55 protein-coding genes (2 of these 55 only partly in view) are annotated in these 55,018 nt (G+C 71.4%); 25 read left to right on the top strand and 30 right to left on the bottom strand.

Features of this window, described 5'->3' with window-relative positions:
• From MICNX66_RS13845 to MICNX66_RS13825, 5 genes are all read right to left on the bottom strand, one after another.
• Positions 1 to 1,014 carry the 5' portion of a kynureninase gene (locus MICNX66_RS13845; RefSeq protein WP_187662347.1) on the bottom strand. Its footprint begins 258 nt before the window's first position, so 1,014 of the gene's 1,272 nt are visible here — the first part of the coding sequence; the start codon lies at positions 1,012 to 1,014; the stop codon falls past the left edge of the window.
• 1 nt (position 1,015) lies between these two features.
• Entirely contained in the window at positions 1,016 to 2,035 is a 1,020-nt protein-coding gene (locus MICNX66_RS13840) for an amidohydrolase (protein WP_187662346.1), read from the bottom strand.
• A complete protein-coding gene (locus MICNX66_RS13835; protein WP_187662345.1) occupies positions 2,035 to 2,886 on the bottom strand; it encodes a tryptophan 2,3-dioxygenase in 852 nt (283 codons plus the stop codon). The genes MICNX66_RS13840 and MICNX66_RS13835 overlap by 1 nt, the downstream gene beginning before the upstream one ends.
• A 276-nt stretch (positions 2,887 to 3,162) precedes the next feature.
• The gene (locus MICNX66_RS13830; RefSeq protein ID WP_187662344.1) at positions 3,163 to 4,215 is read right to left on the bottom strand and encodes an alpha/beta hydrolase; all 1,053 of its coding nucleotides are present in this window, start codon (positions 4,213 to 4,215) and stop codon (positions 3,163 to 3,165) included.
• A gap of 51 nt (positions 4,216 to 4,266) precedes the next feature.
• On the bottom strand, positions 4,267 to 4,791 hold the full coding sequence (locus MICNX66_RS13825) for a TetR/AcrR family transcriptional regulator (RefSeq protein ID WP_187662343.1): 525 nt from the start codon (positions 4,789 to 4,791) through the stop codon (positions 4,267 to 4,269).
• A gap of 78 nt (positions 4,792 to 4,869) precedes the next feature.
• Between MICNX66_RS13825 and MICNX66_RS13820 the strand changes: the two genes are divergently transcribed.
• Complete coding sequence (locus MICNX66_RS13820; RefSeq protein ID WP_187662342.1) at positions 4,870 to 5,580, top strand: MBL fold metallo-hydrolase; 711 nt, start codon at positions 4,870 to 4,872, stop codon at positions 5,578 to 5,580.
• Between the two features lie 309 nt (positions 5,581 to 5,889).
• On the opposite strand, the gene MICNX66_RS13815 is transcribed toward MICNX66_RS13820, so the two are convergent.
• The 3 genes from MICNX66_RS13815 to MICNX66_RS13805 all read right to left on the bottom strand — a co-directional run bounded on the left by MICNX66_RS13815 (position 5,890) and on the right by MICNX66_RS13805 (position 9,291).
• Positions 5,890 to 6,417 carry a cysteine hydrolase family protein gene (locus MICNX66_RS13815; RefSeq protein WP_187664224.1) on the bottom strand — a complete coding sequence of 176 codons (528 nt, stop codon included), beginning with the start codon at positions 6,415 to 6,417 and terminating at the stop codon, positions 5,890 to 5,892.
• Between the two features lie 83 nt (positions 6,418 to 6,500).
• A complete protein-coding gene (locus MICNX66_RS13810; RefSeq protein ID WP_187662341.1) occupies positions 6,501 to 7,940 on the bottom strand; it encodes a purine-cytosine permease family protein in 1,440 nt (479 codons plus the stop codon).
• Between the two features lie 67 nt (positions 7,941 to 8,007).
• On the bottom strand, positions 8,008 to 9,291 hold the full coding sequence (locus MICNX66_RS13805) for a M18 family aminopeptidase (protein ID WP_187662340.1): 1,284 nt from the start codon (positions 9,289 to 9,291) through the stop codon (positions 8,008 to 8,010).
• A gap of 238 nt (positions 9,292 to 9,529) precedes the next feature.
• On the opposite strand from MICNX66_RS13805, the gene MICNX66_RS13800 reads away from it, so the two are divergent.
• Positions 9,530 to 10,393 carry an EamA family transporter gene (locus MICNX66_RS13800; protein ID WP_187662339.1) on the top strand — a complete coding sequence of 288 codons (864 nt, stop codon included), beginning with the start codon at positions 9,530 to 9,532 and terminating at the stop codon, positions 10,391 to 10,393.
• 9 nt (positions 10,394 to 10,402) lie between these two features.
• Here the strand turns inward: MICNX66_RS13800 and MICNX66_RS13795 are convergent, their stop codons facing one another.
• Complete coding sequence (locus tag MICNX66_RS13795) at positions 10,403 to 11,056, bottom strand: response regulator (RefSeq protein ID WP_232089094.1); 654 nt, start codon at positions 11,054 to 11,056, stop codon at positions 10,403 to 10,405.
• Between the two features lie 226 nt (positions 11,057 to 11,282).
• Here MICNX66_RS13795 and MICNX66_RS13790 point away from each other — a divergent pair, with 226 nt between their 5' ends.
• Entirely contained in the window at positions 11,283 to 12,425 is a 1,143-nt protein-coding gene (locus tag MICNX66_RS13790) for a sensor histidine kinase (RefSeq protein WP_187662338.1), read from the top strand.
• Positions 12,426 to 12,639: 214 nt separating this feature from the next.
• Here the strand turns inward: MICNX66_RS13790 and MICNX66_RS13785 are convergent, their stop codons facing one another.
• Entirely contained in the window at positions 12,640 to 13,383 is a 744-nt protein-coding gene (locus MICNX66_RS13785) for a GntR family transcriptional regulator (RefSeq protein ID WP_232089093.1), read from the bottom strand.
• 170 nt (positions 13,384 to 13,553) lie between these two features.
• On the opposite strand from MICNX66_RS13785, the gene phnD reads away from it, so the two are divergent.
• The 6 genes from phnD to MICNX66_RS13755 are packed head-to-tail and all read left to right on the top strand — an operon-like array spanning position 13,554 to position 20,125.
• Positions 13,554 to 14,477, top strand: coding sequence for a phosphate/phosphite/phosphonate ABC transporter substrate-binding protein (phnD, locus tag MICNX66_RS13780; RefSeq protein ID WP_187662337.1), 924 nt, complete (start codon positions 13,554 to 13,556; stop codon positions 14,475 to 14,477).
• Positions 14,478 to 14,505: 28 nt separating this feature from the next.
• Positions 14,506 to 15,333, top strand: a complete 828-nt coding sequence (gene phnC, locus MICNX66_RS13775) for a phosphonate ABC transporter ATP-binding protein (RefSeq protein WP_187662336.1) — start codon at positions 14,506 to 14,508, stop codon at positions 15,331 to 15,333.
• The gene (gene phnE, locus MICNX66_RS13770) at positions 15,330 to 17,183 is read left to right on the top strand and encodes a phosphonate ABC transporter, permease protein PhnE (protein ID WP_232089092.1); all 1,854 of its coding nucleotides are present in this window, start codon (positions 15,330 to 15,332) and stop codon (positions 17,181 to 17,183) included. The genes phnC and phnE overlap by 4 nt, the downstream gene beginning before the upstream one ends.
• Complete coding sequence (locus tag MICNX66_RS13765; RefSeq protein ID WP_187662335.1) at positions 17,180 to 18,319, top strand: TIGR03364 family FAD-dependent oxidoreductase; 1,140 nt, start codon at positions 17,180 to 17,182, stop codon at positions 18,317 to 18,319. Before phnE ends, MICNX66_RS13765 begins: the two co-directional genes overlap by 4 nt.
• The gene (locus tag MICNX66_RS13760; RefSeq protein WP_187662334.1) at positions 18,316 to 19,026 is read left to right on the top strand and encodes an HAD family hydrolase; all 711 of its coding nucleotides are present in this window, start codon (positions 18,316 to 18,318) and stop codon (positions 19,024 to 19,026) included. The genes MICNX66_RS13765 and MICNX66_RS13760 overlap by 4 nt, the downstream gene beginning before the upstream one ends.
• 10 nt (positions 19,027 to 19,036) lie before the next feature.
• Positions 19,037 to 20,125: an alcohol dehydrogenase catalytic domain-containing protein gene (locus tag MICNX66_RS13755; protein WP_187662333.1), complete on the top strand. Its 1,089-nt coding sequence runs from the start codon at positions 19,037 to 19,039 to the stop codon at positions 20,123 to 20,125.
• 4 nt (positions 20,126 to 20,129) lie between these two features.
• On the opposite strand, the gene MICNX66_RS13750 is transcribed toward MICNX66_RS13755, so the two are convergent.
• Positions 20,130 to 20,639: a CinA family protein gene (locus tag MICNX66_RS13750; protein ID WP_187662332.1), complete on the bottom strand. Its 510-nt coding sequence runs from the start codon at positions 20,637 to 20,639 to the stop codon at positions 20,130 to 20,132.
• 266 nt (positions 20,640 to 20,905) lie between these two features.
• Between MICNX66_RS13750 and MICNX66_RS13745 the strand changes: the two genes are divergently transcribed.
• Entirely contained in the window at positions 20,906 to 21,637 is a 732-nt protein-coding gene (locus MICNX66_RS13745) for a DUF6766 family protein (protein WP_187664220.1), read from the top strand.
• Here MICNX66_RS13745 and MICNX66_RS13740 read toward each other — a convergent pair.
• Complete coding sequence (locus MICNX66_RS13740) at positions 21,559 to 22,092, bottom strand: FHA domain-containing protein (RefSeq protein WP_187662331.1); 534 nt, start codon at positions 22,090 to 22,092, stop codon at positions 21,559 to 21,561. The two genes, MICNX66_RS13745 and MICNX66_RS13740, sit on opposite strands and share 79 nt — an antisense overlap.
• A gap of 198 nt (positions 22,093 to 22,290) precedes the next feature.
• On the opposite strand from MICNX66_RS13740, the gene MICNX66_RS13735 reads away from it, so the two are divergent.
• From MICNX66_RS13735 to MICNX66_RS13725, 3 genes are all read left to right on the top strand, one after another.
• The gene (locus tag MICNX66_RS13735; RefSeq protein ID WP_187662330.1) at positions 22,291 to 22,629 is read left to right on the top strand and encodes a DUF7882 family protein; all 339 of its coding nucleotides are present in this window, start codon (positions 22,291 to 22,293) and stop codon (positions 22,627 to 22,629) included.
• A gap of 111 nt (positions 22,630 to 22,740) precedes the next feature.
• Positions 22,741 to 23,640: an SDR family oxidoreductase gene (locus MICNX66_RS13730; RefSeq protein WP_187662329.1), complete on the top strand. Its 900-nt coding sequence runs from the start codon at positions 22,741 to 22,743 to the stop codon at positions 23,638 to 23,640.
• A gap of 59 nt (positions 23,641 to 23,699) precedes the next feature.
• Positions 23,700 to 24,617, top strand: coding sequence for an EamA family transporter (locus MICNX66_RS13725; protein ID WP_187662328.1), 918 nt, complete (start codon positions 23,700 to 23,702; stop codon positions 24,615 to 24,617).
• A gap of 20 nt (positions 24,618 to 24,637) precedes the next feature.
• Here the strand turns inward: MICNX66_RS13725 and MICNX66_RS13720 are convergent, their stop codons facing one another.
• Together MICNX66_RS13720 and MICNX66_RS13715 are read right to left on the bottom strand one after the other, a co-directional pair.
• Complete coding sequence (locus tag MICNX66_RS13720; RefSeq protein ID WP_187662327.1) at positions 24,638 to 25,402, bottom strand: YidC/Oxa1 family membrane protein insertase; 765 nt, start codon at positions 25,400 to 25,402, stop codon at positions 24,638 to 24,640.
• 64 nt (positions 25,403 to 25,466) lie between these two features.
• Positions 25,467 to 25,739, bottom strand: coding sequence for a DUF6412 domain-containing protein (locus tag MICNX66_RS13715; protein WP_085606466.1), 273 nt, complete (start codon positions 25,737 to 25,739; stop codon positions 25,467 to 25,469).
• Between the two features lie 92 nt (positions 25,740 to 25,831).
• Here MICNX66_RS13715 and MICNX66_RS13710 point away from each other — a divergent pair, with 92 nt between their 5' ends.
• Entirely contained in the window at positions 25,832 to 26,872 is a 1,041-nt protein-coding gene (locus MICNX66_RS13710; RefSeq protein ID WP_187662326.1) for an NAD(P)H-dependent flavin oxidoreductase, read from the top strand.
• Between the two features lie 27 nt (positions 26,873 to 26,899).
• Here the strand turns inward: MICNX66_RS13710 and purU are convergent, their stop codons facing one another.
• Complete coding sequence (purU, locus tag MICNX66_RS13705; protein WP_187662325.1) at positions 26,900 to 27,751, bottom strand: formyltetrahydrofolate deformylase; 852 nt, start codon at positions 27,749 to 27,751, stop codon at positions 26,900 to 26,902.
• 83 nt (positions 27,752 to 27,834) lie between these two features.
• On the opposite strand from purU, the gene MICNX66_RS13700 reads away from it, so the two are divergent.
• Together MICNX66_RS13700 and MICNX66_RS13695 are read left to right on the top strand one after the other, a co-directional pair.
• A complete protein-coding gene (locus MICNX66_RS13700) occupies positions 27,835 to 29,049 on the top strand; it encodes a cation:proton antiporter (RefSeq protein ID WP_062632981.1) in 1,215 nt (404 codons plus the stop codon).
• Positions 29,046 to 29,516, top strand: a complete 471-nt coding sequence (locus MICNX66_RS13695) for a glutaminase (protein ID WP_187662324.1) — start codon at positions 29,046 to 29,048, stop codon at positions 29,514 to 29,516. Before MICNX66_RS13700 ends, MICNX66_RS13695 begins: the two co-directional genes overlap by 4 nt.
• Positions 29,517 to 29,518: 2 nt before the next feature.
• Here the strand turns inward: MICNX66_RS13695 and MICNX66_RS13690 are convergent, their stop codons facing one another.
• Genes MICNX66_RS13690 through MICNX66_RS13675 form a run of 4 tightly spaced genes read right to left on the bottom strand, consistent with a single transcriptional unit; the run spans position 29,519 to position 32,870 of the window.
• Positions 29,519 to 30,235: a glutamine amidotransferase-related protein gene (locus MICNX66_RS13690; protein WP_187662323.1), complete on the bottom strand. Its 717-nt coding sequence runs from the start codon at positions 30,233 to 30,235 to the stop codon at positions 29,519 to 29,521.
• Positions 30,236 to 30,275: 40 nt separating this feature from the next.
• Positions 30,276 to 31,025, bottom strand: a complete 750-nt coding sequence (locus MICNX66_RS13685; protein ID WP_187662322.1) for a substrate-binding domain-containing protein — start codon at positions 31,023 to 31,025, stop codon at positions 30,276 to 30,278.
• Between the two features lie 10 nt (positions 31,026 to 31,035).
• A complete protein-coding gene (locus tag MICNX66_RS13680) occupies positions 31,036 to 31,311 on the bottom strand; it encodes a hypothetical protein (protein ID WP_187662321.1) in 276 nt (91 codons plus the stop codon).
• Positions 31,308 to 32,870 (bottom strand): PspC domain-containing protein, encoded by a 1,563-nt coding sequence (locus MICNX66_RS13675; RefSeq protein ID WP_187662320.1) that lies wholly within the window; start codon positions 32,868 to 32,870, stop codon positions 31,308 to 31,310. Before MICNX66_RS13675 ends, MICNX66_RS13680 begins: the two co-directional genes overlap by 4 nt.
• 114 nt (positions 32,871 to 32,984) lie before the next feature.
• Here MICNX66_RS13675 and MICNX66_RS13670 point away from each other — a divergent pair, with 114 nt between their 5' ends.
• Positions 32,985 to 34,211 carry an ATP-binding protein gene (locus MICNX66_RS13670; protein WP_187662319.1) on the top strand — a complete coding sequence of 409 codons (1,227 nt, stop codon included), beginning with the start codon at positions 32,985 to 32,987 and terminating at the stop codon, positions 34,209 to 34,211.
• Positions 34,204 to 34,863, top strand: coding sequence for a LuxR C-terminal-related transcriptional regulator (locus MICNX66_RS13665; protein WP_187662318.1), 660 nt, complete (start codon positions 34,204 to 34,206; stop codon positions 34,861 to 34,863). Before MICNX66_RS13670 ends, MICNX66_RS13665 begins: the two co-directional genes overlap by 8 nt.
• Before the next feature lie 6 nt (positions 34,864 to 34,869).
• On the opposite strand, the gene MICNX66_RS13660 is transcribed toward MICNX66_RS13665, so the two are convergent.
• From MICNX66_RS13660 to MICNX66_RS13640, 5 genes are all read right to left on the bottom strand, one after another.
• A complete protein-coding gene (locus MICNX66_RS13660) occupies positions 34,870 to 35,277 on the bottom strand; it encodes a DapH/DapD/GlmU-related protein (protein WP_025102471.1) in 408 nt (135 codons plus the stop codon).
• Between the two features lie 81 nt (positions 35,278 to 35,358).
• Positions 35,359 to 36,132, bottom strand: coding sequence for an Fpg/Nei family DNA glycosylase (locus tag MICNX66_RS13655; RefSeq protein ID WP_187662317.1), 774 nt, complete (start codon positions 36,130 to 36,132; stop codon positions 35,359 to 35,361).
• Positions 36,132 to 36,929: an EI24 domain-containing protein gene (locus tag MICNX66_RS13650; protein WP_187662316.1), complete on the bottom strand. Its 798-nt coding sequence runs from the start codon at positions 36,927 to 36,929 to the stop codon at positions 36,132 to 36,134. Before MICNX66_RS13650 ends, MICNX66_RS13655 begins: the two co-directional genes overlap by 1 nt.
• Before the next feature lie 46 nt (positions 36,930 to 36,975).
• The gene (locus MICNX66_RS13645; protein WP_187662315.1) at positions 36,976 to 41,559 is read right to left on the bottom strand and encodes an ATP-dependent helicase; all 4,584 of its coding nucleotides are present in this window, start codon (positions 41,557 to 41,559) and stop codon (positions 36,976 to 36,978) included.
• Between the two features lie 150 nt (positions 41,560 to 41,709).
• Positions 41,710 to 43,392 carry an ABC-F family ATP-binding cassette domain-containing protein gene (locus tag MICNX66_RS13640; RefSeq protein ID WP_187662314.1) on the bottom strand — a complete coding sequence of 561 codons (1,683 nt, stop codon included), beginning with the start codon at positions 43,390 to 43,392 and terminating at the stop codon, positions 41,710 to 41,712.
• A gap of 283 nt (positions 43,393 to 43,675) precedes the next feature.
• On the opposite strand from MICNX66_RS13640, the gene MICNX66_RS13635 reads away from it, so the two are divergent.
• The gene (locus MICNX66_RS13635; RefSeq protein WP_187662313.1) at positions 43,676 to 43,951 is read left to right on the top strand and encodes a hypothetical protein; all 276 of its coding nucleotides are present in this window, start codon (positions 43,676 to 43,678) and stop codon (positions 43,949 to 43,951) included.
• Here MICNX66_RS13635 and MICNX66_RS13630 read toward each other — a convergent pair.
• Entirely contained in the window at positions 43,924 to 44,604 is a 681-nt protein-coding gene (locus MICNX66_RS13630) for an alpha/beta hydrolase (protein WP_187662312.1), read from the bottom strand. The two genes, MICNX66_RS13635 and MICNX66_RS13630, sit on opposite strands and share 28 nt — an antisense overlap.
• 66 nt (positions 44,605 to 44,670) lie before the next feature.
• Between MICNX66_RS13630 and MICNX66_RS13625 the strand changes: the two genes are divergently transcribed.
• Positions 44,671 to 45,276, top strand: coding sequence for an NUDIX hydrolase family protein (locus MICNX66_RS13625; RefSeq protein WP_187662311.1), 606 nt, complete (start codon positions 44,671 to 44,673; stop codon positions 45,274 to 45,276).
• A 222-nt stretch (positions 45,277 to 45,498) separates the two neighbouring features.
• On the top strand, positions 45,499 to 47,277 hold the full coding sequence (locus MICNX66_RS13620) for a sunset domain-containing protein (RefSeq protein ID WP_187662310.1): 1,779 nt from the start codon (positions 45,499 to 45,501) through the stop codon (positions 47,275 to 47,277).
• Between the two features lie 90 nt (positions 47,278 to 47,367).
• Here MICNX66_RS13620 and MICNX66_RS13615 read toward each other — a convergent pair whose 3' ends face one another.
• A complete protein-coding gene (locus MICNX66_RS13615; protein WP_187662309.1) occupies positions 47,368 to 48,435 on the bottom strand; it encodes a threonine aldolase family protein in 1,068 nt (355 codons plus the stop codon).
• A gap of 60 nt (positions 48,436 to 48,495) precedes the next feature.
• Between MICNX66_RS13615 and MICNX66_RS13610 the strand changes: the two genes are divergently transcribed.
• Positions 48,496 to 49,935 (top strand): MFS transporter, encoded by a 1,440-nt coding sequence (locus MICNX66_RS13610; RefSeq protein ID WP_187662308.1) that lies wholly within the window; start codon positions 48,496 to 48,498, stop codon positions 49,933 to 49,935.
• Between the two features lie 16 nt (positions 49,936 to 49,951).
• Here the strand turns inward: MICNX66_RS13610 and MICNX66_RS13605 are convergent, their stop codons facing one another.
• Positions 49,952 to 50,611 (bottom strand): SDR family oxidoreductase, encoded by a 660-nt coding sequence (locus MICNX66_RS13605; RefSeq protein ID WP_187662307.1) that lies wholly within the window; start codon positions 50,609 to 50,611, stop codon positions 49,952 to 49,954.
• A 102-nt stretch (positions 50,612 to 50,713) separates the two neighbouring features.
• Positions 50,714 to 52,165 carry a DUF6421 family protein gene (locus MICNX66_RS13600; protein ID WP_187662306.1) on the bottom strand — a complete coding sequence of 484 codons (1,452 nt, stop codon included), beginning with the start codon at positions 52,163 to 52,165 and terminating at the stop codon, positions 50,714 to 50,716.
• Positions 52,166 to 52,237: 72 nt separating this feature from the next.
• Here MICNX66_RS13600 and MICNX66_RS13595 point away from each other — a divergent pair, with 72 nt between their 5' ends.
• The 3 genes from MICNX66_RS13595 (at position 52,238) to MICNX66_RS13585 (ending at position 54,054) form a co-directional block, all read left to right on the top strand.
• Positions 52,238 to 52,696 (top strand): Lrp/AsnC family transcriptional regulator, encoded by a 459-nt coding sequence (locus MICNX66_RS13595; RefSeq protein WP_187662305.1) that lies wholly within the window; start codon positions 52,238 to 52,240, stop codon positions 52,694 to 52,696.
• A 62-nt stretch (positions 52,697 to 52,758) separates the two neighbouring features.
• On the top strand, positions 52,759 to 53,049 hold the full coding sequence (locus tag MICNX66_RS13590; RefSeq protein WP_187662304.1) for a DUF4287 domain-containing protein: 291 nt from the start codon (positions 52,759 to 52,761) through the stop codon (positions 53,047 to 53,049).
• 36 nt (positions 53,050 to 53,085) lie between these two features.
• Positions 53,086 to 54,054: a 1,4-dihydroxy-2-naphthoate polyprenyltransferase gene (locus MICNX66_RS13585; RefSeq protein WP_187662303.1), complete on the top strand. Its 969-nt coding sequence runs from the start codon at positions 53,086 to 53,088 to the stop codon at positions 54,052 to 54,054.
• Positions 54,055 to 54,363: 309 nt separating this feature from the next.
• Here MICNX66_RS13585 and MICNX66_RS13580 read toward each other — a convergent pair whose 3' ends face one another.
• Positions 54,364 to 54,654 carry a DUF4229 domain-containing protein gene (locus tag MICNX66_RS13580; RefSeq protein ID WP_187662302.1) on the bottom strand — a complete coding sequence of 97 codons (291 nt, stop codon included), beginning with the start codon at positions 54,652 to 54,654 and terminating at the stop codon, positions 54,364 to 54,366.
• 9 nt (positions 54,655 to 54,663) lie between these two features.
• Positions 54,664 to 55,018, bottom strand: partial view of a hypothetical protein gene (locus MICNX66_RS13575; protein WP_232089091.1) — the 3' end only. 572 nt of this gene lie beyond the right edge of the window; 355 of the gene's 927 nt are visible here — the last part of the coding sequence; the start codon falls outside the window, past its right edge; its stop codon occupies positions 54,664 to 54,666.

The raw sequence follows: 55,018 nt of genomic DNA, 5'->3' as shown, positions 1-55,018 counted from the left end.
CCGGACCGCGAGCGCGGTGAGCGACTCCGACTTCGCGCGCACGCCGTCGATCCCCGACTGTTCGATGAGGTCGATCATGCCCTGCATCGCGAGCATCGAGGTCACCGGCGGCGTGCCGCTGAGGAGCTGACGGATGCCGTCCGCCGGGACGTACTCGGGGCCCATGGCGAAGATGTCGGCGGCGCTCCACCAGCCCTGGATCGGCTGCCGCAGCACGCCCTGCAGGTCGTGGCGGAGGTAGGCGAACGCGGGCGACCCCGGGCCGCCGTTGAGGTACTTGTACGTGCAGCCGACCGCCATGTCGACGCCCCAGTCGTCGAGCTGCATCGGCACGACACCCGCCGAGTGGCAGAGGTCCCACATCATCAGTGCCCCGGCCTCGTGGACGACGGCGGTGATGCCCGGCATGTCGGCGAGGGCGCCAGAGCGGTAGTCGACGTGGCTGAGCGAGACGAGCGCCGTCCGCTCCGAGACCACAGCCGCGACGTCGTCGATCGTGACGCCGTGCACCGGATCGGGCGTGATCCAGCGCAGCGTGGCCCCCATCTCCGCCGCGACGCCTTCGGCGAGGAACCGGTCGGTGGGGAAGTTCCCCTCCTCGATCACGAGCTCCGTCCGCCCCGTGGGTCCCTGAGCCGCTCCCGTGGGTCCCTGAGCCTGTCGAAGGGCGCCCCGCATGAGCTTGTAGATGAGGACGCTCGTGGAGTCGGAGACGACCGTCTGCCCCGCGCCCGCGCCGAGGGCGACGGCGCCGATGCGGTCGCCGAGCTCCATCGGCAGCGCCATCCACTGCTCGTCCCAGGAGCGGATGAGGCGGGTGCCCCAGTCCTCGCGCACGAACGCGGCGAGCTTCTCCGGCACGTCGCGCAGCGGGCGGCCGAGCGAGTTGCCGTCGAGGTAGGCCGTGACGCCCGGGGCCTCGACGAAGGCGTCGAGGTGGGCCGCGAGGGGGTCGGACGCGTCCAGGGCGCGGGCGGCATCGAGGAGGGCGGTGTCGGCGGAGCGGTCGGTCATGTCACACCTTCAGGTCGGCGGGGGTGAGGGGGCGGGCGGCCAGAGGATCGGCGGATCCGGGTGGCAGCAGGAGGAGGAGAGAGCGGGGATCGAGCGGGTCGACGGGCGCGAGGGCGCGGAGGAGGGCGTCGTCGTCGAGGCCGGCGGTGCGGAGGGCGGCGACCTCAGCCGGGTTCAGGTCGACGGGGGTCGGGCCGTTGCCCATGTCGGTGCCGTAGCGGACGGTGCCGCCGGCGGCGTGGAAGCGGGCGACGTTGTCGATCGCGATGGCCCGCGCGTGGGAGTCGTGGATGGCGAGGGTGCTGATCCAGGAAATGCGGGCGGCCTGCTCCGCGATCTCCTCGTCGTCCAGGCGCTCGGAGAACGGGGCGTGGGCCAGCTGCGTCGCTCCGAGGCGGACGACGCGCTGCGCTTCGCCGGAGCCCTCCGCATGGGCGATCACCGGGAGGCCTCGGGCTGCGGCGAGGTCGGCGATCGTGCGGAAGAGGGCGTCGGAGAAGACCGGGCCGGCGGTGCTGTTGCTCGCGACCTTGACGCAGGAGACACCGGCCGCTGCCATCTCCTCGACCGCGGTCGCCGCTGCCGCGGGGTCGGCGATCTCCCGCACCGAACCCGCCGGCGCCCAGGCGCGGTCCGAGGGGTATCCACCGGGAGGTGTGAGGAACGCGCCGGCGAAATCGACGGTTCGCAAGTCAGGAGAATCCGGCCCAGGCACACCCGGAACCGCCTCGGAAGCGCCTCCGCCGGTCGAAACTCCTGAGTTGTGAACGGCGATCCGCGCCACCGTGGACGGATCGCCGCCGAGGTCGACCACTCGTCCGAGGCGAGACGAGGCCAGGAACGCGTGGTCGACGAGCTGCAGGTGAACGTGGTGGTCCGTGAAGCCCCCGACGATGCGGCCGGGGAGGAGCGGGCACCCCGGCGCGGGCGTCTCCTCACCGAGCCGGGGGCGCCCGTCCTCGCCGAGTCCGACGACGCCGTCCCGCCAGCGCTCGCCGTCGAAGAACGTCGCCGTGAGCATCAGGAACCGATCTCGGTGCGGACGGTGTAGAGCTCGGGGAAGAAGGTCAGGTCGAGGGCGCGCTGCAGGAAGCCGACGCCGCTCGACCCGCCGGTGCCGACCTTCATCCCGATGGTGCGGGACACGGTCTTGAGGTGACGGAAGCGCCAGAACTGGAAGTTGTCCTCGAGATCGACGAGGTCCTCGCAGGCCTCGTAGAGGTCCCAGTGGGTGCGCGGGTCCTGGTAGATCGCACGGATGGCAGGTACGAGGTCCGGGGTCTCGCGGTAGGGCTCCCGCACGTCGCGGTCCAGGATCTCGCGGGGGATCGGGAGACCGCGGCGAGAGGCGTAGCGGAGGAACTCGTCGTACAGCGTGGGCTTCTCCCACTCGGCCGTGAGGAGCGCGAGGTTCGCCGGGTGGTCGCGGAAGACGCTCAGCATCTTCTCGTTCTTGTTGCCCAGCGCGAACTCGACGGCCCGGTACTGCACCGACTGGAAGCCGGACGAGTTGCCGAGGGCGCCGCGGAACTGGGCGTACTCCGTCGGGGTCAGCGTCGCGAGCACCGACCACTGCTGCGTCATCACGTCCTGGATCCGCTTGACCCTGGCGATGCGCTTGAGGGCTTCGCGCAGGTCGTCCGCCGCGAGCAGCTCCCGCGCCGAGCTGAGCTCATGCAGCAGCTGCTTCAGCCAGAGTTCCGTCGTCTGATGCTGGATGATGAACAGCATCTCGTCGTGGTGCTGCGGGTCGCTCACCGGATGCTGTGCCGTGAGGAGCTGGTCGAGCGCGAGGTACGAGCCGTAGGTCATACGACCGGAGAGATCCGTGACGATCCCCGACTCGAGTGCGCGTTCGTTCTCCGTGTGCATCCCGCGAACATATCACTTCCGTGCCGATCGTCACAGACATGTTATGTCCAGATCCCGCCCCGCCTGCACGACCCGGCGCCAGGGGCACGGGTATCTCCCGGATTCGGTCGTGCACCCGTGCCCGGGTCGTGCACCCGTGCCCGGGTCCGTTTCCACCCGTGCCGAGGTCCGCCTGCACGATCGGGGAACGGATGAACAGACGTCCGGCCGAACGAGTCGTGCCGTCGTGTCGGGATCGTGCGACCGTGGCAGCCCCGCCGGACGACAGGGGCCGGGTCAGCGGGTGTGCGCGTCGAGGAAGGCGATGGTGTCCGCCAGGGCCTTTCGAGCCTCGGGAAGATCGAGGTGGAACTGGTACTCGTGCGGGAGGGCGGGCTCGTGCGGCGCGGGCCAGAACACCGGCGTCACATCGACGCCGAGCTCCTGCAGCCGCTTCGCCATCGGGATCGACTGGAGCCAGGTGAGCCCGTCGCCGTTGCCGCCCGAGATGTACGTCGCGGGGAAGTCGGAGGTGACCCAGTCCACGGTCGACATCGTGGCGCCGGTCGAGTCCTCCGCCCAGGTCTTCGTCCCGGAGTACGCCCACATCGCCGACTTGAAGCCCCACCCCGGGACTCCGTCGAGCTCGGCCAGTGCGGCGAGGTCGTAGACGCCGCAGTTCAGCACGGTCGCGACGAGCTGGTCGGCGCGGATCGACGGGCGGATGCCGAGGATCTCGGCGTAGTCCGGATTCGTGATGAGCGTGGCCATCTGGCTGGCGAGCTGAGCGCCCGCGGAGTCCCCCGCCAGCACGATGCGACGCGGGTCGACGCCCAGTTCCGCCGCGTGCGCGTCGATGTAGGCGAGGGCCTCGTCGAGCTGGTGGACGGCGAGCGGGTACACGCCCTCGGGTCCGCGGGCGTAGTTCACGCCGATGGTCGTGTAGCCCTCCGCGGCGAGGATGCGGAGGTAGGGATCGACGTCCTCCTTCGAGCCCGAGATCCAGGCACCTCCGTGGATCCACACGACAGTCGGCAGCGCGCTGTCGGCGGAGGCGGGGCGGAAGACGTCCATCGTCGTGTCCGCGCCGGCATCCCCGTAGGCGATGTCCTTCCGTTCGTCGAGAGGCGTGTCCGGGACGTGCTTCGTCATCTCCGCCGCGGTCTCGTCGCCGCCCTTCGTGAACACCGAGCGGATGATCATCGCGGATGGCCACGGCGTGAGCGCCCCGATGATCGCGACGACGGCGGCGACCGCGGCGAGGACGCCCACGGCGATCTTCGTGCGACGCCAGGGCGACCGGCCGGTCTTCGCGGCCACGGTACCGGCGGTGCTGCGGGAGTCTTCCACGGCCTCAGTGTGCCAGTATCCGCCGTCGTGGACAGGGAATGACCAGCGTCGTCAATCGGCGAGGCTCGCGATGAGGCGCCGGAGGCCGTAGTCGAATGCGCGGTCGACGTCACCGCCGAGTCGGAACGCCCCGGACAGCTCCATCTGCAGGAATCCGGTGGCCCAGGCGGTGAAGAGGCGTGCGGCGTCGAGGGCGTCCGCCTCGCCGACCGCGGTGGTGCAGGCACGGATGATGGGAGCGGCGGAGCGTTCCAGAGTCTGATGGGAGACCGCGGCGTTGAACATGAGGCGGAAGCCCTCCGGGTGCGCGTGAGCGAAGGTGCGATAGGTCCGGGCGAGGGTGGAGAGGTCGTCGCCCGCCGCCTCGAGCTGGGTCGCGAGGGCGTCGACGGAGGCCGTGGCGACCGCGACACGCAAGGCTTCACGATCCCGCACGCGCTTGTAGAGGGAGGGGGCACGCACGCCCACACGCTCCGCGACCGCCTGCATCGTGAGTCCCGCAGGGCCGTTGGCCTCGAGGATCTCCTGGCCGGCCGCGACGATGGCATCGATCGATGTGCGTTCGGGGGTGGGCACGGATCCTCCTCGATGGCTATTGACAGTAGCCATGATAGCTACGTAACGTAGCCATCGCAACCGCCCGAGAGGATCATCATGAAGCTCGCCCCCCACCTCCACCGCCTCGGCAACGACATCGTCGCCTCGTATCTCATCGACCTGCCCGAGGGCATCACCCTCGTCGACGCCGGGTTGCCCGGGCACTGGAACGACCTTCAGCGAGAGCTCGCCGTGATCGGCCGACCGCTGTCCGACATCCGCGGACTCGTGCTGACCCACGGCGACAGCGACCACATCGGTTTCGCGGAACGGCTGCGCCGCGAGGCCGGAGTTCCGGTCTACATCCACGGCGCCGATGCTCACCGCGTGCGTACAGGGGAGAAGCCGAAGACTCCGATGGGCCCTGCACGGCCCGGTCCGATGCTCGGCTTCCTCGCCTACGGTCTCCGCAAGAGCGCCCTCCGCACGCGCCACGTCACCGAGGTCTCCGAGGTCGCGGACGGTGATGTGCTCGACCTCCCCGGGGCTCCGGTCGTCGTGGGGCTTCCGGGGCACTCGCCGGGGAGCATCGCGGTGCATGTCCCGGCGGTCGGCGCGGTATTCGTCGGCGATGCCCTGACCACGCGGCATGTGCTCACGGGGGAGGAGGGTGCGCAACCCGCCCCGTTCACCGACGAGCCCACGGAAGCCCTGGCCTCGCTCGACCGCCTCGCCGCACTTGACGCCGCGTGGGTCCTCCCCGGTCATGGTGCTCCCTGGCGCGGAACTCCCGCCGACATCGCCGCCGCGGTCCGTGCCCACGCCTGACCCGCCGCCCCTGCCGAGCTCAAGAACGCTCCTCCCCGTGGCTGCCGAGGCGCGCTTCGCGTCCCGCCCGAACGCCACACCCCAGTGCCGGATCGATACCGCACCGCAGTCGCGCGGCGGAGGTGCGTTTCGCGTCCCGCGACGGACACTCCGCGCGGGATCGAAACCGTTCCCGATGGACCCTCTCAAGGAGTGGAATCCGTCCCGCGGCCGGACTGCACCTCGTGCCGGGATCGAAAACGGGCCGGATGGGGCGCGCGGAGGTGCGATTTCCGTCTCGCACGGGCGGGGAGGGGGAGAGGGAGAGGGTCAGGGAGAGAGGAGGGTGGCGGTGTCGGTCACGGTGATCTGCGGGGGATACAGGCTCATGACCTGCACGGCGGCGGCGTGGTTCTCGGCCGTGGAGCCGGCGCAGGCGTCGGCGGCGAGCGTCACCCGTGCTCCGGCATCGGCGGCGGCGAGAGCGGTGGACACGACGCAGCAGTCCGTCGACACCCCCGCCAGCACGATACGGCCACCGTGCCCGACGATCGCCTCGAGCTCCGGGCCCCACTTGCCGAACGTGGGCAGGTCGACGGTCGGATGAGGAGACAGGCCTTCCGCCTCGGGGACCAGTGCATAGAGCGCGTCGTCGGCGGACCGGTCGGCGAACGGCCACGCCGCGAAGTACTCGCCCCAGGAGGTGGAGCGGTCGGCCGTCGGAAGCCAGCGGGTCACGAGCACGCGCTCGCCGAAGGCCTCCGCGAGCCGACGGATGTTCGCCATCGCCTCGGCGAAGAACGGCGAGCCCCAGGCGGAGTCGGGCGACGCGAAGATCACCTGCGGATCGACCACCACGAGCCAGCTCTCGGTCCCTGAGTCTGCCGCCTCCTGGGTCCCTGAGCCTGTCGGCTCCTGGGCTCCTGAGCCTGTCGAAGGGCTCACGACTCCTGCCGCCGGATCCTCCCCGCCCGGGCGAACCAGGTCACGAGGAACGACAGCACCAGCGCCACGAACACCCCGAGGTTCGCGTACGCCCAGTCCCCGTCCGTCCCGCCGACGAGGAACAGGAGGTACCCCTGCCAGTTGTTCCACGGCGCGGCGTCCGCGAAGCCGTTGAGGACGAGACCCCAGCCGATCACGCTCGCGACGACCATGGTGCCGATGGACGTCCAGTCCCAGGCACCGTAGCGTCCGCGGCTGTCGAAGAGGGCCTCGTCGTCATAGTCCTTGCGACGGCGCAGGATGTCGGCGATGAGGATGCCGGCCCAGGAGGCCAGCGGCACGCCGAGGGTGATGAGGAAGCTCTGGAACGGGCCGAGGAAGTCGGTCGCGAAGAACACCACGAAGATGGTGCCCGCCGTGAGGATCGCGCCGTCGATCGCCGCCGCCGACGGCCGCGGGATGCGGATGCCGAGGCTGAGCAGGGTCAGGCCGGAGGAGTAGATGCCGAGCACCGCGCCGGAGACGAGCGCGAGCACGGCCGTGAACAGGAACGGCACGAGGACCCACACCGGAAGGATGCTCGCCAGCGCGCCGATCGGGTCCGCGGCGATCGCGTCCATGAGCTCGGCGTCCGATCCCGCGAGGAGCAGACCGAAGACGACGAGGATGACCGGTGCCACCGAGCCGCCGATCGTGTTCCAGGCGACGATCGCCCCGTCGGACGCGGTGCGCTTCTGGTAGCGCGACCAGTCCGCGGCGATGTTGATCCACCCCAGTCCGAACCCGGTCATCACCATCACGAGCGCGCCGACGACCTGGCCGATGCCGCCGTCGGGACGGGCCATCACCGCAGCGAGGTCGATGCTCGGCGCCGCCAGGATGATGTACACCACCGTCACGACGCCCGTGATCCAGGTCAGCACCGACTGGAGCCGCATGATCGTGTGGTAGCCGAGCACCGAGGCGGCGACGATGAGTGCCGCGACGATCACGGTCGCGAGGATCTTCAGCCAGAGGCTGTCCCCGTCGCCGCCGAGCTGCGTGATGACCGTCGCCGTCGCCAGTACCGCCATGATCGCGAGGAAGGTCTCCCAGCCGATCGACGTGAGCCAGGACACGATCCCGGGGACCTTCTGCCCCTGGACGCCGAACGCGGCCCGGGAGAGCACCATCGTCGGCGCCGACCCCCGCTTGCCCGCGATCGCGATGAGTCCGCACAGCAGGAATGACACGACGATGCCGACGACTGAGACCAAAGTCGCCTGCCAGAAGGAGATGCCGAAGTCGAGCACGAACGAGCCGTAGGACATCCCGAACACCGAGACGTTCGCCGCGAACCACGGCCAGAACAGGTCGCGGGGCGTGGCGGTCCGCTCGGACTCGGGGATGATCTCGATGCCTGCGCGCTCGATGAGAGCCGGCCTGATGTCGGTCATCCTCACATCCTGGCACTCCGCGAGCGCACTCGTGACGTGGATCAGGGCACCGCGCCGGGCGCTCGGCTCAGCCGGCGAAGAAAGCCCCGGCCACGCGCGTCAGGTCGTGCAGGTCCGAGACCCCGGCGAGCTCGCGCGCGGAGTGCATCGAGAGGATGGGGATCCCCACGTCGACCGTGCGGATGCCGAGCCGTGTCGCGGTGATCGGTCCGATGGTCGAGCCGCACGGCACGCTGTTGTTCGAGACGAACTCCTGCGTCACCACCCCGGCCCGATCGCACCAGTTCCGCCAGGACGCGGCGCCGACCGCATCGGTCGCGTAGCGCTGGTTGGCGTTGAGCTTGAGGATGGGCCCGGAGCCGAGCACGGGCTGAACGACGGGGTCGTGTCGGCCGACGTAGTTCGGGTGCACGGAGTGCCCGACGTCGCTGGACAGGCACCACGACGACGCGTACGCCTGGCGGCGGGCGGAGCCGTCGGCCCCGAGCCCTGCGTAGAGCCGCTCCAGCACATCCTCGAGGAAGGGGCCCGCGGCGCCGGAGCGCGACTCGGAGCCGAGCTCTTCGTGGTCGAACGCGGCGAGGATCGCGACGGGGGCTCCCGCCTCGGGTTCATGGGCCGCGAGGGCCACCACGCCCGCGTGCACGGAGGCGAGGTCGTCGAGCCGGCCGGAGGCGAAGAACGCGTCGTCCTTGCCGAACACCGCGCCCCGCGCGGCATCGGCGACGACGACGTCGTAGCCGCGGATCTCTGCGGGGTCCACGGCGGCGGATGCCGCGAGCTCGGCCAGCACGTCGGCCTCGGTCGGGTCGCCGAGACCCCACACCGGCTGCGTCTCGGTCTGCTTGTCGAGCGCGAGGCCGTTGTTGACCCCCCGATCGAGGTGGATGGCGAGCTGGGGGAGGCGCAGCAGGGCTCCGGTGTCGGCGAGGACGACCCGACCGTCGGCGAGGGCGAGCCGGCCGGCGAGGCGCAGCTCCCGGTCGAGCCAGGAGTTCAGCAGCGGACCGCCGTACACCTCGACGGCGGCCTGCAGCCAGCCGCGGGCTCCGGTGGTCGGCTGTGGCTTGAGCTTGAAGCCGGGGGAGTCGGTGTGCGCCCCGAACACCTGCACGGGCGTCGTGGCGGTCGCCCCCTCCGGCACCACCCACGCGATCGTCGCGCCGTCGCGGACCACGAGGTACCGGCCTCCGGGCTGCGCGGGCCAGGCGTCCTCCTCCTGCAACCGTGTGAATCCGGCCTCCTCCAGACGGCGGGCCGTCTCGGCGGCTGCGTGATAGCTCGACGGGGAGGCGGCGACGAAGTCGGCGAGGTCCTCGGCGTGGGCGAGGGCGTCCGGGGTGACGGGCATGGCGTGACCTTCCTGCGCGGGGTGTCCTTCGAGCGTAGTCGCGCCCCGTCACGAACCCCGTCTCGCGGCCTTCCCGGTCGGGGATAGGGTGGTGGCGATAGCGCCTAGGGTTCCGGGGTCTCCACCCGTCTGGTCCGAGCGGCGCCACGGTCCTCTTCCGCAGGAGGGTCGTCATCTGACAGGACAAAAGCCCGGAGGACCCGATTCGTCGCGCCCGCGGCGGAGGGAAGGGTCTGCCGTGTCCGCCGTCGCTCTCGTCCTCGTCCTCGCCGCCGCGATCGCCCACGCGTCCTGGAACGTCATCGCGCACGGCATCAGCCGCGCCGGCTCGCCGTTCCTGTGGTGGGGTGCCGTCGCCAGCACGGTCGTCTGGATCGGGGCCGTGCCGTTCACGGGCGGACTCGGTGCGGCCGACCTCGGCTCGTTCGCGCTCGGAGTCTCCGTCTCCGCGGTCCTGCACGTCGCCTACATGGCCGTGCTGCAGCGCGGCTACCGGGAGGGCAGTCTGTCGACGGTCTACGCGACGGCGCGGGGCACCGGGCCTTTCCTCTCGGTCATCGTCGCCGTGCTCCTGCTCGGGGAACGCCCCTCGGCCCTGGCGCTCGTCGGCGTCGCCGCGGTGATCGTCGGGGTCGTCGCGATCGGGTTCGTCGACCGCCGGCCGGCAGGGAGCGGGCGCCGCATCGACCCCGGTCTGCTGTTCGGCGCCCTCACCGGCGTGGCGATCGCGGTCTACACGATCTGGGACGCCCACGCGGTGCGCGAGTGGGAGCTGTCACCCGTGGCGTTCATGGTCGGCACCACGCTGCTGCAGGTGCCGTTCTACTCCGTGGCGGTTCGTGGACGATGGGGTGCGGTCGTGGCGCTGGGGCGCACGCAGTGGCGCCGCATCCTGGCCTTCGGCATCCTGTCGCCGCTGTCCTACATCCTCGTGCTGACCGCCATCCAGATCGCTCCCGTGGCCCTCGTCGCACCGCTGCGGGAGGTCAGCGTCGTGCTCGTGAGCCTGTTCGGCGCCTTCGTCCTGCGCGAGTCCCGGCCGGGATGGCGGATGGGCGCCTCGCTGATCGTCCTCGTCGGGATCGTGCTGCTCGCGCTCTGAGGCCGCGTCTCAGCGGAAGGTGACGAGTCCGGCGTGGGCGGCCGTGACGAGGATCTGCACGCGGTCGCGCAGGTGCCACTTCGACATCATGCGGCCGAGGTGGGCCTTCACCGTCCCCTCCGAGACGATGAGCGCCTTCGCGATCTCGGCATTGGACATGCCCTTCGCGAGGCACTGGAGCACCTCCTCCTCGCGCTCGGTGAGCGGTTCGAGGGTCTCCGCGGCTGCGGTGGGAGTGGAGTCGCGCACGTGGCGGATCAACATCGACGCGATGCGGGGCGACAGCGAGCTCGCTCCGGCGAACACCTCGCGAACACCCGTGACGATCTCCTCCGCGCTGGAATCCTTCAGCAGGTAGCCGGAGGCGCCGGCGCTCAGCATGGGCAGCACGGTGTCGCTGCCGTCGAGCGTGGTGACGGCGAGGATGCGGACGTCCGGCCATCGTTCGGCGATCGCCGCGGTCGCTTCGATGCCGTTCATCTCCGGCATCTGGACGTCCATCATCACGACGTCCGGCTTCTCGCGCTCGACCGTCGTGAGGGCCTCCAGGCCGTCCTCCGCCTGCGCCACGACCGTGATCTCGGGCGCGCGCGACACGAAGTGCGACAGCGCGGAGCGGACCAGAGGATCGTCATCGACGATCACGACGCGGATTTCCTGCATGGAGGAAGCCTAACGGCGTGAAGCGGGCGCTCTGAGGATGTAGACCTTTGGCTATCGAGGTCTGGACGAAGGCCAGATGTGCGCTCCGCGCGCCGCCGAGAAGATGAATACAGACATCGACAAACGGCACTAGAACGGAGGTGAATGTAATGACTTTCTGGCAGCAGGTTGGCAAGCTTTTCGGTTTCACTCGCTAGGATAGCTGGCGAATAGGAGACAGTGCACCATGGCCTTAGACCAGTCAAAACGGGCGGTGCCTGATATTTTCCGACTCGCACGCGGCGAACGCCTCACACGCGTAGAGAGCATCGTCATCCTCGCGATCATCAGCGTGATGGTTGCGATCGACGTCTTCACTCTTTTCACGGACCCCACCGTGAATCCCCTCGCCTCCGCGGTGAGCATCGCCTCGACTCTCGCTACCGCTCTGTTCCTCTGGTCGCCTCTGATCGCCACCTGTGCGATCGGCATCGTTCTGGTGGCCTCGTTCTTCACGGGGACCGAATCGCAGGTCCTCATCACCGCCGCCCTGGCGTCTGCGCTGGTCATGCGCCTGGGGTGGACCCCTCTTGTCCTCTCCTACACGGGAGTCTTTCTCGTCGCTGCGTCCGTCATGGCCTACGGCGACTCGGACGTCCCGGTCAACGTCGGCATCTACCTGATCGCGGCCACCGTCGCCGGGGCCATCGGCCTCGGACTCCGGCTGGCCTTCGACCGCGGACGTCGCCTCGAGCACGAGCTGGAGGCAGCGGCTGAGCAGGAACGGGAAGCCGTCCTCGCCGAGCGACGATGGATCGCCGGCGAGCTGCACGACAGCATCGCGCACCACCTCACCGTGGTGTCGCTGCACGTACAGATGCTCGAAGACCCCGACGCCAGCGATGGCTCCCGGGAGGCGATCCGCGTCGCCGCCCGCAAGGCCATGACAGACCTCCGTTTCGTGATCGACCTCGCCGACGACGGCCCGCGCGCTGCGGGCATGCCGACCGGTGACCTCGTCGCCGCGGTCGAGGAAGCGCGGACCGAATTCGAAGCGGCCGGGCACGACGTCATCCTCGACGGCGACCCCGGCGACGAGCGCATTCCCCGCGCGGTCGAGATCGTGCTCGCGCGCATCGTGCGCGAGTCGGCCACGAACGTCCTGAAGTATGCCGGCCCCGGAACCGTCGAGATCCGTCTCGCGGTGGACGACGACAAGGCGCACCTCTCACTGCGCAGTCCGCTCCCCACGACGCCGCGTCGGGAGCTATCCTCCAGTCGGACCGGCCTGGGGCGGATGGCCGAACGCGTGATGGGCGCCAGCGGCGAGTTCAGCGCCGGGGAGGTGGACGGACACTGGCTCGTGTCCGCCGTGTTGCCGGTGGTCTGAGCCCCGCGTATCCTGAGACGACGCCCGTGATTCCGCCCCCGAGGCCGTAGACGAAAGTCTACGAGTGTCTCGACATTCGGCACTTCAGAGGCTTCGCGGCGCCGACATATCCTGAAGGCTCCCCAGATAAAGCGTCCCCAGCGCTGCGATCGCGGGCGCGATCTTTCTGGCTTCTTACACTCCCGCGCCCGCGGTCGCGAATCTGTCTCCGGCCTCAGCCGCCCACTGCTCTCATGTAGTGTCCGTCCGTCGATATCCCGGACGCCGCCACGGTGAAGCGCACCACCTCGCTGAGGTAGCGGTCCTCCGATGCCTCGAAGATGCGCCCCTCGGCGTCCCGCGACGTGCGCGTCAGCCGCAGGATGGGCGTTCCTCGCGGCACGCGGAGAAGCGCGGCGTCCTGATCGTCGGCGGCGACGGCGTCGATGACGTGCTGCAGTGCGACGATCGGATGCCCGACCGACGCGAGGTACTCGGTGATCGACACCGCATCGAGGTCGATCTCGAACAGCCGACGGCCGACGTCCTCGGTGTACGCGAGGCGCTCCAGCATCGTGGGACGGCCGTCGAGGAGCCGCAGACGCACCACGCTCACGATGGTGTCGTCGCGTCCGACACCCAGCGCCGGGCCGAGATCGCCCGCGCGCCGCAGACTCAGCTCCTGCGTCTGCGCGCCAGGGGTGACGCCGAGGTCGCGCGCCCATCGGGTGAACGGGACGGAGACGTCCACGGCCTGATTCGCTTTGCGCGCCACCACGCGCGCCGGCCGGCCGCGGGTCGTCTCGATGAGGCCTTCCGCGCGAAGGGCCGCCAGCGCGTTGCGGATCGGACCGCGCGACGTGCGCCAGTGCTCCGCGAGCTCGGCTTCCGTGGGCACGTCATCGCCGGGGCGGAGCGTGCCGTCCGCGATCCGCGAACGGAGGTCGTCGGCGATCTGGGTGTACACAGCTTCGGCCACATAGGTACATTACTTCGTCCGGTCACAGGGTCGCGAGGGTGTTGTGGCGCTGTTCATCCAGGCGAATGGCGGGTGAACGCCGACTGAACTCTTCTGAGATAGGTATACATCTCAGCGAGGCTGCTGGGAGAGTCGTCCGTGGATCACTCCTCCCACCCTGAAAGGTCCTCATGAAGCTCCGCGCTCTCCCCGCCCTCGCCGGCGCTGCGATCCTCGCGTTCGGCCTCGCCGCCTGCTCCGGATCGGCCGATGCCACCGACGCCCCCGGCGACGCACAGTCGGCCGGTGGATTCGCCGTCGACGAGAACACCCTCGTCTTCGGCGTCGTCCCCGACTCGGTGGACACCGAGACGAACTACCAGCCGCTCATGGACTACATCGCCGAGGTCACCGGCAAGACCGTCGAGTACCACGAGTCCACCGACTACGCCGCGCTCATCGAGGCCGCCGTCGCCGGGAAGGTCGACGTCGCCTCGTTCTCCGGATTCACCTACGTCACCGCGACCAACAACGGCGCGAAGCTCACCCCGATCTCGTCCATCGTCACCGAGGAGGGCCAGGAGCCCGGCTACTACTCGCAGGCGATCGTCCCGGCGGACAGCGACATCTCCAGCCTCGAGGACTTCGCGGGCAAGAAGGTGTGCTTCGTGGACCCCTCGTCCACCTCCGGCTACCTCTTCCCGTCGTACAACCTCATCGAGGCGGGCGTGGACCCGAAGTCCGACATCACGCCCGTGTTCGCGGGCAAGCACGACGTGAGCGTGCAGAAGGTCGGCGAGGGCGTCGAGTGCGAGGCCGGTTTCGCCGAGGACTCCGAGGTCGAGAAGTCCGACAAGGTGAAGGTCATCGCCGAGACCATGGTCCCGGGTGCTCCGCTCGTCTACTCCTCGTCCCTGCCGGATGACGTGGCGAAGCAGCTCGTCGACGCCCTCGGCGAGGTCACGATCGACGACATCATCGCGGCGGGCATCGACAGCGCGGACTCCGACGCGTTCCGCAGCGTGTTCTTCGCCACCAAGCCGGTGGACGACGCCTACTACGACCTCATCCGCGACATCTGCGCCGAGACCGAAGCCGAGCAGTGCCAGGGCTGACGCCCCGCGCCTGACGACAGGAGAAGCCATGACCGCGGCATCCGACACCCTCATCCGCCTCGCCGGCGTCACCAAGACCTTCGGCAGCACCACCGCCCTGAAGGACGTCACGCTCGAGGTGGCGCGGGGAGAGATCGTCGTGCTGCTCGGGCTCTCCGGTTCCGGCAAGTCCACGCTGCTGCGCCATCTCGACGGCCTGGAGCTCCCCAGCTCCGGGTCGGTCGAGGTGCTCGGCGCATCCGTTCCCTCGACGAAAGGTCGGGCGCTGCGGGAACTCCGCAGCAGCGTGGGCTTCATCTTCCAGCAGTTCGAGCTCGTGCCCTCCCTGACCGTTCTGGAGAACGTGCTGACCGGATCGCTGTCGCGGATGCGCGGCCCGCGGCTCGGGCTGTGGAGCTACCCCCGCGCCACGAAGCTGACCGCGCTGGAGCACCTCGATCGCGTCGGCCTCCTCGACCGTGCCTATCAGCGCAGCGACACCCTGTCCGGGGGTCAGCAGCAGCGGGTGGCGATCGCCCGGGCGCTCATGCAGAAGCCGGCGATCCTCCTCGCCGACGAGCCCGTCGCCTCGCTCGATCCGGAGTCGAGCGAGCAGGTGATGGCCCTCATCCGCGAGATCGCCGCCGACGAAGGACTCACCGTCGTGTGCAGCCTCCACCAGGTCGACCTCGCGATCAGCTGGGCCGACCGGATCGTGGGTCTCCGACACGGCGAGGTCGTCCTGGACACCCCGACGGACGGACTCTCCAAAGCCGAGGTGATGGAGATCTACGGCCGCGTCGCGACGACGACGGCGGAGATCCGTGCCGTGCAGGTGGAGCTCGTCGACGCCGTGACCGCGGTGGGGGCGTCATGACGGCGGTGGGGGCGTCGACACGGGGCGCTTCGACAGGCTCAGCGACCCAGGGCGGCGGCTCAGCGACCCAGGGCGGCGGCTCAGCGACCCAGGGCGGCGGCTCAGCGACCCAGGGTGGCGGCTCAGCGACCCGGGGCGGCGGCTCAGCGACCCGGGGTGGCGGGAGCGTCGCGGAGCGGGTGCCGAAGCGGCCGCTGTCCGCGCAGCGCATCGCAGCGGGACTCACTCTCCTCGTCCTCGTCGTGCTCGGCATCCTCGCGGTGCGCGACGTGGGGATCTCGATCCCGGCGATGGTCCAGAGCTGGGGCAACGCCGAGAACTTCCTCGGCCGCGTCGGCGGGCTCTCCTTCCCCGCGCCGGCCGACCTCGCCTGGCTCATCGCGCTGACCGTCGGCCTCGTGCTCGTCGGCACGCTGCTCGCGGCCGTGCTCTCCGTGCCCATCGCCTACCTCGCCGCCGCCAACACCACCCCGGGCGCGGGCTGGCGCGCGGCCGCCCGATTCATCGGCGTCCTCACCCGCGCGCTGCCGGACGTGGTGCTGGCCATGGCGTTCGTGCTCATGTTCTCGCTCGGCACGCTGCCCGGCATCCTCGCCATCGGCATCCACTCGATCGGCATGATCTCCAAGATGTTCGCGGACGCCATCGAGCAGATCGACGAAGGGCCACGTCTCGCGATCCGCGCCGCGGGGGGCTCGAAGCTGCAGGAGTTCACGGCGGGCATCCTCCCGCAGGTGCTGCCGAGCTGGGTGGCCACAGTGCTGCACCGCAACGACATCAATCTGCGCGGGAGCGTCGTGCTCGGCTACGTGGGCGTCGCCGGCCTCGGGCTCGAGATGTCCTACGCCTTCAAGTCGCTGAACTACGGCAAGGGCCTCGGGATCGCGCTCGTGATCTTCGTGCTCTGCATCGTGATGGAGATCGTCTCGAGCACGGTGCGCGGCGCGATGCTCGGCGAGCAGAAGCAGACGCGGTCCTGGATGGACCGGATCGTGCATCCGCGCATGCGCCGGCGGCCGTCCGCCTCCGCCGCCGATCGCCCCGCGTGGGCGGAGAGCCCGCAGACCGCGGTGCGCCGTCCGTGGACCGCCCAGCGGGTGCGTCACACGGCCGCCGGGATCGTCGCGGTCCTCGTCGTGGTCGGCAGCGTCGTCGTGAGCCAGATCACCTGGTCCGACCTGTTCACCTTCTGGGCGAAGCTGCCCGACGTCGCCGCCCGGTTCTGGCCGCCGTCGTTCGGCAGCTACGACACGGTCGCGATGCTGGAGGCCATGCGGGAGACCGTCGCGATCGCGCTCGCGGCCACCGTCCTCACCCTCCTGCCGTCGCTGCTGCTCGGCTCGTTCGCCGCGCGCAACGTGGCCCCGCATGCCGCAGGGCGCGGCACCGCCCGTCTGCTCCTCGTGGGCATCCGCGGCATCCCCGAGCTCATCCTCGCCATCGTCCTCGTCGTCATCACGGGTCTCGGCGCGCAGGCCGGCGTCATCGCGCTCGCGATCGGCGGGATCGGACTGCTCGGCAAGCTCATCGCCGACTCCTTCGAGGAGGTCGACCGCGGGCCCGAGCGCGCTCTGCGGGCGGTGGGCGCCACCCGGATGCAGACGTACACGTCGGCCACGCTGACGCAGGGCACCCGCGCGCTCATCGGGCACAGCTTCTACATGCTCGACACCAACATCCGCGCAGCCACGATCCTCGGCATCGTCGGCGGCGGCGGGGTCGGCTACTACCTGCTGAACGCCAGCCAGGGCTCGCGCTACGAGACGGTGACCGCGATCGTGCTGATGATCCTCGTGACCGTGCTCGCCGTCGAGGGGCTCGCGATGTGGATGAGGAAGGTGTTCCGATGAACGGGGCGAAGCAGAACCCCGACGTCGTCGTCGTCGGTGCAGGCATCGTCGGACTCGGGGCCGCGTACGCGGCCGTGCGCCGGGGGCTCCGCGTCGTCGTGGTCGACCGCAGCGCGGCCCCGACCGGCGCCACGATCCGGAACTTCGGTCACCTCTGCATCGGCGCGCAGGGCGGGGAGGCGCGGCGATACGCGAATGCCTCGCGCGATCTCTGGCTGCAGCTCGCCAGGGACGCGGGCTTCTGGATCCGCGAGTCGGGCACGCTCGTCGCGGCCCGGCATGAGGACGAGCTCGCCGTGATGACCGCGGCGGCGCAGGACGGCGGCATCCGGATGCTGGAGGCCGATGAGCTCCTCCGCCGCGCCCCGCTGCGTCGGGACGGCCTCGTCGGCGGCGCCCTCATCGAGGCCGACCTGCAGACGGACCCGCGGACCGCGGCGACGGCCATCGTGCGGCACCTGACGGCCCGGGGCGTCGAGTTCCGCTTCCGCACGGCGGTGACGGCGCTCGGCGCAGGGCGGGTGGAGACCACGCGCGGTGCGATCGACGCGGGGGCCGTCGTGGTGGCGGTCAACCACGACATCGATCAGCTCCTGCCCGAGGTCGCCGAGCGCCACGGCGTGATGCGTTGTGCGCTCGACATGATGCGGGCGGCGGTCTCGTTCCCGCGACCGCTGACCGCGCCCCTGCTGACCGGCTGGTCCCTCATCCGGTACGGGAGGTTCGCCGATGGACCGGAGGCCCGAGTCCTGCGCGAGCGTCTGCACGCCGAGCGCCCCGACCTCGCGGCCCTCGACCTCAACCAGATGTACACGCAGCTTCCCGACGGCACGCTCATCCTGGGTGACTCGCATGCCACCGCCGCCGCCCCCTCACCGTTCCAGCCCGAGGCCGCGTTCACCGCGTTCCTCAGCGAGGCCGAGGCCCTGTTCGAGTGGGGTGCACCACGGATCATCGAGCGGTGGCAGGGCGTGTACGCGAAAGCCCCCGGCGAGTTCCTCGTCGACCGCGGAGACGACGGTGCGCTCGTGCTCGCCGCCACCACCGGCATCGGCATGACCTGCGGCCTCGGGCTCGCCGACCTGCACCTCACCGCCGCCCTCGGCGGCACCCCTGCTCTGGAAGGAACCCCATGACCACTCCCATCGAACTCGTCGTCCTCGACATGGCCGGCACCACCGTCGTGGACGACGGCGTGGTGGAGCAGGCGTTCCAGCGCGCCGCCGAACGCACCGGCGTCGCCGCACGGCTGCCCTGGGACGATGCCCTCGGCTATGTCAGGAAGACCATGGGACAGTCCAAGCTCGATGTCTTCCTGCACCTGGCCGACGGCGATGCGGTCGCGGCACGGCAGGCCACCGCGGCGTTCGAGGCCGCGTACGCCGAGATCGTCGCCGAAGACGGCGTCGCGGAGATCCCCGGGGCGGCGGACGCGATCCAGGGCTTGAAGGACGCCGGGCTCACCGTCGCACTGACCACCGGGTTCGCGCCGGTCACCCGACAGGCGATCCTCGACGGCCTCGGGTGGGGAGGGCTCATCGACCTCGCGCTCTCCCCGGTCGACGCCGGCCGCGGACGCCCCGCGCCCGACCTCGTCCTCACCGCCCTTCTGCGCACGGGAGCGTCCGCGGTGCAGGCTGTGGCCGTCGCCGGCGACACCGTGAGCGACGTCGAGTCGGGCCGCCGCGCGGGTGCCGGTTTCGTCGCAGGAGTGCTCACCGGCGCCCACGATCGCGCGGCTCTGAGCGGAGCGGGCGCCCACGCCGTGCTCCCCGACGTCACGGCGCTGCGGGGGGCTCTGGCCCAGCGAGAGCTCCTTCCCGCTGCCGTCGCCTCCGTCTGAGAGTCGAGTCATGGGAACGCTGCTGATCCGCCCGCCCGGACACCGGAGGGACGTCGCGCTGCGCCCCGCGGCCACCGCGATGGTCTGGGTCGGCGAAGGGCACCCGCACGAGACGATCGCGGTCCCGGGGGTCGCGCTCGGCGATCAGGACGTGCTCGTCGCCGTGGAGATGTCCACGATCTGCGGGTCGGACGTGCACACCGTGCAGGGGCGCCGGTCCGCGCCGGCGCCGCTCGTCCTCGGGCACGAGAGCGTCGGTCGCGTCATCGCGATGGGCGATGACGGTGCGGAGGCGGTGGACGGCACTCCGCTGCGGATCGGCGACCGTGTGGTCTGGTCGGTGACGGTGTCATGCGGCACCTGCGACCGTTGTCGGCGCGGCCTCACGCAGAAGTGCCGTGACCTGGGCAAGTACGGCCATGACCGCGTCGGCGCCCACGGCGACCTGACAGGGGCGTTCGCCAGCCACGTGCAGCTGCGGGCGGGCACCGCGATCGTGCGCGTGCCGGAGGCGCTGCCCGCTGCGGTGCTGGCGCCTGCCGCCTGCGCGACAGCGACCGCGTGGGCCGCAGTGGCGCGTGCCGCCCGTGACATCGACCTCGACGGCGCCGCGGTGCGCATCCACGGCGCGGGTCTCGTGGGGATCAGTGCCGCCGCGATCGCTGCCGAGCACGGTGCCGTCGTCGAGGTGCGCGATCCGGACGACGACCGGCGCGCCTTCGCCTCCCGGTTCGGGGCCACCGCGCTCGACCGCGACCCCGACGTCGTCATCGAGGCCTCAGGGCATGCCGTCGGGGAGGCCCTCGCGGGCGTCGCCGTCGGCGGGACGGTGGTCCTCGTCGGCAGCGTGTTCCCCGCAGCCCCGGTTCCGCTGGACGCGGAGGATCTCGTCCGCCGACTCATCACGGTCGCGGGGGTGCACAACTACGGTGCCGACGATCTCGCGGCAGCGGCGTCGTTCCTCGCGGGGCGCGGGCGCGCGTATCCGTTCGGCGAGGCCGTGGGGGCGGTGCGATCGCTCCTCGACATCGACGCCGCCCTCACCGAGGCGACAGCGCCGGGAGCCCCGCTGCGGGTCGGCCTCGTGCCGGGGCGCTGAGCTCTCAGTCCGAGCCGGAGCGCCGCGGTCCTGCGGGGTGCAGCCCCTCGGCGTGGAAGGCGAGCAGTCGCACCGCGGCGTCGACGCTCGCCGACAGGATCTCGTCCGGATCGCCGGTCAGCGCCAGCCTCCGGTGCCCCGCGTCGTCGGCGGTCGCCCAGCCCAGGTAGACCGTGCCCGCGGGGTGACCGCCCTCCGGACCCGGCCCGCCCACGCCGGTGGTGGAGACGCAGATGTCGGCGTCGAAGAGCTCCCGCGCTCCCGTGGCGAGCTGCTCGGCGCAGGCCGCGGAGGTGGGGTCGGTCCCCGGGGTCAGCCCCAGCACCCGCTCCTTCACCTCCGTGAAGTACGCGACGATGCCGCCGGCGAACCAGCCGGAGGCCCCCTCGCCGGCGCCGATCGTGTTCGCGAGGCGTCCGGACGTGAGCGACTCGGCCACGCTCACGCGCAGGCCTCGGCTGCGGGCGAGCTCGCCGAGGCGTTCGAGGTCGGGGGTCTCGTTCGGTGCGGTCATCGGGCGCTCCTCTCATCGGTTCCGCCAGGCTACGGGTGCCGCGGAGCCCTGATGGAGGGGATTGACAACCGTGTCCGCGTCAAGCCCCTGGAGGGCACTCATCCTGCGCGCCATCGTCGGACCGTGGTCACACCGACGAAGGAGGCGGACATGGCGGAGGATGCGCGTGACACCGCGGGAATGCGGGCGGTCTTCTGGATCTGGGCGGGGATCATCGGCGTCGGGCTCGCCGTGATGATCGGCCTGCCGCTGGGAGGGCGATGACGATGCGCTCGCGGATCAAGGACCACGCCCTCAGCCTCTTCTTCCTCGCGCTGTTCGCGCTCGCGCTCGGGGGCCAGGCGCTCGCGGGCTACCTCCGCAACAACGAGGAGCTCCTCGACCACGGGCAGGGGGCGATCGGCTTCGGGGACTTCCTCTGGTCGTCCGACTTCGCCGTCGACGTCGCCGAGAACTGGCAGTCGGAGTTCCTGCAGTTCTTCCTCTTCATCGCTGCGACGATCTGGTTCGTGCAGAAGGGGTCGCCGGAGTCGAAGAAGCCCGGTGATGAGGGGCCGGGCAGCGATGCGGATCAGCTCGTCGGCCCGCACGCCCGCCCGGATTCGCCGCGGTGGGCCCGGGCGGGCGGATGGCGAGCAGCCGTGTTCGGCAACTCGCTGCTGATCGTGATGGGGGCGGTGTTCGTGCTGTCCTGGTTCGCGCAGTCGCTCGCCGGCACGGTCGTCATGAACGAGGAGAACGCGATGCACGGCGTCGCCGCGATCACCTGGGCCGACTACGTGACCAGCTCGGACTTCTGGGACCGCACGCTGCAGAACTGGCAGTCCGAGTTCCTCGCGGTCGGGACGATGGTCGCGTTCGCGATCTACCTCCGGCAGCGGGGGTCAGCGGAGTCCAAGCCCGTCGGCACCCCGCACCATCAGTCGGCCTTGGAGTCCGATTGGGAGAGCTCGTCGTTGACGTCGGCCTGCGAGAGCCGCTCGTCGTCGGCGTCGTAGCCCGGACGCGCCTCCTGCAGCGGCTGGTCGGAGAACTCACCACCGAGGCGTCCGCCGAAGGGCCGGCCGTGGTCGGCGAACTCCTCGCGGGCGAAGACCAGCTCCCACGGGCCCACCGTGAAGCGGGATCCGGTGCGCAGCGTCTCGGTGCGCTCGCCGGGGTGGGTGGCGTCCGCGTCGGGGTTGGAGTTCATCTCGCCGTCGGCGTGCAGGGTCACCACGTACTCGTCGCGGTCGTCGTGCACGACCGTCGCGTGCACGGGCTCGGTGTCGGCGAGGCGCAGCTCGTTCCCTGCGGCGGAACCGATGCGCACCTCCTCCATGTCGAGCGCGAACTCCGTGCGCTCGTCGTCGCGCCGCACGCGCAGTCGCGGGTTGCCCGCGCCGCGCTCGGCGTGGGTGGTGCCGGGCGTGTAGCCCTCCTCGGGACGGTCGTCGATGTGGCGGTCAGTCATGGCGGTGCCCTCCTCGGGTGTCGATGATTCGAGGCTAACCCCCGCATGGATCGTGCGCAGGGCCTTGACTTCGACGCCTGCGTCGCCCTCCGAGGCCGATTTGCCGCGCGCCCCGTCCGAGGGCTTACCCTCTACCCATAGGCCGATCCCGGCAGTGTCCGCCGGGCTGAGGACCACCCGACCGAGGAGCATCACCCGATGGGCAAGTTCATCTACGAAGGCAGCGTGAAGACCGAGATCGAGGATCGGGCGCTCACGCACCTGCAGCTCGTGATCACGGCCAAGCTGCGCCGCGGCGAGCCGTTCCCGTTCAGCTGGCGTGAGGACGCCAGCGTGGGCGGCGGCCGGACCACCGTCTGGATCCAGCCGGGCAGCTCGCTCGTCTTCAAGTACTTCGGCAGCCGGCAGCCCGCCGTCAACCGGGCCTGGATCGAGGCGCTCGCCTTCACCGCCAACGCTCCCACCGGGCTCTACCTGGTTCCCGAGCCCGCCGAGAACGCCGAGCCCCCGCACGGCGACGCCCCCTCCGCCGGCTGAGGCCGGTTTCCCGGAGACCGCCCGGGGCTGTCAACCCCCTGCCGTCCGCCCTCCGAAGCCGCGAGGCTCGATCACGACCTGATCGTCAGCCCCATGACAGGAGGAGCGGAAATGACCGACACCACCCGCGACGGCGGCCTCACCGACCCCCGACACGCGCACCACGAGGACGGGTTCCCGGCGCAGAGCCAGGACCAGCCGGGCCTCACCGAGAAGACCACCCCGGAGCCCGACCACGGCGAGCAGTCCTACGTCGGCCACGGGCGGCTCGAGGGGCGGCGTGCCCTCATCACCGGCGGCGACTCGGGGATCGGGCGTGCCGTCGCGATCGCCTTCGCCCGCGAGGGTGCAGACGTGGCCATCGTCCACATGCCCGAGGAGCAGGAGGATGCGGAGGAGACGCTCGCGCTCGTCCGTGAGGCCGGTCGCACCGGCGTCAGCATCCCCGGCGACGTCCGCGAGGAGGCCTTCGCGACCGACGCCGTGCACCGCGCGCGCCGCGAACTCGGCGGCCTCGACGTGCTCGTCCTCAACGCGGCCTACCAGCACGACATCGACGGGTTCGAGAACCTCGACACCGAGAAGATGCGTCGAGTGTTCGGCACGAACCTCGCCGGTCTCGTCTTCTCGGCACGTGCCGCCTTCCCTGACCTCGAGCCCGGATCCAGCATCATCGTGACCTCGTCGGTGCAGTCGGCGCAGCCGTCACCGGGTCTCATCGACTACGCCATGACGAAGGCAGCACAGGTCGCGTTCGTCAAGGCGCTCGCAGAGGAGGCAGGGCCGCGCGGCGTGCGCGTCAACGCCGTCGCCCCCGGTCCGATCTGGACGCCGCTGATCCCCGCGACCGGATGGGGGCCGGAGCGCCTGGAGACGTTCGGGCAGGACACGCCGCTGGGGCGCGCCGGCCAGCCCGCGGAACTCGCCGGAGCCTACGTGTACCTCGCCTCGGCGGAGTCGTCGTACGTGTCCGGAGCAGTCCTCGCGGTGACGGGCGGCAAGCCGCTCTGATCCGCGTGAGGAGGGCGCAGGCGGCGGGGAGGCAGGACCCCGCCGCCTAAGCTTGTCTGGTGCAGAGACCCGCGACATCCGGACCCCTCGTGGGCGTCGCCCTCGTCATCGGATCCTGCCTCTCCCTGCCGTTCGGCGCCGCCGTCGCCGCGCAGCTCTTCCCCGTCCTCGGGCCGTGGGGCGTGACATCGCTCCGCGTCGCGATCGCCGCGCTGCTGCTGGTCGTCATCGTGCGACCGCGGCCCCGCGCCTGGACCCGGTCGCAGTGGCTCGCCGCGGTGCTGTTCGGGGTGTCGCTCGCGGCGATGAACGGCTTCTTCTACGCGGCCATCGACCGCATCCCCCTGGGGCCGGCCGTGGCGATCGAGTTCCTCGGGCCGCTCGTGCTCGCCGCCGTGCTGACCCGTCGTCTCCGGGATGCGGTGTGGGTGGGCGTGGCCCTGCTCGGCATGGCGCTGCTCGGCGTGGACGGCCTCGTCGGCGCCGAGCCCCTCGACCCGCTCGGCGTGGTCTTCATCCTCATCGCGGCCGGATTCTGGGTCATGTACATCCGGATGAGCGCGCGCGTCGGCGCCCTCATCCCCGGCAGCAGTGGGCTCGCGATGGGACTCGTCGTCGCGGCCGTGCTCCTCATCCCCGTGGGTGTGCCCGCGGCGGCCACCGTGGCGCTGGACCCGCAGCTCCTCCTGCTTGCGGCGGTCACCGCGGTGCTCTCGTCCGTCATCCCGTACAGCTTCGAGCTCGCGGCGCTCCGTCGGCTCCCGCAGCGGGTGTTCGGGGTGCTGCTGAGCCTCGAGCCGGCGTTCGCGACGCTCGCCGGGTGGCTCATCCTCGGACAGGACGCCACGCCGCTGCGGCTGCTCGCGGTGGCGCTCGTGATCGCGGCGAGCGTCGGGACCACTCTCGGCGTGCGCCGCGACCGGAGGGGCGACGGTGCCGCGGGACCGTTCACCGCTCCGATCCCGCTTCCGGACTGACCCCTCCGGCCGAGCGGCTCTCACGCCCGGACGACGGCCGGCTGCGGCAGCGGGTAGCGGCGGCGCAGGATCACCCGCTGCACGAGGGTCCACACCACCGTGACCGTGAGATAGAGCGCGGCGGCCAGGGGGACGAAGGCCGCGAACACCGCGGTGAGGTAGTGCAGCGCCGACATCATCCGCAGCATGCCGGGGGAGCTGAGCGGGGAGTCGTCGCCTTCGACGGGGACCGGCCGGAACACCCGCCGGGTGACCTCGGCGACGGCGACCATCACGGCCAGCAGCACGCCGAAGACCGCGAACGTCGCCGGGGTCGCTGTGCCGCCGAACAGGGCCGACACCAGGCTCGTGCCGAGCGGGGCACCGAAGAGGTCGTGGGTGAGCAATTCATTCGGGTGTCCGGCGATCTCCGGTCGCAGGAACAGGGTGTACAGCAGCCCGACGACGGGTGCCTGCGCCAGCACGGGCAGCATCCCTGCGAAGGGCGAGGTGTTCTCGGCCCGGTAGAGCGCCATCATCTCCTGCTGCAGGCGCTCCGGGTTCTTCCGGTGGCGCTGCTGCAGCGCGCGCAGTTTCGGGGCGAGGCGGGCCCTGGTCTGCTCGGCTCGGGCCTGGGAGATGCCGACAGGGATGAGGAGGGCGCGCACGAGGAGGGTCACCAGGACCACGGCGAGGGCGGCGGCGGAGGGGCCGGCGAGGGGTTCGAGAAGGGTGGAGAGGCCGTTCAGGGCGCCGTAGGCGGCGTCCAGGAGCGCGGCAAGGGGAGGGAAGGCGAAGATGTCCACGGGAAGGTCCGTTCGATGAGGTCGGGAAGGGTCGGCGAAGGCCGCGCGGTCCCGGTCGGACGGACTACGCGGCGGTCGCGACTCCCGGCGCTCGCGGACGAGGGTGCCCGGCGGCATCCGGATCGCTCTGCGGGAGGAGCGTTCCGACATCGATCGCCCGCAGCGGGTGCGGGGCATCGGCGGAGGCCTGGTGGCGCACGCTCAGCACGAGCGCGAGCGTGAGGACGGTGACGGCGAGCAGCGCGATCGCGAGCCCGAGCGCGGCGGCATCCGGCATCGTCACAAGGCCGATCGCGGCCGCGACGAAGCCGAGCATCTGCCCGAACCACTCGCTCATGCCGCGAGCTTACCCCGTTCGAATCGCCTGGATCGCTGTATCCGGGCCGCCGATGGAGCCATTCAGGCGATTCGAAGGCGTACCGTCGGGGTATGGCGACAGAAGAACTTCTGGGAGTGGAGAATCCGATCGTGCTGGGGGCGTTCGGGGGGACCTCGTCGGTGGAGCTGACGGCGGCGGTGAGCGCGGCCGGCGGGCTCGGATCCTACGGTCTCTATGGCTACGACGGGGACCGGATCCGGGAGGTCGGGGCCGAGCTGCACCGCGCCACGGACCGCCCCTTCGCGCTGAACATCTGGCTGCCCCTGGGTGACGAGGCCGTGCCGAACCCGCAGCACACGGTCTTCGCGCAGGCGCTGGAGCCGTTCTACGAGGCCGTCGGGGTTCCGGTGCCGGCACGCCCCGAGCGTTACATGCCCGACCTCGACGAGCAGCTCGACGCGGTCTGGGAGGTCGCCCCCGCCGTGCTGAGCGTGGTGTTCGGGGTGCCGTCGCCCGCCGTCGTCGCCGAGGCCCGCGACCGCGGCATCCGGGTCGTCGGCACCGCCACCACGGTCGCCGAAGCGGTCGCGCTCGCCGAAGCCGGAGTCGATGCCGTCGTCGCGTCCGGAGCTGAGGCGGCCGGGCACCGCGTGTCGTTCCTGCGCCCCGCGACCGAGTCGCTCGTCGGCACCATCGCGCTCGTGCCCCAGGTCGTGGACGCGGTCGACGTGCCCGTCATCGCCGCCGGCGGGATCGCCGACCGCCGCGGGGTCGCGGCGGCCTTCGCCCTCGGTGCCTCCGGCGTGCAGGTCGGGACGGCGTTCCTCGCGACCGCCGAATCCGCCGCGACGGCAGCGCACCGCGACGCCATCCGGACCACTGCCGCCGACGAGACCGTGCTGACGAAGGCGATGAGCGGACGCCTCGCCCGCGGAGCCCGCAATCGCGCGGTGCGGGCGATCGAGGCGAGCGGCACGATCGCCCCGTTCCCGATGCAGAACTGGCTCACCGGACGCTTCCGCGCGGCGGCAGGAGAGCAGAATCTCGGCGAGCTGCAGTCGCTGTGGATGGGGCAGGCCGCCCCGCTCGCGCGCGGGACGACCGCCGCCGAGGTCTTCGCAGAGCTCGCCGCCGGGGTCCCCGGCCGTTGAGAACGCCGACCGCTGAGCGGCGGAGCGCTACAGGATGACGGTCGAGCGGCCGTGCACGATCACGCGGTCCTCGGCATGCCACTGCACGGCACGGGCGAGCACCAGACGCTCGACGTCGGCGCCCCGGCTCTGCAGCTCGGCCGCGGACTCGGAGTGCGTGACCCGCGTGACGTCCTGCTCGATGATCGGCCCCTCGTCGAGGTCGGCTGTGGCGTAGTGCGCCGTGGCACCGATCAGCTTCACGCCGCGCTCCTTCGCCCTGGCGTAGGGGTTCGCGCCGATGAAGGCGGGCAGGAACGAGTGGTGGATGTTGATGACCGGGGCTTCGAGGCGCGTGATGAAGTCGTCGCTGAGGATCTGCATGTACCGGGCGAGCACGACGAGATCGACGTTGCCGCGGAGGAGGTCGAGCTGACGCTCCTCCATCGCCTGCTTGTCCGTCGAGGGGATGTGCACGAACGGCACTCCGAAGGAGCGGACCGCCTCGGCGAGGTCGGGGTGGTTCGAGACGACCATGGTGATGTCGATGTCGAGCTGCCCCCGCTGCGTGCGCCAGAGCAGCTCCATGAGGCAGTGGTCGTACTTCGAGACGAAGATCGCCACGCGCTTGCGCCGGGCGACGTCGTGCAGCGACCACTCCATGCCGAAGCGCTCCGCGACCGCCGCGATGTCGGCCTCCAGGGCGGGGCGCGCGGCGGACAGGCCGTCGAGGTGGATGACCGTCCGCTGGAAGAATCGGCCACCCTCGGAGTCGGTCGAGTGCTGGTCGAGCGAGATGATGTTCGCCCCGTGCCGGGCGAGCACGCCGGCGACCGCGGCGACGATGCCGGGCTGGTCGTCGCAGGCGATCAGCAGTCGGGCGGTATCGGGCTGGGTCATGGCTGCTCCTCGGGGTGTGCATCGATTCTGCCGTGTCGCGCGGGCGGGGAGCGAATCGCCCGCGGCGTCGCTACCCTGAGACCGTGGATGCGAGCGACGTCGGACTGGTGCTGATCCCGCTGCTGGCGGTGGCCGCACCGCTTCTCGCACGCGGCGTCCGTCCGCTCGTCCGGGTGCCGATCGTCGTGTTCGAGCTCGTCCTCGGGATCCTCGTCGGTCCTGCGGTGCTCGGCTGGGTGGAGCCAGGGCCCCTCCTGGAGAAGCTCAGCGACTTCGGCCTGGCCGTGCTGTTCTTCGTCGCCGGCTCCGAGATCGACTTCCGCCAAGTGGCCGGGAAGCCCCTGGCCCGGGCGTCGCTGGGCTGGCTGCTCAGCGTGCTGCTGGGCATCGGGCTCGGATTCTTCTTCGCCCCGGGCGAGGGCATGGTCGTCATCGGGATCGCGTTGAGCTCGACCGCCCTCGGCACGCTGATGCCGATCCTGCGCGATGCGAAGGAGCTGGACACCCCGTTCGGCCGTGCCATCAGCACCATCGGCGCCGTGGGGGAGTTCCTGCCGCTGATCGCGATCTCGATCTTCCTGAGCACCCGGACGACGCCCCTGGCCACGGCGGTGCTGCTGACTTTCGTCGTGCTCGCGGGACTCGCCGTCCTCGTCGCGCACCGGGTGCCGCACGGGCGCCTGCACGGCATCGTGCGCGCGACCCTCCACACCTCCGACCAGTTCGGGGTGCGCTTCGTGATCCTCCTCATCGCGGCCCTCGTCGGCCTCAGCGTGATGCTCGACCTGGACATGCTCCTCGGCGCCTTCGTCGCGGGGGCCATCTGGCGCATCATCATGGCGCGGGCACCCGAGAAGGACGCGGCCGAGGTCGAGAGCAAGATCGAGGGGCTCGCGTTCGGCTTCCTCGTCCCGGTGTTCTTCCTCTACACGGGCGTGACCTTCGACCTGCAGGCGCTACTGACGTCTCCCTCGGCGATGTCCCTGGTGCCGGTGTTCCTGCTGGCGCTCCTGGTGATCCGCGGGTCGGCCGCTCAGCTCTCCGCCCCGGCGGGCGCGAGCGGACGCGACCGTGCCGCCCTCGGCCTGCTCGCGGCCACCGGGCTGCCGATCATCGTCGCGGTCACCGCGATCGGCGTGGATCAGGACATGCTCGACTCCGGGACCGCGGCCGCGCTCGTCGGGGCGGGCATGCTGTCGGTGCTCCTGTACCCGCTGATCGGGATGACGCTGCGGGGCGATCGTGCGCAGGTCGCCGGCCCGCGCCTCGCCGACCAGACCACGCTGGGGGAGCTGTGACCACCGCCTCCGCCCTGCTGACCCAGGCCGTGCAGGAGCTCGCCGGCGCACCCCGCGAGGGCCTCGGCGAGGAGAAGGACTCGCGCTGGCGCGGGCGGCGGATCGTCCGTGTCGGCGAGGCCTGGCACCTCGGCGTCATCCTGCTCACCGACACGCATGCCCTGGCGACGGCGGAGGTGCTCCGCGCGGCGGACCCGGGGCGTCGGGGATACACCGCCGAGTCGGCGCGGGCACGGGCCGAGCGCCGGGCCCTCGCGCTCCGGGGCGGCTTCCATGAGGGGGATGTCGTGCACGTCGGCTGGAGCGTGATCGACGTCGACGCGGTGGATGCCGGAGGCTCCTCCGGTCCGCTCGCGCTCATCGACGGCGTGCCGTCGGTGCGCTGGAGCCAGGCGGGCGGGTTCATGCCGCTGGAGGCCTACCTGCGCGAGCGCATCCCGCTGCTCCGCGGCGACGCGCCGACCTGATCTCAGCCGAACAGCTCGGCGAAGCGGCGGAGCAGGGCGGCGCCCTCGGTGACCGAGGCCGCGAGGACCTCCTGCTGCACCGCGTCGAACTGGGCCGGATCGAAGTACCCCGTCGTGCGGTAGAACGTCATCCGGTCGGCGAAGTCGCGCGGCGTCGGCTCGGGATGGAACTGCGCGGCGTACAGGTGCGTCCCCACCCGGTAGGCCTGCACGGGGCAGGTCGCGTTGGTGGCGAGCAGCACGGCTCCCGGCGGAGTCGTGGCGGCGCTCTCCTTGTGCGCGGTGAAGACGGTGAGTGCCGGACCGGACGGGCCGAACACGGGATCGACGGCGCCCTCCGGCGTCGTGTCGATGACGGTCGCGCTCGCCGCCTCCGGCATGGTCGTCACGACCTCGCCGCCGAGGAGGCGGGTGAGCACCCCGATGCTGAAGCACGTGAAGAAGGCGGCGATCCGCTGTTCCCGTGCGGCGCGGGCGAGCGTCTCCAGATCGGCCTCCACGCGGCGCTGCACCGGGGTCTTCTCGACGTCGGTGACGTTGAACGGAGAGCCGCCGACGACGACGCCGCGGTAGCGGTCGAGGTGGGCTTCGGTCAGCGGCTCGTGCAGCAGATCGAGACGGTCGACCACGTCGACTCCGAGTGCCCGCCGGAACGAGGCGTGCTCGGCATCCGCCGCCCCGGTCTCGGGTCGCACGCAGACGTAGAGAAGCGAGGCCATCAGGCGATTCTAACGAGGGGGAGCGTCCCGGCCCGACGGCTTAGCGGGACGAGTTCGCGGTGCGTCCTCGGACGATCCCGACGAAGGTCTCGACGTCAGGCGTGGTTCGGTCGCGCGGCCAGGCGAGGGCCACGGTCGAGACCGGGCCGTCGGCGAGGACCCGATAGTCGGCGTCCTTCCGGTGGTGCAGTCGGGCCAGTGACATCGGGACGACGACGACGCCCACACCGGTCGCCGCCGTGGCGATCGCGTCGCCTGTCGACAGGGGTCCGACGCGTGCAGGGATGGTGCCCGGCAGCTCGACCGGCCCGAGCACGTCGTCGGACAGGGAGAACAGCACCTCGCCGTCGAGGTCGGCGGTCGTCAGCTCGTCCGCCGCGAGCAGGTGCGAATCGGTCGAGGCCACGACGACGGGGACCTCGTCGTACAGCGGGATGACGTGCAGGGCGTCGTCGTCCAGCGGGAGGCGCACGAGGGCGGCGTCGAGATCATCGAGCGCCTCTCGCTGCCCGGCGACCTCGATCGCGACGAGCTCGAGGGCCACGTGGGGCAGGCGCCGCTTCCACGTGTCGATCCACTTGCCCGGCGTCGCTCCGGGCACGGCGCCGAGGCGGAACGTCCGCGGCTCCTCGGGTGTGGCGGTCGGAGCGTCGAACACGACCTTCTCGGCGCGGGGTGAGCGGCGCGGAGCCGGCTTCCCCTGGCGTGAGCCGCCGCCCGCGGCACGGCCCCGGTGGGCGGGTGAGCCCTTGCCGGAGCCTTTCGCGGGTCGTCGTCCCTGGTGCGCCATGGGATCCAGGCTACTCGGGGTCCTCCGAGTCCTCGGCGGGGGAGTTCCGCTGAGTCCGGCGGACCAGCCCGGCGACACCGCCCACGAGGAACAGAGCTCCCGCGGTGAGGAGCACGATCGTGAGCAGGGTGGCGGGAGTCATCGTCCCCACGCCGTCGGCCAGCGCGGCGCGGCGATCCGCGTCGGCGAGGAACCACAGCGCCCCCACGGCGATCGCGGCGAAGGTCGTGCCCCAGATGATGGATGCCCAGCGCACCCGTGGTGCGGTGATGGTCTCGGTGCTCATTCCTGGCCCTCCTCGGGCTCCTGCAGGGTCACGACGATGACGCCGCTCGACTGGTCGATGGTCACGGGCTGGATCGTGGAGGGGCTGCCCTCCTCGGCGGAGATGTTCGCGGTGAGGACGTTCTCCTCGCCCCGTGGCCGGGTCGAGATGACGCCGGTGTCCATGACCATCGGATCGTCCGGATCGACGCGGAGCCAGCTCACCTCCACGGCGTCGCCGACAGTGCCGCGGAGCTGCAGCTGCACGCCGGCGTCGACGAAGATCTCGGTCCGCCCCGATCCCTTCTCGATCTCGATGGGGCGGGGGCCGCCGTCGTGCGGGTGGAGCTGCAGGTACAGATCGCCGAACGGCTGTCGGATGTGCGCCTCCTGGTTGTTCGTGAGCGAGGCGTACCCGAGGGTGAGACCGGGCATCGTGGACAGGAAGCCGGTGAGGAGACCCGCGGCCAGCGTCAGCACGGTGAGGAAGGCCAGTGCGCCGCTGCGGCGACGGAGGGCTCCGGCCGTGATCATCGCCAGGGCCAGGACCAGTGCGCCGGACAACAGCCCCAGCGCGCCGCCGAGGGCTTCACCGACGGCGAGTCCCACCCCGGCGCCGACCACGATCGCGAGTCCGAGCGCGGCCATGACGAACGGGAAGCCGGCGCGCGGGTTGGACGCGCGGCGGAGGCGTCGGCGCTCCGCGGCCTCGGCGGCGAAGACGGCGGCTTCGGCCTGACGCTCCCGGCGGAGCTGGTCGCGTGCGGCGCGCTCCGCATCCTGCTGCTGACGGCGCCAGGCCTGATCCTGCTCCTTCCACGCGGCATGCTGGGCGCGCCAGGCCTCCAGCGCGGCGGGGTCCTGGGTGCCCGGAGGCAGGGGTGCCGGAGGTGCAGGGATGGCGAGGACGTCGTTCGGGAGTTCGGCGGGGAGCGTCGTCGGGGGAGGCGCGTCCGTCGCCGCGGGAGGAGTGGCGTCCGCCCCCGTGGCGGGACCCGAACCCGCGAGGGGGGCGGACGCGGCCGGGGCCGCCGGATCTGCGGAAGCCCCCGGCAGATCCGGCGCGGAAGCGCCCGGGGTGCGGCGCGCGGCACGCACGATGAGGAAGAGCAAGGCGGCGGCGAGCACGAGCCCGACCACCCAGGTGAAGGTCGACAGTGCCGACCAGCCGTCGTAGCCGAGTCCGAACAGGCGCCCGGTGAGCGGGGCCGTCGGGAAGAGGCCGATCACGGCGAGGGCGAGGATGCCGAGCTGCACGGGGTCGTACCGGCGCTGCAGCAGATCGCGCAGGTGCACGCGGCCGTCGACGTCCGGCAGCACGGCCCAGGCGAGGGCGTACAGGAACAGGGCCGGAAGACCGAAGAGGGCCGTGACGACGAGGATTCCGCGCACGATCAGCGGATCGATGCGCAGCCGGATCGCGATGCCCGCGGCCACGCCGCCGAGCCACCCGTCGGTGCGGACGACGCCGAGGCCGGCGACCCACAGCAGGAAGCGGTCGGCGCCGCGCGGTGCGCGAGGGGTGTCCGGCGTCGACGGGGCGGGCTCGGCGGGCGGCGGCGGAGCGGTCGGAATCGTCATGAGTCGATCCTCGCGGTCGCCGGCGCCGTGAGGCCATGGGGGGATCCCCTGAGCGCACCCTGATTCCGCGCCGGGGAGGACCCCGAGCGGGGGACAGGATGATTGGATGACGGTATGCCCTCCGCCGTCTCCACGCTCCCCGGCCCCGCGCCGGCGACCGTGCGTCCGGCGCTGACCCGCGACCGCGACGCTCTCGTGACCGGAGTGAGCGCCGGGCTCGCGCGGCACCTCGGAGTGCACGTGGGCCTGGTGCGGGCGCTGTTCGTCGCCCTGACGCTCTGCGGGGGTGCGGGCGTGCTCCTGTACGCCTGGTGCTGGACCTTCATGCCGTGGACGGAGGGGACGACGGCGCCGACGCGTCGCCTCCCGGTCGCCTGGCTCCTGCTGGTCCCCGCGGCCGTCGGCGCCCTCGTCGTCGTGGTGTGGCGCGGGGGCAGCGACTGGCTGAACGGCTCGATCCCTCCGGGGACGGCGGCCGTGGTGGTCGGCGGGACCACGCTGTGCGCGACCGCCTCCGGGCTGTGGGCGACGCTCATCGATCGCACCGACACGGCGCGCGGCCCCCGGCACACCACCACCGTCCGCATCCTCGCGGTGCTCATCCTCGGCCTCGTGGTCCTCCTGCTCCTCTCGTGGCCGATCGCCCGCTCGGGCGTCGTGCTCGTGCTGCTCCCGCTGACCGGGCTGGTCGCGGTGGTGGCTTCGGCCCTCATTCCGCGCTGGCGGGAGCTGGCCGGAGAGCGCGTGCGCCGCATCCGAGAGGAGCAGCGCAGCGTGATGGCCGCCCATCTGCACGACTCGGTGCTGCAGACGCTCGCCCTCATCCAGAACCGGGCCGGGGCATCGAGCGAGGCGGCACGGCTGGCCCGGGCGCAGGAGCGGGAGCTGCGCGCGTGGCTCTACGACGGGGACGCCCCGGCGGACAGCGACCTGCCGACCGACCTGCGCGACTACGCAGCGGCGCTGGAGATCGACCACCCGGTCCGGATCGATGTGGTCTCGGCCGGGCTGTCGGCGGAGCGGGCGAGCGGCGAGCTGGCCGCCGCGGCGCGCGAGGCGATGCTGAACGCCGCGCGGCACGCCGGCGGCGAGATCTCCGTCTACATCGAGGGTCGGGTCGACGGCGTCGACGTGTTCGTCCGCGACCGCGGTCCCGGATTCCGGCTCGACGAGGTGCCGGGCGACCGTCTGGGCGTGCGGGAGTCGATCATCGGGCGCCTGCGTCGCGCGGGTGGCACGGGTTCGGTGCGCAGCGACGACGCCGGTACCGAGGTGCATCTGCGCCTGCCCACCGTCTCGTCCCCGGAACGGGGCGCCGGCCGACAGGAGCCCCGTGGCTGACCGCCTCCGCGTCGTGATCGTCGACGACCACTCCATCTTCCGCTCAGGCCTGCGGGCCGACCTCGATGCGAGCGTGGAGGTCGTGGGGGAGGCCGCAGACGTGCCCACGGCGATCGCCGTGATCGCGGAGACGGCGCCCGACGTGGTGCTCCTCGATGTGCACCTTCCGGGCGGGGAGGGCGACGACGCGACCGGCGGGGAAGCCGTGATCCGAGGGACGGGACCGACGACCACGCGCTTCCTGGCCCTCAGCGTCTCCGATGCCGCGGCCGATGTCGTGCGGGTCATCCGGGCCGGGGCGCGTGGCTACATCACGAAGGGCTCGTCAGGCGGCGAGGTGAGCGCCGCCGTGCACGCCGTCGCCGAGGGGGACGCGGTGTTCTCGCCGCGGCTCGCGGGATTCGTGCTCGACGCGTTCGGCGCCGTGGCCGGCGAGACCGCCACCGCGACCGACGAACTCGACCGCCTCTCCTCGCGCGAGCAGGAGGTGATGCGGTTGATCGCCCGCGGCTACGCGTACAAGGAGGTCGCCACCGCCCTCTTCATCTCGATCAAGACCGTCGAGACGCACGTGTCGTCGGTGCTGCGCAAGCTGCAGCTCTCCTCCCGCCACGAGCTCACGGCGTGGGCGTCGGAGCGGCGCCTGCTCTGAGAGCGGTCAGGCCGCCAGCCAGAGACCCTTCTGATCGGTGGCGACGGTGAGCCCCGCCGCGACCGTTTCGTCGTCGCCGATGCGGGCGCCCCGCACGATGCGGGCCCCGGCCCCGATGTCGGTGCGGACCCCGACGTGCGCGTGGTCGCCGACCGCCGCGCCCTGGCCGACGTGCGCGTGGGCGTCGATGTACGCGCCCTCGCCGATCACGGCGTCCTCGTCCACCCACGCACCGCGGGCGACGATGGCCCCCGCTCCGACGCGTGCTCCCGGTTCGATGTAGGCCCCCGCCTCGATGTGCGCCTTCGGATGCACCTTGGCGCCATGCGCGACGAGACCGCGACCGTTGGCGTGCTTGCGGTACCGCAGCGTCGCTCCGTGGTCGTTCTCGATGTCGACGTAGTTCTTGCCCACGATTCCTCCCGTGCTCCGGAGCTCTCCGGATATATCAACAACCACGAGAGGGGGAGATTCATTCCCGCGGATGGATACCGCTCAGCGCTGGCACCGAGGGCACCAGAACGTGATCCGCTCACGGGTCGGATCCGCCCCCAGCTCCCCGCGACGGATGAGCGTTCCGCAGCGTCGGCAGGGGCGTCCGGCGCGTCCGTAGACCCACGTGGACTGTCCCGGGCGGTCGATGCCGGTGAAGGTGCGGTTGCGGCGGTCGCGGTTCGCGCGGATGGTCCGCACGCCCAGGTCGAGGAGGGCGGCCACGTCGACCTCGGGAGTCGGCGTGGTCGGCAGGATTCCCCGGAGGAACAGGAGTTCTGCCGCGTACTCGTTGCCGAACCCCGCGACGTTGCGCTGATCGAGCAGGGCGACGTGGATGGCCCGGGTGTCGGTGCCGAGCCGCCGTGCGGCCTCGATCGGGTCCCAGTCGGCCGCGAGCGGGTCGGGGCCGAGGTAGCCGACGAGGTCGTCCTCGTCGCGGGTGGGGACGACCTCGACTTCGGCGATGTCCACGCCCACGGCCTCGCGTTCGGCCGTGCCGACGATCGCCCGCACCTTGAACGCGGGATGCCGCCACTTCTCACCGGGCCGGTACACGAACCACGCACCGTCCATGCGCAGATGCGAATGGAGCGTGCTCTCGCCGATCCGCAGCAGCAGGTGCTTCCCGCGGGGGACGGCGCCCTGCACCCGCTGGCCGGTCAGATCGAGGGTCGCGAAGCGCGGAACGCGGAGGTCGAAGCGCGTGACCTGCCCGCCGGCGAGGGCCTCGTCCAGGCGGCGTGCGGTGCGGAAGACGGTATCGCCCTCGGGCATCAGGCGATCCCGGGTGTGCGGTCGTGCGGCACGGCCGCACTCGCCGTCGGCTGGACGGCGGCGAGTGGGGTGCGGGCCTGCATGTCTCGCGCCAGCATCGTGCTCCCCGCGACCGCGGCCGGCATCACGGCGACGGCACCCCCGGGGATCAGGAAGCACAGCTGGGTCGCGACGCCGAAGCCCAGCACGCGGGCGCGACTGCCGGAGAACAGCGCGGCCCGGGCGGCGGGGCTGAGGTCACGGGCGTCGAAGGCGCGACCGGTCAGCTCCCGCGCCAGCAGGCGGCCCGTGAGGACGACACCGGAGACCGCTCCGAGGACACCGCCGACGCCGGGCACCAGGCCGATGAGGAGCACGAGGAGCGCGATCAGGATGCCGAGCACGACGAGCCGGAGGCCCTCGCCGACGGTCGTCCAGAAGCTGCCGCCATCCGCAGGAGGCGGGTCGCCGAGGTCCTTCTCGACGGCGTGCCAGATGCGCTGGTAGAACGGGTCGCCGATCGTGAGGGTGAGAGCGCTGAACACGGAGCTGGCCAGAGCGAGTGCGGCGGCGACCACGACGAGGCCGACCGCGGTCCGCAGGACGCCACGCCAGGGCTCCACCCAGCCGTCGGCGAACGGGGTGAGCCAGGCTGCCAGCGAGGGCATCGACAGGATCAGCGGCACGAGGACGGCGGCGAGGAGGACGAGCGCGATGATCGCGGGGACGAGCCCGAGCGCCATCAGCCCCGGACGGGTGCGCCACACGCCGAACCCGCGGAACAGGGTGCGGACGCCGGCGGCGAACTCTCGGATCATGGCTCCAGGGTAGGGGTGGATCGGTGGTGGTCGTGGTGAGGCCGGGTCAGACGGCCTTGCGGAGGGTGAAGCCGCGCGGCGTCTGCACGAAGCCCGCCTCCTGCAGAGCCCGCCCGAGGATCGTGCCGTACACCCCCTCGCCGTTCACCTTCTCGACGGTCAGGGTGTCGAGGCGGCGGTCCCTGGCTGTCGTCGCGAGGTCGGCGGCGGCGGCCTGCAGCACCTCCTCGTCGTCCGTGAAGCACAGCACGGTCCGTCCGCCGCGCTCGAGCGACAGAACGAGCGCGCCGTCGACGAGCACCACGAGCCCGCCGGCCTTGCGCCCCGGGCGATGCGAGACGCCCTCGAGCTTCGGCCACCCGAGCGCCGCGCCGTAGGGGTTCGCGGGGTCGGTGGCCGCCAGGGTGACGGCCTTCCGCGGCGGCGGATCGGCGAGACCGGCGTAGGTCCGCAGACGGTCGACCGTGGCCGATGCCGCGAACTGTGCGGCGCCGAGCTTCTCGATCACGTAGCCGCGGCGGCAGTGCCCCGCCTCCTCGAACCCGGCCAGCACACGGTATGCCTGCGCGAACCCGCCAGGCACGCCCTCCGACTGCACGGCCCCGCGGGTGACGACGCCATACCGGTCGAGGAGCAGGCCGGCGGTGACGGTCGCGCGGCGCGCCGGGTCGGTCTCGACCTCGGGGAGCAACGACCAGCGTCCGCCGATCGAGGTCGGTCGAGGAGCCGTGCGCGTGAGGGACATGCCGCGATAGGTGCGCGCACGCGGAGCACGGCGCTTGACCTTATGGGCCTGGGAGCCGCCGGTCAGCAGCGAGCGGATCGGCGCGAACGTGTCGTTCGTCACATGCCCCGACCAGGTCAGAGACCACAGCGCCTCCAGCACGGACTGCTCGTTCTCGGCGCCGGTCATCTCCTTGAGCTGCGCCGCGAAGTAGGCGCCGCCCGCCGCGAGGGCCGCGAGGAGGCGCGCTTCGAGCGACTCCGCGGCGATCTCCGCGTCCGGATCGGGCAGCGTGAACGGGGCGAGATCGGCGGGGTGCAGCGAGACCCACCCGTCACGCCCGGGGAGCGTGCCGTGTCCGGACCAGATCACCTCGCCCGCGGCCGTGAGCTCGTCGAGCATCGCCGGGGAGTAGTCGCGCACCCGCGATGGCAGGATGAGCGACTCCCAGGCGCTGGCCGGGATCGGGACGCCGGCGAACTGCTCGATCACCGTGAGCACGCCGTCGATGCCCTCCAGGGGGCGACCGAGATGCTGCCAGTCCGGAAGGAATCGCGCGTACGCCTCGGGCGAGACGGGTTCGACGGATCCGCGGATCGCCGCGAGCGACCGCATCCGCAGCCGCCGCAGGACCTCGGTGTCGCACCACTCGAGGTCGTCGCCGCTGCCGGCCGCGGTGGGGAGGAAGTACCCGCTCGTGAGGCGGCCGTTCGTCTCCAGGCGCTGCAGGGTGTGCCGGGCGACGGCGGCGCCGAGGCCGAACCGCTCGGCGACGGCCGTGGTCGTGAAGGGGCCGTGGGTGCGGGCGTGACGGGCCACGAGGTCGCCGAGGGGATCCGCCAGGGGCTCGAGGAACGCGACGGGGATGCCGGTCGGCAGGGCCGCCCCGAGCGCATCCCGCAGGCGCCCTGCATCTTCGATCGCGGCGACCCTGGACACCCCGGCGATCGTGACCGGGATGGCACGTCGCGCGGTCACGAGGTCGTCGAGCAGTGCCGCCGCGGTCGCCCCGGCGGTGGAGTCGGGATCGAGGCGCGCGGCGACCTCGTCGGCATCGAGCGGGCCGAGCAGCCGGAGCAGGTCGGCGACGCCCTCCAGGCCGCGCGCCCGGCGTTCCGGATCGAGCCGCTGGGCCTCGCGCTCGAACTGGGCGATGACGTCGGGGTCGAGGAGCTCGCGCAGCTCGACCGTGCCCAGCAGCTCGCCCAGCAGCGCCGGGTCGACGGAGAGAGCGGCGGCGCGGCGTTCCGCGAGCGGTGAGTCGCCCTCGTACATGAACGCCCCGACGTAGCCGAAGAGGAGGTCGCGCGCGAAGGGCGACGGCTGCCCCGGCTGCGTCTCGACGAGGCGGATGCGGCGGTCGGCGATGCTCGTCGCGAGCTTGCGCAGCGACGGCAGATCGTAGACGTCCTGCAGCACCTCGCGCAGGGTCTCCAGGATGACGGGGAAGGTGGGATGGCGTCGCGCGACCTCGAGGAGTTGCGCCGAGCGCTGGCGCTGTTGCCACAGCGGCGTCCGGCGGTTGGGGTTCGTGCGCGGCATGAGCAGGGCCCGCGCGGCGCACTCGCGGAACCGGGAGGCGAAGAGCGCCGAGCCGCCGACCTCCTGCGTGACGAGCTGTTCGAGCTCATCCGGATCGAAGACGAACAGCTCCGCGCCGGGCGGTTCCGACTCGGCGTCGGGGATGCGGACGATGATGCCGTCGTCGCTCGCCACCGCGGAGCCCTCGACGCCGAGGCGCTCTCGCACCCGTGCGTTGATCGCCAGCGCCCACGGCGCATGCACCTTCATGCCGTACGGGGAATGGAGGATGACGCGCCAGTCGCCGACCTCGTCGTGTCCGCGCTCGACGGTCAGCGTGCGGTCTGTCGGCAGGGTGCCCGTGGCCTCCCGCTGCTCGGAGAGGTGGGCGAGGAGGTTCGCGCGCGCCTGTTCGTCGAGTCCGGCGGCGATGAGGCGCTGCTCCGCCTTCTCCGGCTTCGCCGCGGACACCTCGCGGGAGAACGCCCCCAGTGCCTCGCCCAGCTCGAACGGACGCCCGATGCCGTCGCCGTGCCAGAACGGGACCTTTCCCGGCTGGCCGTAGGCGGGGATGACGTTGACCCGGTCGTGGGTGATCTCGGCGATGCGCCAGCTCGTGGTCCCCAGGGTGAACACGTCGCCGACGCGGGACTCGTAGACCATCTCCTCGTCGAGCTCGCCCACTCGGGCGCCCGTGGACTCGCCCGCCACGAAGACGCCGAAGAGCCCGCGGTCGGGGATGGTGCCGCCGCTGGTGACCGCGATCCGCTGTGCGCCCGGGCGGCCGGTGAGCGTGCCGGCATCGCGATCCCAGACGAGTCGCGGCCGCAGCTCGGCGAACTCGTCGGAGGGGAAACGGCCGGCCAGCAGGTCGAGCGTGGCCTCGTAGGCGGAACGGGGGAGTGACTGGAAGGGGGCGGAACGGCGGACGGTCTCGAACCACTCCTCGACGCTGATGGCGCCGAGGGCGCTGGCCGCGACGGTCTGCTGGGCGAGGATGTCGAGCGGATTCCGCGGCACCTGGATCGCCTCGATCTTCCCCGCCAGCATCCGCTCCGTCACGATCGCGGTGTGCAGCACGTCGCCGCGGTGCTTGGGGAACAGGGCCGCGCGGCTGATCTCGCCGACCTGATGCCCGGCGCGACCCACGCGCTGGAGTCCGGAGGCCGCGGACGGCGGCGCCTCCACCTGGATCACGAGGTCGACGGCACCCATGTCGATGCCGAGCTCCAAGCTGCTCGTGGCGACGACGCACCGGAGCACGCCCGACTTCAGCTCCTCCTCGACCTGCGCACGCTGCTCTTTCGACACCGAGCCGTGGTGGGCCTTGGCGAGCACGGGATCGGCGCCCGCGGTGGACCCGGCCTGCGCCATCATCGCGGCGGGCACGGTCGGCTCCGGAAGCGCGACGCCGATCCGTTCCGCGTAGATCTCGTTCAACCGTCCGGTCAGCCGTTCGGCGAGGCGGCGGGAGTTCGCGAAGACGATGGTCGAGTTGTTCTGGAGGATGCGGTCGACGATCGCCTCCTCGACGTGCGGCCACACCGACCCGGTGACCTCGGTGTACTCCGCGTCGATGCCCGGCGCCTCCGGCGGGGCCCCGGGTGGCGGCGGCGGGTTGGTCATGTCGTCCATCGGCACGACGACACCGAGTTCGAAGGTCTTCGATGCCGGCGGGGCGACGATCTCGACCGGATCACCGCCGCCGAGGAAGCGCGCCACCTCGTCGATGGGGCGCACGGTGGCGGACAGGCCGATCCGCTGCGCTGCGGTCTCCGCACCGTGGGAGCGACGGAGGGCGTCGAGGCGCTCCAGGCTCACCGCGAGGTGCGCGCCGCGCTTGGTGGCGGCGACGGCGTGCACCTCGTCGATGATGACGGTGTGCACGTCGCGCAGCGTCTCGCCCGCCCTGCTCGTGAGCATCAGGTACAGCGACTCGGGCGTGGTGATGAGGATGTCGGGCGGATCGGACACGAGCTTGCGCCGATCGCTCGATGTCGTGTCGCCCGAGCGGACGCCCACCGTGATGCCGGGGGCGGTGAGGCCGAGCCGCCGGGCGGACTGCCCGATGCCGATGAGCGGCGAACGCAGGTTGCGCTCCACGTCCACGCCGAGGGCCTTGAGCGGGGAGATGTAGAGGATCCGCGTCCGGGACCCGTCCTTCTTCGGCTCCTCCGGCGCGTCGGCGCGCTCGCGGAACACGCTGTCGATGGCCCAGAGGAACGCCGACAGCGTCTTGCCGGATCCTGTCGGCGCCACGACGAGGGCATGCTTGCCGGCGGAGACCGCCTCCCACGCGCCCGCCTGGGCCGGTGTGGGGGCGGTGAAGGCACCCCGGAACCAGTCCTGTGTGGCCGGGGTGAAGCGGTCGAGCACGTCGCTCATGCCTCCATCATTCCCGACCCCACCGACATCCGGCTCGGACCTTGACACCCGGCTCTCCCGCCCGCACGACCCGGTCCCGCCCGCACGACCGAACCGTGGTTCCGGTCGTGCGGGCGGACATGGGTCGTGCAGACGGAACGGGTGACGAGGTCACACCACCTCCTGCAGCACGCCGTCCGCGTCGATCTCGAGCGTGAGGTCGAGGTCGAGTCGGGAGAGGAAGGCGTCGTCGTGACTCACCACGAGCACCGCGCCGCGGTAGGCCCGCAGCGCCTCGACGAGCTGGTCGACCGTGTCGAGGTCGAGGTTGTTCGTCGGCTCGTCGAGGACGACGAGGTGCGGAGCCGGATCCGTCAGGAGCAACCGGGCCAGGGCGACCCGGAACCTCTCCCCGCCGGACAGCGCGGACACCGGGCGGTCGGCCGTCCCGCCCCGGATGAGGAACCGTGCGAGCCGGTTGCGGAGCTCCTTCTCCGGGACCTGCGGTGCCGCGGCGGCGACGTTCGCGAAGACGGAGAGGCTCTCGTCGAGACCGTCGACGCGCTGCGGGAGGTAGCCGATCCGGTCAGTGAGCGCCTCCGCCCGGAGCTCCGGCCGTTCACAACTCAGGAGATCGCGCCCGATCTCCGCCTCCGGCGTCGGATTCGGACGTTCCGGCGCCTCTGCTCCTGAGTTGTGCACGGCCCCGTCGACCAGCCGCTCCAGCAGGGTCGTCTTGCCGGCGCCGTTGCGTCCGACGAGGGCCACGCGCTCCGGACCCTGGATCACCCACGACCGCTCGGGCCCGTTCAGCTCGGCGATCCGCCGACTCCGCGACACGTCGGGGTCCGGAAGCTCGATCTTCATCGACGCGTCGGACCGCACCCGCCGTCCCGCCGCATCGTGTGCCGCACGTGCCGCGTCCTCCTTCGCGCCGACCTCGGTGCGCAGCTTCCCTGCGGACACCTCGGCGGCCATCTTCCGACCGTGCGCGATGATCTTCGGAACGCGCTTCTCGACCTCGGCCTTCTTGGCGGTGCGGGCCCGGTGAGCGAGCTTGACCTCGGCCTCGATCCGCTGCCGCTTCTCCTTGCGGAGTACCTGGGCGGCGGCGACCTCGGCCTGCTTCGCCGCGTCCTGTTCCGCATCCAGCCACGCGCGCCATTCGGAGTACGGCCCGCCGAACACCGAGAGGTTCCGTCCGTAGAGCTCGGCGGTGTCGTCCATGAGCTCGAGCAGTGCGAGGTCGTGGCTCACGACGATGAGCGTGCCCTTCCACGACTGCACCATCGCGGCGAGGGTGGCCCTGGCGTCGCGATCGAGGTTGTTCGTCGGTTCGTCGAGGAGCGTGATGGGTGCCCGCCGCAACCGGATCCCGGCGATCGCGACGAGCACGGCCTCCCCGCCGGACAACTCGCCGACCGTGCGGTCGAGGAACGCGGGGACGAGCCCGGCCTCCGCGAGGGAGGCCTCCGCCCGTGCCTCGATGTCCCAGTCGTCGCCGACCGCGTCGAAGTGCACCGGGTCGACGTCGCCCGCCGTGATGGCGCGCACGGCGTCGAGGGCCGCCGTCACTCCGAGGAGGTCGGACACCCGGCGGTCCACGTCGAGCGTGAGCTGCTGGGGGAGGAAGGCGACCTCGCCCGAGGTGTTGAGGGATCCGGAAGTGGGCTCGAGTTCCCCGGCGATCAGTCGGAGCAGGGTGGACTTGCCGGCGCCGTTGCGGCCGACGAGGCCCGTGCGCCCGGCACCGAAGGCTCCGGAGACGCCGTCGAGCGCGACCGTGCCGTCCGGCCAGGTGAAGGAGAGCCGGTCGAGGACGACCGAGGCGTGCGAGGAAGAGGGGTGTGACATGGGGTGTCTCCTGTCGAGTGCGAGGGTGCACTGACACCGAGCCCCTGCCGGGCCGTGGAGCCACGGAAGCGGAGGAGGGCGTCTGCCGGGGAGTCGGCGATCGTCGGGTCAGCGCGCGAGAAGAGGGGCGCGGAGGCGACGATTCAGATCAAAGGACTTCCAGACACGGCGGACAGGACGCCACGACGATACCCGGGCGTGTCGCGTCGTGCAACTCCCGGGCGTGTCGCGGGTCCGTCGCGCGGGGGATACGGGGGTGCTTGCGGGCTTCTACCGTGGAGGCATGGCAGACGATCGGAACCCCAGCCCGGAGGAGATGCGCGCCAGGACCGGCCTCGGCATCGGTCTCGCGGTCGGCATGGCCATCGGTGTCTCCATGGGCGTCGCGTTGCAGAACTGGGCCCTCGGCCTCGTCTTCGGCGTCGCCATCGGCATCGCGCTGTCCGTGGCCTTCCGCGGATCGGGAGGCAGCACTGAGAAAGGGTCGGACGGCGCCGACGCCGTCGACGACCCGGACTCCGGCGACGACACTCAGGACGGCCGAGGCCCCTCCGCCTGATCCGCGTCGATCCCCGCGACCCAGGTCGTGAGGAAGCGGTGCACGTCGCCGAGCTCCTCCTCGGAGATGCTGTGGGTGAGGCCGCTGTAGACGCGGCCGGAGAGGGTCGTGTGCGCGGGGAGCCATTGCGCCGTGTGGGCGATCAGCGGTGCGGGGATGACGTCGTCGTGCGTGCCGCGGCCCCAGAACACCGGAGGGCTGACCTCCGCCAGATGCTCGTCCTGGGGAAGGGCGTCCGGGGCGGCGTACCCGCTCAGTGCGACGACCGCACCGAACCGCTCGGGCGCGAGCCGCAGGGCCTGGAGGGATACCGCGGCACCCTGGGAGAACCCGAGCAGCGCCACCGACGGCGCGTCCGCCGCGGCCTCGTCGAGCCAGCGTAGGAACGCCTCGGCCGCGAGGGTGACGGCGGCGGAGCTGCGTCCGTCGAGCCCCTCGATCGGGTACCAGGAGCGACCGGGGGTCGGCCACGGCGGGGCGAGCGGAGCAGCGACCGAGGCCACGGCGATGCCGGAGGGCAGATACGGGACGAGGCCGAAGAGGTCGTGCTCGTCGGCGCCGTACCCGTGCAGCAGGACGAGCAGCGGGAGCCCGGCGGGGTCAGGGGGCGACCAGCGCGTCGCGGCAGCGTCGATCGTCAGGTTCTCGGTCACACCGTCATCCTGCCAGGGCTCGCGCCGGTGCTCCCCATCGACGAGGACGGCTGGTAGAAAGGAGGCATGGCGGTGCGCACACCCGATCCGGAGCCGGAGCCCGAAGACGAGGGCCTCGGTTCGTTCCGCGACGCGAACCCGCCGAGCCCGGACGCGAACCCCGGCTGGCTGAGCGACGTCGAGCTGGAGGAGGCGCGGCGCCACCTTCCGATGCTCTACGTCGAGGCGATCCCCGTGCGCACGGACGGCTCCGGTCAGGTCACCGAGATCGGCGTGCTGCTGCGCTCCACCCCGCTCGGCGAGATCACGCGCACGATCGTGTCGGGCCGCGTGCGCTTCGGCGAGACGATCCGCGACGCGCTGTTCCGTCATGTCGAGAATGACCTCGGTCCCATGGCCTTCCCGATGCTGCCGCCGCAGCCGCTGCCGTTCACGGTGGCCGAGTACTTCCCGATCCCGGGGGTCAGCGCGTACCACGACGACCGTCAGCACGCCGTCTCCCTCGCCTTCGTGGTGCCTGTGACCGGCACGTGCGAGCCGCGTCAGGACGCGCTGGAGGTGACGTGGTTCTCCCCGGAGGCCGCCGCCTCCGATGCCGTAGCCGCCGAGATGGAGGGCGGCCGCGGCACCCTCATCCGGCACGCGCTCGCCAGCCTCGGTCTCCTCCGCTGACCCTCTTCGCGCCCTCCCCGCCGAGACCCCGGCTTCGCGTCGAGACCCCGGGCTTGACCCGTGCGGAACGCGGGGTTTCGACGGCGGCCCGGGGTCTCGGCGAAAGGGGCAGGAATCCGAGCTTGTCCTCGGAGCGCGGGAGCGGTATTCATGACGAAGGTGATCTGTTCAGAACGCCCTGATCCGCGCGGTCGTCGACCGCGTCCGTCCCGAAGGATGCTCATGGCGTTCGCCGCTCCTCTCCGCACCCTCCGCGCGCTGGCCGTCACGGTCGCCGCCGCGCTCCTCGCCTCCGGGCTCGTCTTCGTCGCGGCCCCCGCCGGCGCGGCGGTTGCGCCCGACCCGGCCTTCCCCGGGGTCGCCGAAGCGCTTCCCACGGCAGTGGAATCGGCCGCGGGGATCGCCGCCGCTCCCGGTGAGACGGATCCGGACGGCACCGCCGTCGTCTCCGGACAGGTCACGTTCCCTGACGGCACCGATCTGAGCGCGGGACGGACCTTCGTCGCGGCCTATGCACCCGGGGCGGATGCCGGTTCCCCGCTCGCGGCCGTCGGCGTGACAGACGGGTCGTACTCCCTGCGCGTCCCGCAGGGCGACGTCGTCCTCGGTGTGGTGTCGGAGGGACGCGCCGTCTTCGATCAGGGGGGCCCGCAGGTCGGCGAGGTCGTGTCCGTGGGGCCCGACGGGTTCGTGCGCGACGTGGTGCTCGAGCGCTCCGCCCTCGTCTCCGGGCGCGTCACCGCGCCGACCGGCGTGGACATCACCGGGCAGCGGGTCGTCGTCGCCGTCTACCCGGCGGCCGGAGCCGGAGCCGCGGTCGCCGCCGCCAACGTCGTGACGGACGCCGGTACGTTCGCCGTCGGAGGGCTGCCGGCGGGCGAGTATCGCGTCGCCTTCGTATCGTCGGTCGCGGGCGCGGTCTCGGAGTGGTGGCAGGACGCACCTCGATTCGAGAAGGCGCGGCCGCTCGTGCTGGCTGCAGGGGAGGCGCGGCCGGGGATCGATGCCGCACTCGAGGCGCTGCACCGCATGGAGACCTCGGTGCCCACGATCAGCGGTACGCCGGTCGTCGGACAGACCCTTCGAGCGCTTCCGGGGGCCTGGACCGCGGGTGCCGCGCTCAGCTACCAGTGGTACGCGAACGGAAAGGCGATCGCCAAGGCGACGGCCTCCTCCCTCGCGCTGACGACGGCGCACGCGGGGACGCGCATCACCGTCAGGGTGACCGGGAAGAAGGCCGCCTTCGCGTCGGCGACGGTCGCCTCGGCCGCGACGGCCGCCGTGCTCCGCCCGCTCGTCGCCCCGACACCGTCGATCACCGGCACGCCCACCGTCGGGCAGACCCTCAAGGTCAGGACCGGAACCTGGACGGCGGGAACACGGCTGACGTATCAGTGGTACATCAACGGTGCCGCTGTCGCACGAGCCACCGCGGCCTCGTTCACGCTTCCGTCGTCGGCGGCCGTGAAGACGGTGACCGTCGTCGTCTCCGGGACCAAAGCCGGATACGCCGCCGCATCACGGCGCTCGAAGCCGACGGCCGCGGTGAAGGGGATCCTGTCCGCACCGACGCCCCGGATCACCGGATCCGCGATCGTGGGCTCCCGCCTCACGGCCGTCCCGTACACCTGGACGAGCGGCACCCGGCTGAGCTACCAGTGGTACATGAACGGGCGGGCGATCTCCCGTGCGACCGGCTCGACACTCGTCGTCACCCCGGCGATGGTGAAGGCGAGGATCACGGTACGGGTCACCGGCACGAAGAGCGGCTACATCTCCGCCGCGCGCACATCGGCTCGGACGGCCGCCGTCGTCTATCCGGGGCGCACCACGCCGATCTCGACCTGGAACTGCCCCGCGTGGGCTCCCATCAAGGGCAACGCGCAGTCGATGATCTATCACGTGCGGAGCGGGGCGTACTACGCGAAGACGAAGCCGGAGGCGTGCTTCTCCACGGAGAGCGCCGCCGTCAAGGCCGGCTACCGCAAGTCGAAGCGCTAGGCGACCTTCTCCCGCCGAGACCCCGGTTTCGCGCCCACACCCCGGCGTAGACGCGCGAGCACCCCGGGGTCTCGACGCGAACCCGGGGTGTCAGGGGCGCGTGAGGCGGGCGAGGGCGTCGACGAAGGCGTCCACGTCGGACTCCTCGGTGTCGAAGCCGCACATCCAGCGCACCTCGCGGCGCGCGGCGTCCCAGTCGTAGAAGCGGAACACGTCGCGGAGCTGATCGGCGACGCCCTCCGGCAGAGTCGCGAACACGCCGTTCGCCTGCGTCGGCTGCGTGAACTCCACTCCGACGATCGACCCGTCGGCGAGACCGTCCTCGATCCGCCCGCGGAGCCGGGCCGCCATGGCGTTGGCGTGCCGGGCGTTGCGCAGCCACAGGTCGCCGTCGAGCAGGGCGATGAGCTGCGCCGAGACGAACCGCATCTTCGACGAGAGCTGCATGTTGAACTTGCGCGCGTAGTTGAGGCCGACGGCGGCCTCCGGGTTCAGCACGACGATGGCCTCGCCGAGCATCGCGCCGTTCTTCGTGCCGCCGAAGGTCAGCACGTCCACCCCGGCGTCGGTCGTGAACGCCCGCAGCGGGAGGTCGAGGGCGGCGGCCGCGTTCGACAGGCGCGCGCCGTCGACGTGGAGCTTCATGCCGCGCGCGTGGACGTGATCGGCGATCGTGCGGATCTCCTCCGCCGTGTACAGCGTGCCGAGCTCGGTGGACTGCGTGATCGAGACCACCAGCGGCTGCGCGCGGTGCTCGTCGCCCCAGCCCCAGGCCTCGCGGTCGATGAGGTCGGGGGTGAGCTTGCCGTCGTCGGTGGGGACGGTGAGGAGCTTGAAGCCGCCGATCTTCTCGGGCGCTCCGCCTTCGTCGACGTTGATGTGGGCGGTCGAGGCCGCGATCACGGCACCCCAGCGCGGCAGCATCGACTGCAGGCCGGTGACGTTCGCCCCGGTGCCGTTGAACACGGGGTACGCCGCAGCGGTGTCGCCGAAGTGCGCCTGGAACACCTCCTGTAGGCGGGCGGTGTAGGCGTCCTCGCCGTAGGCCACCTGGTGGCCCCCGTTCGCGGCCGCGAGGGCCGCCAGGACCTCGGGGTGGATGCCGGAGTAGTTGTCACTGGCGAAGCCCCGGATGGCGGGGTCGTGCGGGATGCTCACCGGACAAGCCTAATCGCCTTCCCCTACCGGATGTCGGAAGCCCGCTCTACCCTCGAACCCATGGAGCGCAGCGCGGCGAAGACCGCTTTCGCGAACGTCCTCGTCAACACGTTGATCGCCAACGTCACGACGAGCTTCCTGTGGTTCGCCCTCACGTTCTGGGTCTACATCGAGACCCGGTCCGTGCTGGCCACGGGCATCATCGGTGGTGCGTACATGCTGTTCGTCGCGTTCTTCGCGATGATGTTCGGCACCATCGTCGACCGGCACCGCAAGCACCGCGTCATGCTGCTGTCGAGCGTCATCTCCGCGGCGGCGTTCCTCGTCGCAGGCGTGCTCTACCTTTGGCAGCCCGAGGCCTCCCTGCTCGACCTCGGAGGACCGTGGTTCTGGCTCTTCTCCGGCGTCATCCTGTTCGGCGGGGTGATCGAGCAGCTCCGCAACATCGCGCTGTCCACGACGGTGACGCTGCTGGTGCCGGAGGAGAAACGGGCCAACGCCAACGGTCTCGTCGGCACCGTGCAGGGGATCGCGTTCCTCGTCACGAGCGTCTTCTCCGGCCTGTCGATCGGCTTCCTCGGCATGGGGTGGACGCTGGGAACCGCGATCGCGGCGATGGCCCTCACGTTCGCGCACCTGCTGTTCATCCGGATACCGGAGGCGGAGCCCGAGGTCGATCCGGAGGCGAAGAGCGCCGTCGACTTCCGCGGCAGCGTCCAGGCGATCCGCCAGGCGCCCGGACTGTTCGCGCTCATCGTCTTCTCGACCTTCAACAACCTCATCGGCGGCGTCTACATGGCGCTCATGGATCCGTACGGACTCACGCTGTTCGACGCGCAGATGTGGGGGTTCGCCCTGGCCTTCGCCTCGACAGGTTTCCTCATCGGCGGGGGACTGGTGGCCAAGTTCGGCCTCGGCAGGAAGCCCGTCCGCACGATGCTCCTCGTCGTGATCGCGATGGGGCTCCTCGGCGCGATCTTCATGCTGCGCGAGTGGTGGCCGCTGTACGTCCTCGGCATGTGGGTGTACATGGCGCTCGTGCCTCCCGTCGAGGCCGCGGAGCAGACCGTAATCCAGAAGGTCGTGCCGTTCGCGCGCCAGGGACGGGTGTTCGGTACTGCGGCCGCGATGGAAGCGGCGGCGGCTCCGATCACCGCCTTCCTCATCGCCCCGATCGCCGAGTTCCTCGTGATCCCGTACATGGACAGCGCGCAGGGGCAGCGGCAGTGGGGGTGGCTCCTCGGCGAAGGCGAGGCGCGGGGCATCGCACTGATCTGCCTCTTCGCGGGGCTGATCATGGTGGTCGCCGCGAGCCTGGCCTTCTTCACCCGGTCGTACCGCACCCTCACCGAGCTGTACGCCACCGCCCCGGATCCGGCACCGGAGGAGGCGCAGGCTCAGGATTCCGCCGTCGACGACGCGGAAGGGGCGAAGGACAGGCCGGACACGCATCGCGACGCCCCGCCGATCGTCCCCGGGATACCGCCCGAGTCCCGGTGACGGCGCGGACCGGGACTCAGCCCAGGTCGAGCACGCGGTCGTTGAGGTCGGCGGCGCTGGTGTCCCAGAGCCCGACGAGACGCGCGGCGAGGGCATCGGGATCGAGCGCCTTGGCGCGGAACACGACGGCAGCGGCGCGCAGCGGTTCGTCGGCTTCGCGGGCGATCTTGGCGTACCCCTGGGCGACGGCACGGGTCCAGGCCTCGCTCGCCGCCTTGACCGCTGCGTAGTTCGCTCCGCCGGCGAGGGGCCGTGCGACGGCGGTGGACGACACGATCGCGAACCGTCCGGCGGCCGAGGCGCGGAGACGGCCGTCGAAGGCCCGGCTCGTCGCCCGCACCGCTTCCAGCGCCGGGAGCAGCGCCGCGAAGTCCTCGTCGGTCTGCCCGGCGAGTCCGCCTCCACCTCGCCAGCCGCCCACGAGGGGCACGACCGCATCGACCGTCTCGAGCCGCCCGGCGAGCGCCGTCATGTCGGCGAGGGAGGTCGCGTCGGCGACCGCCGTCTCGGCGCCCGCCTCGGCCAGGGCGCGTAGTCGCTCGGACGTACGGCCGGTGGCGACCACCCGGGCGCCGGCATCGCGCAAGGCCCTCGTCGCCGCCAGTCCCGCTGCGCTCGTGGCCCCCGCCAGCACGACCACGCGGCCCTGCGCTTCCCGGCTCGTCGGCGTCGTCATGCGGTGTCCTCTCGGTCGGAGATGCCTCTGCGGCCGGACCCGGGATCCGGGTCTCCGGCCGCAGAGGTGGTGCGCCCCAGCGTCACAACGGAGCGGTGCGGATCAGTCGTCCGTGCCGCGGATGCCGACCGTCGACTCGATGACCGGCTTCATCTTCTTGTCGAGCGTCTCGAAGAACATCGACAGCGGGAACTCGTCGTCCAGGACCGCGTCCGTGTAGCCCTTCGGTGCCCCGGCGAGGATCTCGTCCGACAGTCCGCGGGCCCACTGCGACGCGGGGTGCGGCGTCAGCGTGCTGCGGACCAGCTCGTAGGCGGCGAGCCAGTGCGCGACCTTGGGGCGGTCGATCGAGTGCCAGTACAGGTCGTCGATCGCGTCACCGAGCGCCACGACGGCGTCCGGCACGTTCTCCCAGTCGAAGGCGAGCGCCGTGTCGGTCCAGTGCAGCACGCCGCGCTGGTGCAGCCACGCGAACAGGAGCTGGCCGCCCACCGCGTCGTAGTTGCGCACGCGCGTGCCGGTGATGGCGAAGCGGAAGATGCGGTCGAAGATCACGGCGTACTGCACGAGGTGCGCGTACTCGTGCATCTCCCGCTCGGTCTCCGTGAGCTCTTCGCCCGCGGCGACCCGGGCATCCAGCGCCCGCTCGATCTTCACCGACTCACGGAACGCCGTCATGTCGCAGCGCATCTCTTCCAGCGAGTAGAGGAAGAACGGCATCCGCTGCTTGATCATGAACGGGTCGAAGGGCAGGTCCCCGCGCATGTGGGTGCGGTCGTGGATGATGTCCCACATCACGAAGGTCTTCTCGGCGACCTCCTGGTCTTCCAGCATCGCCGCCGCGCGCTCGGGGAGGTCGAGGTTGGTGATCTCCGAGGCCGCACGGACCACGCGGCGGTAGCGGGCGGCCTCGCGGTCCTGGAAGATCGCGCCCCAGGTGAACGTCGGGATCTCGCGCATGGCGACGGTCTCCGGGAAGAGCACGGCGGAGTTCGTGTCGTAGCCGGGCGTGAAGTCCACGAGCCGAAGCGAGACGAAGAGCTTGTTGCCGTAATCGCCGGCCTCGAGCGCGGCGATGAACTCCGGCCAGATGGTCTCGACGATGAGCGCCTCGACCAGGCGGTCGCTCGAGCCGTTCTGGGTGTACATCGGGAAGACCACGAGGTGGCGGATGCCGTCGACGCGATGCTGCTGCGGCTGGAAGGCCACGAGCGAGTCGAGGAAGTCCGGCACGCCGAAGCCCTCGGCCGCCCAGCGCTCGAAGTCGGCGATGGAGGCGGAGAGGTACTCCGCGTCGTGGGGGAAGGCGGGGGCGAGGGCCCGGATCGCGGCGGTGATCTCCCCGACGAGCGCGGTCGCCTGGTCCAGGGTCGCCGAGCTTGTCGAAGCGCCAGGGATCGAGCCGTCCTTGATCTGCAGCTCGCGGATGGCGATCGCCGCCTGCTTGAGCTGCGCCCAGGCGGCGGAGTTCTCGACGATCGACGCATCTTCGACGACCTCGGGTTCGCCGACGATGGCCTGAACAGCGGAACTGTTGGCGGAAACGAGGGACATCGGAACCTCCGATCGCAGTGAAAAACGGAAAGATTCCGGTGATAACGGAATCCTGACGATAATCTTACAGCTATGGATGATTCTGTCGACCGTGCGATCCTGGCGACCATCTCCCGTGACGGGAGGGCGACGCTGTCCCAGCTCTCCGAGGCCGTCGGGCTGTCCGTGTCGGCGGTGCAGTCCCGGTTGCGGCGACTCGAGACCCGCGGCGTCATCACCGGCTACCGGGCGATCCTGGACCCGGAGCAGGCGGGGACTCCGCTGTCCGCCTTCATCGAGATCACGCCGCTCGATCCGGCCCAGCCCGACAACGCCCCCGAGCTCCTGGAGCACCTCGACGCGATCGAGGCGTGTCACTCCATCGCCGGGGACGCGAGCTACATGCTGTTCGTCCGCGTACCGACGCCGCGCGACCTGGAACAGCTCGTCCGCGATGTCCGGCTCGCGGCGAACGTGAGCACCCGCACGACCGTGGTCCTGCAGACCTACTACGAGCACCGGCCCATCATCCCGGTCGCGTCCGCCGAGTAGACCGGGCGACGTGGGATCATCATCCAGACGTTCCTCGACGGGGACGGAGAGTGGAGAGAACCATGTCCTTCCAGGCATACCTCGACAAGGTCGAGACCCAGACCGGCCTCACGCCGCGGCAGTTCATCGCCCTCGCCCACGAGCAGGGGTTCGACGAGAGCACGAAATCCACCGTCGTCCTCAACTGGCTCAAGCAGGAGTACGGCCTCGGTCACGGCCACGCGCAGGCCATGGTCCACGTCATCCTCAAGGGGCCGAAGATCAGCGACAAACACGTCGGCATGACCGGGGCGCACGCCGACAAGACCGACGAGCTCTGGCTCGACGGCAAGGACAGCAACCCGCACCGCTGAGCTCGCCGCCTCGCCGCGACGACTAGGATTCCGTGGGTGGCAGCATCCTCCCAGCGCAAGAAGAAGTCCGGTCGGCGCACCCCGCCGCGCACCAGCGGAAACCCGGCCAAACGGCCGGTCGTCGAAGCGGGTCCCGTGACGATCGGCGACTGGATCGGTGCGGCGCGTCTGCGCACGCTGCCCCTCGCGATCGCCCCCGTCGTCATCGGCACGGGGGCCGCACGTAGTACGGGTCCGGAGTTCCACTGGGTGATCGCGCTCGCGTGCCTCGCTGTGGCGGTCCTGCTGCAGATCGGCGTGAACTTCACCAATGACTACAGCGACGGCATCCGCGGCACCGACGCCCATCGGGTCGGCCCGGCGCGGCTCACGGCCTCCGGCCGCGTGAAGCCGCGCACGGTGCTCGTCATCGGCCTCGTCTTCTTCGCGCTCGCCGCCGTGGTCGGTGTGGCGATCGTCGTCCGCACCGGGCAGTGGTGGATGCTCGCGGTCGGCGCGGCCTGCATCGTCGCCGCCTGGTTCTACACCGGCGGGAAGCGGCCCTACGGGTACTACGGCCTCGGCGAGGTCTTCGTCTTCGTGTTCTTCGGGCTCGTGGCCACCCTCGGTACCACGTGGGTGCAGGTCTTCATGCTCCCGCAGCAGGCCTGGCTGGGAGCGATCGCCGCCGGACTGTTCGCCTGCGCGGTGCTGCTGGCCAACAACCTCCGCGACATCGATCAGGACCGCGAGGTCGGCAAGCGCACCCTGACGGTCCTCATCGGCCGCCGCGCCACGCAGGTCCTCTTCACGCTCTTCGTGCTCGTGCCGTTCGGCATCGCCGTGTTCCTCGCGCTGCTATTCCCGATCGCCTGGATCTCCCTGCTCGCGCTGCTGGCCGGGCTTCCCGCGATCGTGATCGTCTGGACCTACCGTCAACCGCGGGAACTGGTCATCGCCCTCGCGCTGACGTCGCTCACCTCGCTGCTCTACGCCGGCGCCCTGTTCTGGGCCTTCGCCGGCTGACTCCGCTCCCCGTCTCCCGTCGGGCACAACTTCGGAGCTCGCGACCGACACGCCGTCGTCCTGGTCCTCTCCCCGGCGCGTCTTGCGGTCGCTCCGAAGTCGTGCGCGGTGACCCCCGCACAGGGGCCGAGATGTCGGTCGAACCTATGGCTTAGCCGAGAGTTTTGAGACCGAGTCCAACAATGGAGACGCGGACAGGGCCGGTCACGACTTCGGAGACGGTGGACGACACGCCGCGTTGATGACCGCGCGGGCGGCGTGCCGCGGCGGATCTCCGAAGTTGTGCGCGGGTGCGCGAGGCGGAAAGCGTCAGGGGCGCTCGTCGGGGGAGCGGTCGACGAGCTCGTCTTCGGCGTCGGCGTCGGCCTGCCGTCCGGAGACCTTGCCCTGCCGGCGCTCGTGCAGGCGTGCGGAGGCGTCCGAGAGCGGGGTGCGCAGGAAGAGCATCGAGATGCTCGCGCCGATGAGGGCGGCGAAGATCGCGGCGAGCCACCAGAACTCGCGGAAGATCGGGAAGAAGAACCACAGGATGGCCAGCGGGACGAGGAACGCCAGCAGGCGCAGCACGGTGTAGACGAGGAGGGGGGCGGGCTTCTTCACCCCCTCAGTCTACGTTCGCGGTCCCGTGGCCCCGCCGGGAACCCGGAGCCCGAGGCTGACGAAGGGGATGCCCCGCACCACGCGCCGCCACGGATGCTCACCCAGCGTCCACAGCAGCTCGTCGTCGGGGTCGAGGGCCAGATCCTCGCAGCCGACGGGCAGAGCCATCGGGTGCCGGGTGAGTGCATCGTGGCGGCCGGACCACAGCACCCCGGGCCGGAGGTGATCGGACTGTGAGACGAGGTAGCGGTCACCCCACCGCACGGCCCCCTGCATGTGCCGGATGCCGGGGGTGAAGCGCTCGTGTTCGACGAAGCCGTCGTCGGGTCCGAGGGGGATGGTGAACTCGCCGACCTCTCCCGTC

Origin of the sequence: Microbacterium sp. Nx66 (assembly GCF_904066215.1) — a bacterium.
GTDB classification, from domain to species: Bacteria; Actinomycetota; Actinomycetes; order Actinomycetales; family Microbacteriaceae; genus Microbacterium; species Microbacterium meiriae.
This window is presented reverse-complemented; position numbering and strand designations above follow the sequence as displayed.

What these genes read in the sequence shown, in the direction of transcription:
- MICNX66_RS13840 (WP_187662346.1), bottom strand. Translation starts at nt 2,035, where the DNA reads ATGCTCACGGCGACGTTCTTCGACGGCGAGCGCTGGCGGGACGGCGTC.
- MICNX66_RS13835 (WP_187662345.1), bottom strand. Translation starts at nt 2,886, where the DNA reads ATGCACACGGAGAACGAACGCGCACTCGAGTCGGGGATCGTCACGGAT.
- MICNX66_RS13820 (WP_187662342.1), top strand. Translation starts at nt 4,870, where the DNA reads ATGAAGCTCGCCCCCCACCTCCACCGCCTCGGCAACGACATCGTCGCC.
- MICNX66_RS13810 (WP_187662341.1), bottom strand. Translation starts at nt 7,940, where the DNA reads ATGACCGACATCAGGCCGGCTCTCATCGAGCGCGCAGGCATCGAGATC.
- MICNX66_RS13805 (WP_187662340.1), bottom strand. Translation starts at nt 9,291, where the DNA reads ATGCCCGTCACCCCGGACGCCCTCGCCCACGCCGAGGACCTCGCCGAC.
- MICNX66_RS13795 (WP_232089094.1), bottom strand. Translation starts at nt 11,056, where the DNA reads ATGCAGGAAATCCGCGTCGTGATCGTCGATGACGATCCTCTGGTCCGC.
- MICNX66_RS13790 (WP_187662338.1), top strand. Translation starts at nt 11,283, where the DNA reads ATGGCCTTAGACCAGTCAAAACGGGCGGTGCCTGATATTTTCCGACTC.
- phnD (WP_187662337.1), top strand. Translation starts at nt 13,554, where the DNA reads ATGAAGCTCCGCGCTCTCCCCGCCCTCGCCGGCGCTGCGATCCTCGCG.
- phnC (WP_187662336.1), top strand. Translation starts at nt 14,506, where the DNA reads ATGACCGCGGCATCCGACACCCTCATCCGCCTCGCCGGCGTCACCAAG.
- phnE (WP_232089092.1), top strand. Translation starts at nt 15,330, where the DNA reads ATGACGGCGGTGGGGGCGTCGACACGGGGCGCTTCGACAGGCTCAGCG.
- MICNX66_RS13765 (WP_187662335.1), top strand. Translation starts at nt 17,180, where the DNA reads ATGAACGGGGCGAAGCAGAACCCCGACGTCGTCGTCGTCGGTGCAGGC.
- MICNX66_RS13760 (WP_187662334.1), top strand. Translation starts at nt 18,316, where the DNA reads ATGACCACTCCCATCGAACTCGTCGTCCTCGACATGGCCGGCACCACC.
- MICNX66_RS13755 (WP_187662333.1), top strand. Translation starts at nt 19,037, where the DNA reads ATGGGAACGCTGCTGATCCGCCCGCCCGGACACCGGAGGGACGTCGCG.
- MICNX66_RS13750 (WP_187662332.1), bottom strand. Translation starts at nt 20,639, where the DNA reads ATGACCGCACCGAACGAGACCCCCGACCTCGAACGCCTCGGCGAGCTC.
- MICNX66_RS13745 (WP_187664220.1), top strand. Translation starts at nt 20,906, where the DNA reads ATGCGCTCGCGGATCAAGGACCACGCCCTCAGCCTCTTCTTCCTCGCG.
- MICNX66_RS13740 (WP_187662331.1), bottom strand. Translation starts at nt 22,092, where the DNA reads ATGACTGACCGCCACATCGACGACCGTCCCGAGGAGGGCTACACGCCC.
- MICNX66_RS13735 (WP_187662330.1), top strand. Translation starts at nt 22,291, where the DNA reads ATGGGCAAGTTCATCTACGAAGGCAGCGTGAAGACCGAGATCGAGGAT.
- MICNX66_RS13730 (WP_187662329.1), top strand. Translation starts at nt 22,741, where the DNA reads ATGACCGACACCACCCGCGACGGCGGCCTCACCGACCCCCGACACGCG.
- MICNX66_RS13715 (WP_085606466.1), bottom strand. Translation starts at nt 25,739, where the DNA reads ATGAGCGAGTGGTTCGGGCAGATGCTCGGCTTCGTCGCGGCCGCGATC.
- MICNX66_RS13710 (WP_187662326.1), top strand. Translation starts at nt 25,832, where the DNA reads ATGGCGACAGAAGAACTTCTGGGAGTGGAGAATCCGATCGTGCTGGGG.
- purU (WP_187662325.1), bottom strand. Translation starts at nt 27,751, where the DNA reads ATGACCCAGCCCGATACCGCCCGACTGCTGATCGCCTGCGACGACCAG.
- MICNX66_RS13690 (WP_187662323.1), bottom strand. Translation starts at nt 30,235, where the DNA reads ATGGCCTCGCTTCTCTACGTCTGCGTGCGACCCGAGACCGGGGCGGCG.
- MICNX66_RS13685 (WP_187662322.1), bottom strand. Translation starts at nt 31,025, where the DNA reads ATGGCGCACCAGGGACGACGACCCGCGAAAGGCTCCGGCAAGGGCTCA.
- MICNX66_RS13680 (WP_187662321.1), bottom strand. Translation starts at nt 31,311, where the DNA reads ATGAGCACCGAGACCATCACCGCACCACGGGTGCGCTGGGCATCCATC.
- MICNX66_RS13675 (WP_187662320.1), bottom strand. Translation starts at nt 32,870, where the DNA reads ATGACGATTCCGACCGCTCCGCCGCCGCCCGCCGAGCCCGCCCCGTCG.
- MICNX66_RS13670 (WP_187662319.1), top strand. Translation starts at nt 32,985, where the DNA reads ATGCCCTCCGCCGTCTCCACGCTCCCCGGCCCCGCGCCGGCGACCGTG.
- MICNX66_RS13655 (WP_187662317.1), bottom strand. Translation starts at nt 36,132, where the DNA reads ATGCCCGAGGGCGATACCGTCTTCCGCACCGCACGCCGCCTGGACGAG.
- MICNX66_RS13650 (WP_187662316.1), bottom strand. Translation starts at nt 36,929, where the DNA reads ATGATCCGAGAGTTCGCCGCCGGCGTCCGCACCCTGTTCCGCGGGTTC.
- MICNX66_RS13645 (WP_187662315.1), bottom strand. Translation starts at nt 41,559, where the DNA reads ATGAGCGACGTGCTCGACCGCTTCACCCCGGCCACACAGGACTGGTTC.
- MICNX66_RS13640 (WP_187662314.1), bottom strand. Translation starts at nt 43,392, where the DNA reads ATGTCACACCCCTCTTCCTCGCACGCCTCGGTCGTCCTCGACCGGCTC.
- MICNX66_RS13635 (WP_187662313.1), top strand. Translation starts at nt 43,676, where the DNA reads ATGGCAGACGATCGGAACCCCAGCCCGGAGGAGATGCGCGCCAGGACC.
- MICNX66_RS13625 (WP_187662311.1), top strand. Translation starts at nt 44,671, where the DNA reads ATGGCGGTGCGCACACCCGATCCGGAGCCGGAGCCCGAAGACGAGGGC.
- MICNX66_RS13620 (WP_187662310.1), top strand. Translation starts at nt 45,499, where the DNA reads ATGGCGTTCGCCGCTCCTCTCCGCACCCTCCGCGCGCTGGCCGTCACG.
- MICNX66_RS13610 (WP_187662308.1), top strand. Translation starts at nt 48,496, where the DNA reads ATGGAGCGCAGCGCGGCGAAGACCGCTTTCGCGAACGTCCTCGTCAAC.
- MICNX66_RS13605 (WP_187662307.1), bottom strand. Translation starts at nt 50,611, where the DNA reads ATGACGACGCCGACGAGCCGGGAAGCGCAGGGCCGCGTGGTCGTGCTG.
- MICNX66_RS13600 (WP_187662306.1), bottom strand. Translation starts at nt 52,165, where the DNA reads ATGTCCCTCGTTTCCGCCAACAGTTCCGCTGTTCAGGCCATCGTCGGC.
- MICNX66_RS13595 (WP_187662305.1), top strand. Translation starts at nt 52,238, where the DNA reads ATGGATGATTCTGTCGACCGTGCGATCCTGGCGACCATCTCCCGTGAC.
- MICNX66_RS13590 (WP_187662304.1), top strand. Translation starts at nt 52,759, where the DNA reads ATGTCCTTCCAGGCATACCTCGACAAGGTCGAGACCCAGACCGGCCTC.